Here is a 57,135-nt window from a genome sequence, read left to right on the forward strand (position 1 = left end):
TGNCGACCCACGCATCGACGCGCTACGTGCGAAGATCGAGGTCAGCGAAGAACCGAGGTTTTCGGCGGACTACCTGGACCCGGCCAAGCGCTCGATCGCCAACGCCGTGCAAGTCGTATTCGCTGATGGTAGCCGGACAGCAGAACTGATCTCCGAGTACCCGCTTGGGCACTGTCGTCGCCGTGCCGAAGGTATTCCCGTGCTGGTCGAGAAATTCAGAACGCATCTGGCACGCCGGTTTTCTCCGGAGCAGCAAAGCCGCATCGAAGAGTCTTCGCGCGACGTATATCAACTGGGAGCCCTGGCAGTGCACGATTACCTCGACCAATATGCACCCTGATCGGCACTCATCGATCGGACTCCTGCGCACCTTCCGATGAGCAGCGCCCTGGCAGCAGTGGTGCAGCATTTGCGTGGCCATCGTCAGTCTGCGATCGGCCTGGAAGGTCTGCCCTGCATCCCCGTGGCGGCGGCGGGTGTCCTGACCCTGTTCGGTCCGCGCGAGTTCCGTGCGGCACTTCTCGAACGTATTGCCACGGCCAGCCAGCGAATCCTCATCTCGGCGCTCTATTTGCAGGATGATGAATCCGGCCGAGAACTGCTGGCGGCCCTGTATGCCGCCAAAGCAGCGCGCCCATACCTGCAGATCGCGATCTTCGTTGATTGGCACCGTGCTCAGCGGGGCCTGATCGGCAAGCTGGCAAGCGCCGGCAATGCTGCCCTCTACGTTGAAATGGCTCGCCGCCTCGGCCCTGGCGTCCCGATCTACGGCGTGCCGGTGCAGGGTCGGGAATGGCTGGGTGTACTGCATCTGAAGGGCTTCGTCATCGATGACAGCCTGCTCTACAGCGGCGCCAGCATCAATGACGTCTATCTGTATCGCCAGGATCGCTATCGCCTCGATCGCTATCATCTGATCGAGAATCGCCCTCTTGCCGATAGCATGGCTTCGCTGCTGACGCGGATCCTGCAGGTCAATGCGGCGGTATGCCCTCTCAATACCGAGTCGCGGCCAAAAACGCCTGCTCTGCGCGGTGCGATTGTCAAGCTTCGCCGGCTTCTTGCGAAAAGTCGCTACCACATCGTTGCCGGGGCTATCGGCAGCGGCGAAGTGGGAATCACGCCGCTGCTCGGTTTCGGTAGTCGCGAAAACCAACTCAACGCAGTGATTCTGCAGTTGATCCAGCGCGCCGAGCGACGTCTGGTGTTGTTCACCCCTTATTTCAACCTGCCCCGCGTGGTTCGCCGGGCCATCGACGAAAAAATCCGGCAGCGCTGCCAGGTGACGATCGTCGTCGGCGACAAGACCGCCAACGATTTCTACATTCCTCCTGAAGAGCCCTTCACGACGATTGGCGCACTGCCTTACCTCTACGAAACCAATCTTCGCCGCTTCTGCAAGACTCACCAGAACGCCGTCGCCCAGGGATTGCTCGATCTGCAACTCTGGCGCCACGAGAAGCACAGCTTTCATCTCAAGGGCCTTCTGGTCGACGACGATTACGCGCTGATCACCGGCAGCAACCTCAATCCGCGCGCTTGGCGCCTGGATCTCGAAAACGGGCTGCTGATCCACGATCCCGAGCGCCGTCTGATCGCTCAGCACCATGCGGAACTCGATCGCATCCTGGCGCACACGCGCCGACTCGATGATTACCGCTCGCTAGATGATATCGACAGTTACCCGGCGCCGGTGCAGCGCATCCTCAAACGCCTCGCGCGAACGCGCGCGGACCGTCTGGTGAACCAGGTGCTTTGATCTTGGCAATCAGACAAACCCGATGCCGACTTCGGAGAGCCCCACGAGATCGATGTTGATCGCGTTCTGCGGGGTTTCGGCGGCCATCACACCCAGGCTGGCCGGTGTGTATGTGCCGTTGTCGAGCAGCTTGGTGAAGAACGCCAGCGCGTCGGGCGGGGGCGCGCCGCCGGTCACGTTGGTGTATAGCAAAGTCACCACCGCCTCGTGGCTGGCGCCTGTGCCGAGCCGGGCATCCAGCGCCAGTTGCATCAGATCCTGGTAGGACATGCCGCCATCGAGCAGGCCGAGTCCGATGCCGACATAGGCGAGGTTGTCGACCGAGGCTGCGCCGAATACTGCTCCCAGGATCTTGGCGGTCGTTCCGGCATTGCCATCGATGTCGATCGCCAGCTTGTGGTCGGAAAAATGCAGGCGTTCGACGCCGTACAGGAGGTCGTGGCCATCGTTGCCAGAGGTGTCACCCACCGACCAGCCGCCGTCCACCACGCCCACCGCATAGCGGTCGGCAGGACCGCTGTAAGTGGCGGCGTCCTTGCCGGCGCCACCACTCAGCCTGTCGTCGCCGGCCTTGCCTTCGAGCAGGTCGTTGCCACTGCTGCCGGTCAGGGCGTCGGCAGCGGCGGTGCCCACCAGGTACTGCCCGCTGCCGCCCTGGCCGAGCGCGCCACCCAGACCGTCACCCCCATAGAGGAACATCAGTGCCGCGATGTCGTAGGGTGAATAGTCGCGGTAGGGCCCACCGACATGGGTATAGGACATCAGCGTGTTCGCCGTGTTGTCGTCGGCTCTGCTCAGGCGCACGCTGCCTTCAAAGGAGTGCTTCAGTCCCAGGGCGTGGCCCAGCTCGTGCAGGAGCACCTCGTAGCCGTTCGAACCTGCAATGGGCGCGTTGTTGCTGGCTGCTAAGTTGGCGTTGTCAAGATAGATGTAGGCGTCCGCCGTGTACGCAGTGATCGTGTTGTTACCGTCGAAAGCATAGTTGCTGCGCGTTGTGCAAAGGCCCGCAGTGCTGCTGGAGATGATGTCGGCAGCAGCGAAGTGGATGTCGGCTGCAGCACCGTCGGCGGTGGCCACGAAGTGGATGCCGGTGATTTGCGCCAGTCGCTGCAGGGCCTGCACCGCGGCAGTCTGCTGTGTGGCATTGAAGGCCACCGGCGTGGTGCTGATCTGGCTGCCCATGTCGCTGCTATTGCCGCCGTTCAGTGCGAAGGTATAAAAGAGCGTGTTGCGTGCAGGGGTCAGCCAGTTCCAGCCGGGGCCTGTATTCAAGAGGGCATCGATATGGATCAGGCCGGAAGCGGCCTGTGTGTTGACGTCGGTGACGGTAGTCATGGTACGCTCTTCAAGGTGGGTCGGTGGGCGCCGAGGCGATACTCAAGGCGACGGTTTCGGCACGGAGAGCCGTTTTCGTTCCTGTTTCACCTCGTATAAGCCTGATCGGAAATCAGATACTGCACGACGATCTGGGAGGCGATGGTGAGCAGCGCGATGAGCGACAGAGCAGTGATGTAGCGCCTGCGCAACTGATCGGCCGTCAAGGCAGCATTCAATGCGGGGATGGATTCGTTGTTCGGCATGTACTCACTCTCACAAGCCTCTCGTAAACCCGCACTGCAGCTGATTTTTTCGTTGCTGAGGCGAATTCTGGTCTTCTTACAGCAATTCTTCCAGCCGCAAACGGATGATCCGGCCTTTGACTGCCGGCAGCGCCTCGATGCCGGCAATCGCGGTGTCGATGTTGCGCTCGACCGTCTTGTGGGTGAGCATGATGATGTCGGTCTGCTCTTCGCCTTCGCCGGGTTCGCGCTGGATCATGGCGACGATCGAGATGCCGTCGTCGGCGAGGATGCGCGTCACGTCGGCAAGCACCCCTGGGCGGTCTTCGACGCGCAGGCGCAGGTAGTAGCTGCTGACCACCTCCGAGATCGGCAGAATCGTGAGATCGACCATCGCGTCGGGCTGGAAGGCGAGATGCGGGACGCGGTGCTCGGGGTCGGCGGTATGCATGCGCGTGACATCGACGAGATCGGCGATGACCGCCGAAGCGGTCGGTTCAGCGCCGGCGCCCTTGCCGTAGTAGAGCGTGGCGCCGACGGCGTCGCCCTTGACCAGGACCGCGTTCATCGCCCCCTCGACGTTGGCGATCAGCCGTTTGGCGGGGATCAGGGTCGGATGCACGCGCAACTCGACGCCCTCGGGGGTGCGTTTGGTGATGCCGAGCAGCTTGATGCGGTAGCCGAGCTGTTCAGCGTACCGGATGTCGGCCGCGTCGAGCTGGCTGATGCCTTCGATGTGCGCCTGCTCGAAGCTCATCGAGTTGCCGAAAGCGATCGCCGACATGATGCTGAGCTTGTGCGCGGCGTCCACGCCCTCGACGTCGAAGGTCGGATCGGCCTCGGCGTAGCCGAGGCGCTGCGCTTCCTGGAGCACCGTGGCAAAGGACAGGCCCTTGTCGCGCATCTCGGAGAGAATGAAGTTGGTGGTGCCGTTGATGATGCCGGCGATCCACTCGATGCGGTTGGCGGTGAGACCTTCGCGCAGTGCCTTGATGATCGGGATGCCGCCAGCGACGGCGGCCTCGAAAGCGACCATCACGCCTTGTTTCTGGGCAGCGGCAAAAATCTCGTTGCCGTGCCTGGCGAGCAAGGCCTTGTTGGCGGTGACCACGTGTTTGCCATTGGCGATCGCCTGCAGTACGAGTTCCCTGGCGACCCCGTAGCCGCCGATCAACTCGACGACGATGTCGACCTCCGGGTCGCTGACCACCGCAAAGGCGTCGTCGGTCATCCGGCAGTTTCCACCGGTGAGCTGCCGGATCCGTTCGCGGTCCTTGTCGGCAACGACACTGATCTGAATGGGGCGGCCGGCGCGGCGGGTGATTTCTTCAGCGTTACGCTGGAGAACGGCGTAAGTACCGCCACCGACGGTGCCGATCCCGAGAAGTCCAACGTGGATAGGTTTCATAGTGCAGTCACGAGTAAGAAGTAAGGAGTAAGGTCGTGGAGAAAGCGACCGTGAGGAAGCTGCGGGGTGGACATGCCGCGCTACGCCTGTGTTCCGGCGCGCTTGCGATAAGCGGCGAGGAAACGCGCGATGCGGGCAATGGCATCGCGCAGATCGTCTTCATACGGCAGGAAGACGAGGCGGAAGTGATCGGGTGACGGCCAGTTGAAGCCGCTGCCCTGGACCAGCAGGACGCGCTCTTCCTGCAGCAGTTCGGCGATGAATTCCTGATCGTTGTCGATCGGATAGATCCGCGGATCGAGGCGCGGGAACATGTACAGCGCTGCCCTTGGCTTGACGCAACTGACTCCGGGGATGGCCGTGATCAGTTGATACGCGAGATCACGCTGGCGACACATGCGGCCTCCCGGCGCAACCAGATCGTCGATACTCTGATAGCCACCGAGCGCGGTCTGGATGGCGTGTTGTGCCGGCACGTTGGCGCACAGGCGCATCGAGGCGAGCATGTCGAGGCCCTCGATGTAGTCGCGCGCCTCGCGCAGGTCGCCGGAAATCACCATCCAGCCGGCGCGATAACCACAGGAACGGTAGTTTTTCGACAGGCCGTTGAAGGTCACCGTCAGTACGTCCTGCGAGAGCGAGGCAATCGCCGTGTGCGTGGCGCCGTCGTAGAGGACTTTGTCATACACTTCGTCGGCGTAGATGATCAGGCCGTGTTCGCGGGCGATGGCGACCATCTCGCGCAGCACACTGTCCGGATACAGCGCGCCAGTCGGGTTGTTGGGGTTGATCACCACCAGCGCGCGTGTCCGCGGTGTGATCCGGGCGCGCAGATCGTCGAGGTCGGGCAGCCAGTCATTCGCTTCATCGCAGAGATAATGGCACGGCGTGCCGCTCGACAGGCTCACCGCAGCCGTCCACAAAGGGTAATCAGGCGCCGGCACCAGCACCTCGTCGCCGGCATTGAGCAGGGCGTTCATGGCCATCACGATCAGTTCGGAGACGCCATTACCGATGTAGATGTCTTCGAGCACGACGCCCTTGATATGCTTCTGCTGCGTGTAATGCATGATCGCCTTGCGCGCCGCGAAAATGCCTTTCGAATCCGCATACCCGGCCGCACTCGGCAGATTGCGGATCATGTCGAGCTGGATTTCCTCGGGTGCCTCGAAGCCGAAAGCCGCCAGGTTGCCGATGTTCAGCTTGATGATGTGGTGGCCTTCGTCTTCCATCTGCTTGGCCTTCTGCAGCACGGCGCCGCGAATGTCGTAGCAGACGTTGTCCAGCTTGTTTGATTTGCGTATCGCTTTCATTGTCTTGGCCTAGAGCAGGCCGTCCTTCCTGAACATGTCCTTGATGCCGCGAATCGCCTGGCGGGTGCGTTCCTCGTTTTCGATCAGCGCGAAACGCACGTGATCGTCGCCGTACTCGCCGAAACCGATACCGGGAGACACCGCCACCCGCGCCTCGTTGAGCAGCTTCTTGGCAAACTCGAGCGAACCCATCTGCTGATAGGCAGCGGGAATTTTCGCCCAGATGTACATCGACGCCCTGGGTATCTCGACCATCCAGCCGGCTTCGTGCAGCCCTTTGGCAAGCACGTTGCGACGACCCTGATAAAGTTGGCGCACTTCCTCGACACAGTCCTGAGGACCGTCAAGCGCGATCACCGAGGCGACCTGGATCGGCGTGAACGTGCCGTAGTCGTGATAACTCTTGATGCGCACCAGGGCGTTGCACAGTTCCTGGTTGCCAACCATGTAGCCGACCCGCCAACCGGCCATGTTGTAGCTCTTCGACATGGTGAAGAATTCGACGGCGACCTCGCGTGCGCCTTCGACCTGCATGATCGAGGGTGCCCGGTAACCGTCGAAGGTGATGTCGGCGTAGGCCAGGTCATGCACCACCAGAATGTCGTGCTGCCTGGCCAGAGCCACGATACGCTCGAAGAAATCCAGGTCTACGCAGCGCGCCGTCGGATTGCTCGGAAAGCCGAGAATCATCATTTTTGGTTTCGGAATCGACTCGCGGATGGCGCGTTGTACCTCCTCGATGAAGTCGACATCCGGCGTCATGCGTACCGACCGGATGTCGGCGCCAGCGATGATCGCCCCATAGATGTGAATCGGGTACGACGGGTTGGGCACCAGGACGGTATCGCCGCGATCCAGGGTGGCAAGCATCAGATGCGCGAGGCCTTCCTTCGACCCGATGGTCACCACGGCTTCGCTGTCCGGGTCGAAGCTGATGTCGTAGCGCCGCTGATACCAGTCGCAAATCGCTCGCCGCAGGCGTGGAATCCCCTTGGAAATCGAATAGCCGTGCGTATTCTCGCGCAGCGCCGCTTCGACCAGCTTGTCGGTGATGTGCTGCGGCGTCGGGCCGTCCGGGTTGCCCATGCTCATGTCGATGATGTCTTCACCGCGCCGACGGGCGGCCATCTTCAACTCGGCGGTGATGCTAAACACATAGGGGGGCAAGCGTTTGATGCGCGAAAACTCTCTCATGATTCAGTCTCTGGAAATGGTCTGCGTTCTTGACGAGCCATCGATCAGCATGTGGCACAGGCAGTGATTGCGCGTTGCCGGCGTCTGAACGTGATCAGCAAAAAAGCTATAATCCTACTTTATCGTATTGCGCACCGCAATTTTCATGAAACTGCAACTCGAGAACACCAGCGGTCTGAACACTTTTACCGCTTACGGAGAAGACTACGTCAGCGTGAACGGCGTCCGTCACCACTGCAATCTGCTGGTGCTGCCCGATCGCCTGCTGCCAAACTGGACGCAGGCGACTTTCGAAACACTGAGCGTCGCCGATATCGAACTGCTCGCCGCACTGGATTCCGAAGTCGTTCTGCTGGGTACTGGCCAGCGGCTGCGCTTTCCGAGCCCGGAACTGATGCGACCATTGCTGCGAGCACAGAAGGGGATCGAAGTGATGGATGTTCCGGCCGCGTGTCGCACCTACAACATTCTGATCGGTGAAGGACGCAAGGTCGCCGTCGGCCTGCTCCTTGTCTGAGCGCGCTCGGCGATCGCCGGCAGGTTTTGCCAGAACACAGCCACGGTTCCCGTGCCGATGAAGCGAATCGCCCTCAAGATCGACGTCGACACCTGCCGCGGCACGCTGGTTGGTGTGCCGGCGTTGATCGAGATGCTGCAGCGGCACGACGCTGCCGGCAGTTTCTTTTTCTCGCTCGGTCCGGACTGCAGCGGTCGGGAAACGCGCCAGGCCTCGCCAGGCCGTTACTACGATCTCCGCACTCGCCTCTACGGGCTGCTCCTGCCGGCACCGGATATCGGCAGGCGCGGCGCCGAGAGCATGCGGCAGGCACATGCTGCCGGTTTTGAAGTCGCCATCCACACCTGGAATCGCGTGCGCTGGGAAAGCCGCGTCTACACTGCCGACAACGCCTGGATCGAAGCCCAAATGGCGCAGGCCTACCGACGTTTCGAAGCGCTTTTCGGCGAGCCACCGCAGGCGCACGGCGCTGCCGCTTGGCGGATGAATCGCCATGCTCTGCGCCTGACACAACGCCTGGGCTTTGCTTACGCCAGCGATTGCCGGGGGAAATTCCCGTTCATCCCGGTCATTGACGGCGAACTCGTGCACTGCCCGCAACTTCCGACGACGCTACCCACCTTCGACGAACTGCTGCTTCCGGCAGCCGCGTCTGTGGATCAGGCCGTCGAGCGGCTTCTCGAAGAGACCGGCAATACCGGCGGCGAGCACGTGTTCACTTTGCGTGCCGAACTGGAGGGGATGAAGTTCGGCAATGCTTTCGAGCGTCTGCTCGTCGAGTGGAAAAACCAGGGTTATCAACTGGTTGCTCTGCGCGACCTGCTGAGTTCGCGCAAGCTCGCGACCCTGCCGCGTCACAACGTCATATTTGCCGAGATCCCGGGTCGCTCCGGTACGCACATGCTGCAGGGCGGCGCATTTCTGCCGCCTGAATGAAGAAGGGCGGCCAAGGCCGCCCTTCTGTGCAGGACACGATCAATCGCGATCGCCACTGAAGGCCATCAGCAGATTCAGCAGGCTGACGAAAACGTTGTAGATGTCGAGATACACCGCCAGCGTCGCCGAAATATAATTGTCTTCGCCACCGGTGATGATCCGGCTGATGTCATAGAGAATGTAGGCAGAGAAGACCATCACCGCGATTGCCGAGATGGTCAGCGACAAGGCCGGGATCTGGAAGAAGATGTTGGCCACGGCTGCCAGCAGGACGACGATCATGCCGATGAACAGAAATTTGCCGAGGAAACTGAAATCCTTCTTGGTCACCGTGGCCACCCCGGCGAGCGAGAAAAAGATCACCCCCGTCCCGCCCGCGGCCATGGCGATCAGCGAACCGCCATTGCTGAAGCCAAGCGCCACCTGCAGGATGCGTGAGAGCATCAAGCCCATGAAGAAGGTAAACGCGAGCAAGAGCAGCACGCCCACGCCGCTGTCCTTGGTGCGCTCGATGCCCCACATGAAACCGAAGGCGATACCGAGGAAAAGCAGGAAAGACAGCATCGGGCTGCCAGACAGGAACGAGAACTGCATCTGTACGCCGACGAGCGCGCCGAGGACGGTTGGAATCATGGTCAAGGCGAGCAGCATGAAGGTATTGCGCAGAACCCGGTTCTGCTGCAGCGCAAGTTCGCCACTGGCCTGGCCGGTCATCTGAAATTGGGGTTGCATGGTGTTCCTCCTGTTGATGGAAATGCGATTACGCGCTTAAGACTAGCCAATTAACGGAAAAGTTTCAATACTGGCGCTTCGCCGCTTCGCCTGAGCCAGCGGAGCAAACTGCTCGATCCGCTCCCCGGAGCGGGTCGTCCCGCTGTTGAGGTAGCGCAAAGCTGGAAATTCTGCGAAGGCTCGCCGACTACGTTGGCAGAGTGGCAGCCGTGCTATCATTCGCGCTGCTGCAGACGCGTGGCCGCTCCTCACAGGAGCAGTGCCCAGTCTCCAGCGCCGTGCAGGAAGCTTGGCAGAGTGGTCGATTGCACCGGTCTTGAAAACCGGCATACCGCAAGGTATCCAGGGTTCAAATCCCTGAGCTTCCGCCAGTATTTGTTCGGCCAGGCCGGATCGGCGGAAGGCTTCAATGACTCTGAAATTGCGGCTGTCCGCGCGCATGCAGAAATGGCGTCCTCGCTGCCACAAGGCGGCGAAGAGCCAGGAGGCCGGCTAACCGCGGTCGAGCACCAGAAGGTCGTTGGGGTGGAGTTTGTCGAGGGGTTCGAAGAGCCTCTGGCGCTCGCCGACGTCGGGAGTCTAGCGCTTGGTGGCCAGAGTCCTCTCGATCCCGGGCAGATAGAGCGCGAAGCCCATGGCGTCGACCACAGGGCGGACGAATGGCTTGCCGAACCGGGTCAGGCGCAGGACCTTGGCATCGCCGGCCACCACCCGCAACCCGTGCCCGAGAGGAAAGCCGAATTGCGCATCGACCAAGGCGAGGAAATGCTCGTTGAGCAGCCCGAAGGCGATAGCCGACACCTGCTTCCGGGCTTGGGCAAAGGCCTGCGCGGAGATTTCTCGCAGCGTATGCGTTTACGGTTGGCCACCCTTGCGCTTCCACAGGCGGCTGAAGTCGAAATCGAAGGCACATTTGGACAGTTTGAAACAGTGAGTTTCGTCGTGGAAGTCGCCGACCTTGCGATATTCCCCCTCCACAAGCCGCCACACTTTGGCCTTTTTCGCTTCCGGGTAGACCAGCACGTAATGGGGTACGCCTTCCGTGCGGTAAAGTTCGAATTTGACAACTTCATCCCGGCGGGTAGTCTTGGGCGAGATGACTTCGAAAATCAGATCAGGGGCGCGGGTCAGCCGTTCACTTTCAGGTTGGTAGCAGATCACCAGCACGTCGGGTCGGACGACGGTGTCTTGCGCAAATTCCACGTCTATTTCAAACACCGCTTGGCAGTACGGGCAATCGTCGAGCGATTCGTCAAGTTGCCGAAATACGGCGGCGCTTACCTGCTGATGATCGAAGCTAGGCGACGGGACCATTGCAACCGGTTGGCCGTGAATCAGCTCCCAATCACCTTCCCATTGCAGGTAATCCTGCACCGTGTAGGCTTCTACTGCTGGCTGCATGGACATAGCCTTCGTACTCCCTTCGTTTGAAAGCGGATAGAAATCCAACGGAGCCTCAGAAGTGTATGAAGCCCGGTACATGGCCGTCAAGGCAGGGGGCGGGAAGACCTCATGGATCCGCGCGAGCAACAGCGCCCAGGCGTAGCGGGCGGCGCGCCGGTGGATCGCTTCCACTTTCCCCGGTGCTTCCTCTGTCCCCGGACGACCGGCCTGGTGTGGTGCTTGGCGCAGTGGTCGCAGCTGCCGCCGGCATACTGTGTAGCACCCAACGCGCCTGCGGGCAAAGTCACCGGCCTCTTGCAGAGAGTACCCGTTAAGCACTGCTTCTGCAGAGGGGGTAGTAGGCGAACGGTCGGCGGCATCCCTTTCCGTCCGCAACGGCCGAGCATGCCACCATCTTGCGAACCTACCCGAAGCCCTGCCCGACTCGGCGAGCCAGACCTTCTCTTAGTCTGCGCTGATCCAACGACGCACCTGCCGGTGTGTTACCCCCAGAAACCTACACATCGCCTACACAGAAATAAAAAGCAATTAGCCCGACCTTTTGGATCGGGCTAATTGCTTGTTTTTATTGGTGGCCAAGCGCGGAATCGAACCACGGACACGCGGATTTTCAGTCCGCTGCTCTACCAACTGAGCTACTTGGCCAACGAAGCCGGGAGTATATCGAATCGACTTCGCGTCGTCAAAGAAAGAAATCGTCGAGCGACAAACTTCAGCGCGAAACGGCCGGCGTTGCCGGTTATAATTTTTCCGTGATTCACTACCAGAGCCCATCGATATGACCCAAGCCACCCGCCATTGCCGCCTGCTGATCCTCGGATCCGGGCCCGCCGGCTATACCGCCGCCGTTTATGCGGCGCGCGCCAACCTCAAACCGGTGCTGATCACCGGCATGGCGCAGGGCGGGCAGTTGATGACCACGACCGACGTCGACAACTGGCCGGCCGACGCGCAGGGCGTGCAGGGACCGGAGCTGATGCAGCGTTTCGAAGAGCATGCCCGTCGCTTCGCAACCGAGATCGTCTTCGACCACATCCACACCGCCCGACTGACCGAAAAGCCGTTTACGCTGATCGGCGATTCGGGCACCTACACCTGCGATGCGCTGATCATCGCCACCGGTGCTTCGGCTCAGTACCTGGGCCTGCCGTCCGAAGAAACCTTTGCCGGCCGTGGTGTTTCCGCCTGCGCGACCTGCGACGGCTTCTTCTATCGTGACCAGCCGGTCGCCGTCATCGGCGGTGGCAATACCGCGGTCGAAGAGGCACTGTACCTGGCGAACATCGCCAGTCACGTCACCCTCGTGCATCGCCGCGACAAGCTACGTGGTGAAAAGATTCTGCACGACAAGCTGTTTGCCAAGGAAAAAGCCGGCAAGGTCACGATCCGCTGGAACTGCACGCTGGAAGAAGTGCTTGGTGACCAGTCCGGAGTGACCGGCATGCGCATCCGCGACAAGCTCACCGATACTACCGAGGACCTGCCATTGCTGGGCGTCTTCATCGCCATTGGCCACAAGCCGAACACCGACCTGTTTGTCGGCCAACTGGCGATGGAAGGCGGCTACCTGCTGACCCAGTGCGGGCAACACGGCAATTTCACGGCAACGTCGATTGCCGGCGTCTTCGCTGCCGGAGACGTGCAGGATTACATTTACCGGCAGGCCTGTACTTCGGCAGGCAGCGGCTGCATGGCGGCACTCGATGCCGAACGCTACCTGGACAGTCTTGGACTGGCGGGCTGAGGCATTGCCGGCGTGAGGAGCGATGTCTGCGATGACGCTGCGACCGCAACCCAGCCCGGAGGATCTGGCCGCTTTTCGCGCCGCTGTCGACGGCGCAACGCCCTTGCGCAAGCTCGATCGGGTCATCCTGGAAGCGCCCAAGCCAAGTTCACGACCGCGGCAGCGCGAACTCGACGAAGCGGCGGTGGTGGCCGAGTTGCTGCACGGACCGCTGGCCATCGACGACTGGCTAGACCTTGGCGGTGCCGACTCGTTCCTGCGCAGCGGCCTGCCGCGCACCCTGCTGCGTGACCTGCGCCGTGGTCGTTGGAGCATCCAGGATCATCTCGATCTGCATGGCATGAACCGCCACGAGGCGCACGAGCAGGTGTCGCTGTTCGTTGCCGAAGCGCTGGCTGCCGGCAAGCGCTGTTTGCGCATCGTGCACGGTCGCGGCCACGGCTCGCCGGGGCGGGAAGGGGTTCTGCGCCACCTGGTCAAGGCCTGGCTAAGTCGCTACAAGGATGTGCTGGCCTTCTGCCACGCACCGCCCAGCGACGGCGGTGATGGCGCCTTGTGGGTGTTGCTGAAGGGGGGCGGCAGATCCCGCTAAACAATCGCAAATGAATGACTGGTATGGGAGGCTGTGCAAAAATACCGGTCACGCCGCACCAGCTCTTGCTGACCAAACGGATAGAGAAAGCGAAAAAACTGCTCTTCGAGAACGGCCCGCAGCAGGCCGTTCCTGCTGCGGAGCGCTTTTAGATCGCCGACTCGTCTAGTTCGCCAGTGCGGATGCGCACGACCTGCTCGACGGTGCTGACGAAGATCTTGCCATCACCAATCTTGCCGGTACGCGCAGCCTTGACGATGGCGTCGATGGCATTGTCGACCGCGCTGTCGGAAACGACAATCTCGATCTTCACCTTGGGCAGGAAATCGACCACGTATTCCGCCCCGCGATAGAGTTCGGTGTGGCCCTTCTGGCGGCCAAAGCCCTTGACTTCGGTGACGGTGAGGCCGGTGACGCCAATTTCCGACAGCGCCTCGCGGACTTCGTCGAGCTTGAATGGTTTGATGATCGCTTCAATTTTTTTCATGGCCTCTGCTCCAGGGAAGATCGTAAGGAAATCGTATCAGAAATCAGGCATCCGCAAGTGATCAGTAGACTCGCGATCGCCATCAGTAGAGGTCGCGGTAGCGGTTGGTGATCGGATAGCGCCAATCCTTCCCGAAACCGCGCTGCGTGACACGGATGCCGACCGGAGCCTGCCGTCGCTTGTACTCGCTGATCTTGAGCAGATGCACGACGCGCCGCACATCGGCTTCGGCATGACCGCGGGCAATGATTTCACGCGGACTGAGATCCTTCTCCATGTACGCCTCGACGATGGCGTCGAGCACTTCGTAAGGTGGCAGACTGTCCTGATCGGTCTGGTCGGGTTTCAATTCTGCCGATGGCGGGCGGTTGATGATCCGTTCGGGGATTGCGTAGGCGACGGTATTGCGCCAGCGCGCGAGACGGTAGACCAGCGTCTTGGCAATGTCCTTGATCACAGCGAAGCCGCCGGCCATGTCGCCGTAGAGCGTGCAGTAACCGACGGCCATTTCCGACTTGTTGCCGGTGGTCAGTACCAGCGAACCGGTCTTGTTCGAGATCGCCATCAGGATCATGCCGCGAATCCTGGCCTGCAGGTTTTCTTCGGTGGTATCAGCCGGCAGACCGGCGAACTGCTTGTCGAGCATGCCGCCGAGCGTCTGCATCGCCGGTTCGATGGCGATTTCGTCGTAGCGTACGCCAAGCAGGCGGACCATCTCGCGCGAGTCCGCGAGACTGATCTCGGCCGTGTATGGAGAAGGCATCATCACCGCACGGACCTTGTCGGCGCCCAGTGCGTCGACCGCGATGCACAACGTCAGCGCCGAGTCGATGCCACCCGACAGGCCGATGATGGCGCCGGGAAAACCGTTCTTGCCGAGGTAATCGCGGACTCCGAGGAGCAGCGCCTGATAGACCTCGGCTTCGAGACACGGCGCCGGAACGATGGGTCCCGGCTGCGGTTGGCCATCGACGAAGTCAACGATGCCCAGCGCTTCCTCGAACTGTGCCCACTGGCAGCAGAGCGCACCTTGTGAGTCCAGTACGAACGAGCCACCGTCAAAGACCAGTTCGTCCTGTCCGCCGGCCAGATTCGCGTACACTACCGGCAGGCCGGTGCTGGCGGTGCGCTGACGCAGGACTTCGGTGCGCCGCTCGCGTTTGCCGATGTGGTAAGGCGAGGCGTTGAGGACCAGCAGGATCTCGGCACCAGCCTGGCGAGCCAGATCGGCCGCACCGGCTTCCCATACGTCGGCGCAGATATTCACGCCGCAGCGAACGCCCTTGAGCGTCAGAACACAGGGGTCGTCACCGGAGTCGAAATAGCGCTCCTCGTCGAACACTTCGTAGCTCGGCAGGCGCTGCTTGTAATAGGTGGCCACCCGCCTGCCTTCGTTGATCAGCGTCGCTGCGTTGTAGCAGTGCAGGCCGCGTTTCTCCGGGTGTCCCACGAGGATTGCGATGCCATCGGTGCCAGGCTGGCTGGCGGCCAGAGTATCGAGTTCGCGATCGCAGGCAGCACAGAAGTCGTCGCGCAGCAGCAGGTCCTCGGGTGGGTAACCGCAGAGCGCCAGCTCCGGCGTCAGCAGCAGGTCGGCACCCTGTTGCCGGGCGCGTTCGGCGAAATCGAGGATGCGCTTTCGGTTGCCGGCGAAGTCGCCAACCGTGGCATTGATCTGGGCAATCGCAATTTTCAGAGACATGGGCGCAGGTACCAGCGAAAGGGGCGCTCGCGCGCCCCCGATCAGCGTGAGCAGAGGAATCGTTCAGAATGCCGGCTTCTCTTTGGCATCCGCGTACGCCTTGACACCTTCCATGATTTCCTTCTTGGCTTCGTCACTGCCGAGCCAACCTGCAACCTTGACGAACTTGCCGCGCTCGAGATCCTTGTAGTGGGCAAAAAAAGTGCGCAATCTGGTCAAGAATGACCTGCGGAAAATCGCGCGGCGACTCGATGTCGCGATACATCGACGACAGACTATCGACCGGGACAGCCAGCAGCTTGGCATCTGGTCCGGCTTCGTCTTCCATCGCCAGCATACCGATCGGGCGACAGCGCACGACCACCCCGGGGGGGCAGGGCAAACTGGCTTACCACCAGCACATCGACCGGATCACCATCGCCGGCGATGGTATGCGGGATGTAGCCGTAGTTGCACGGGTAGTGCATGGCGGTGGACATGAATCGATCGACGAAAACCGCGCCGCTATCCTTATCCACTTCGTACTTCACCGGATCGGAATGCATCGGAATCTCGATGATGACGTTGAAATCGTTGGGAAGTGCCTTGCCGGAAGGCACGCGATCTAGGCCCATTTTCGTGATCTCTCTACTGGTGACGGAAGTGCCGATTATACCCGCGTATCCCTAATTCCTGGGTTCGATCTGTGGTGTATTGGCAGGGCGGTGCCCCTGCTGCGCCAAGCCAATTGCCAATATTCGGTGTGCGTGGCGAGATGAAAAGTTTCATGGTGCCCTCGCTCTGCCTGCGGCCGGGTGGATAGTGGTGCTTGCTGCCGCGATTGAATCCGTGTTGTCTCAGACGCCGGTCTGGAGCGACTGGCCCATTTCGACCATCTGGCGCGTTTTCTCGGCAAATTGCCGCGCCTGCTCGTCGTCGGCGTCGCGATCAATCTCCGATGGTGGTGTATTGATTCCTTTCTGCACCGCCGGGCGGCGGCGGATCTGTTCAAGCCAGCGTTGCAGTTGCGGCAGGTCATCGATGTCAACTCCTGACCAGCGATGCGTGCGCACCCAGGCCCAGTTGGCGATGTCGGCGATCGAGTAGTCGCCGGCAAGGAACTCGTGCTCCTTGAGATGACCATCCAGCACCCGGAAGAGTCGCTTGCACTCACCCTGATAGCGGTCGATCGCGGGCGTGATCTTCTCTGGAAAGTAGCGGAAGAAGACGTTGGCCTGGCCCATCATCGGTCCGATCCCGCCCATCTGGAACATCAGCCACTGCACGACCCGTGAGCGGCCTTTGGTGTCGTCAGGAATCAGGCGGCCGGTTTTTTCCGCCAGGTAGAGCAGGATGGCGCCGGATTCGAAGACCGTAAAATCGTCTTCTGCGCGATCGACGATCGCGGGAATTCGACCGTTCGGATTGATGGCCAGAAACCACGGCTGTTTTTGTTCTCTTTTGGACAGGTTCAGCGTGTGCATCGTGTAGGGCAGGGCGAGTTCCTCAAGGGCAATCGAGATCTTGTGCCCGTTGGGGGTCGCAGCGGTGTACAGATCGATCATTCTCGTAGATTCCTGGGAGCGAGTGCCTGGTCGGGGTGGCAAGTGAGGAAGCGTTCCCGAATCTTACAATAATCCCGCCTTCCGGGTGACTGCATGGAACCGGAGGTGGCGAGGTCCGACTAACTTGCCGTCGGTCTTTTTGGCCGCTCCGGCAGCGAAAGGAATCCGGCCGAAAATTATTTATCGTCACTTACTAAATAATTACGTGCAATTCTGCAGGAGGCGTGTTATCGTTGTTACATGGTAAATGGACTGGCACGTTATGAATTCAGCGAGCGGCTCGCCGACATTCTCGGCGAGTCGCGGCGCGACCTGCGCTTCCGCGTTACGCTGATGGTCACCGGCGGGCTGGTCGCTCCTGGACCGCGAGGGCGCGGCTCGCCGCCGGCGAGTCCGCTGTACGCCGCCCATCTGCTGATCGGGGCGATGGCTGCACCACAACAGTCGCAGACCCTCGAGGCCATTCGTTGTTATGCCGATCTGCGGCCGAACGCGGTAGCAGCGGGTGGCAACGCGCCGCGAGTGCTCTTCGGTCCGGCGAGGGTCGATGAAAACGCCGAGAAGCGTCCCGAATTCTCGATCCGCCTGGATGGGCTGCCCTTCGGTGAGGCGCTGGCCGGCCTGCTGGAACTGGCTTGTGCCGAGGAGACGCGACCAATCGTTGCCAGCGAACTGTTCGGCGTCTCGATCAACCGCGGCTGCCCGGTCGCCTCGCTGCAATTCAGTGCTTGCTGGCAAGGCCGGCGCGCCGTGATCAGTCATACCTATGGCCTGGCCCCGGACGCTGCTCCGCCGGCCTGGCTTGATCCCCAACGTGGTGGAGTGGTCGATCCGGGCCTCCTTCACACCGTTTTCTTGCCGGTCCGGAAATTGCTCGAGATCGGTCTGTTGACCACCTTGTCCGATGACAGGAGTACGCCAATGTTGAACAAACTGGGCCATAAAGTGGCCGCCATCAAGAAGATGGCAGAACTCGCGGCGAAGACGCCGCATGGAAGTCGCTGGGAGAAACTCCTGTCGGCGCTGACCGCGGTGCAAGCCTGGTCGGAGCAGGTGGACGCGCAAGAGAACCGCTTGCTCGAAGTCACTGCATTCGGGTCGAATCCCGGCGAATTGCGGATGTACCGCTATGTCCCCGATCGCTTGCCGGCGAATGCCCCGCTGGTGGTCGTGCTGCATGGCTGCACGCAAAGCGCGGCTTCGTACAACAAGGGGAGCGGCTGGTCGACACTGGCCGATCGCTACGGCTTTGCGGTGTTGTTCCCGCAGCAGCACTGGAACAATAATCCCTTGCGTTGTTTCAACTGGTTCAAACCGGAAGACAATGACCGCGAAAAGGGTGAACCACTGTCGATCAAACAGATGGTCGACCGGATGCTCAGTGATCACGGCCTGGATCGTCGCCGGGTCTACGTCACCGGCACCTCGTCTGGCGGGGCGATGACCAATGTGATGCTGGCGACCTATCCGGAGGTTTTCGCAGGCGGTGCGGTGATTGCCGGCGTGCCCTACCGTACGGCCAAGGGTTTGCAAGAGGGTCTCGAAAGCATCTTCCAGGGGCGCTCGCGTTCGTCCAGGGAGTGGGGCGAACTGGTGCGGGCAGCATCGCCGCACCAGGGGCCATGGCCCAGGGTATCGGTCTGGCATGGCGATGCCGACACCGCCGTCAAGCCGGTCAACGCCGAAGAAACCATCAAGCAATGGGCGGACATCCATGGCCTCGACCTGCAGCCGACGATCCAGATGACGGTCGATGGCTATCCGCGTCGAGTCTGGCAGGGACCCGGCGGCGACGAACTGATCGAGTCCTATACGGTCACCGGCATGTCACACGGTGCTGCTCTGGATCCGGGCGCCGAACCCCATCAGTGCGGCACGGCAGCCCCGTTCTTCAACGCCGTCGGAATTTCTTCGACGCACCGGATTGCCGACTTCTGGGGACTCCTTGCCGAGCGCCCGGCCAGTGCGCGTGACCCGGCCACGGCTGGGCAGGAAGCAGGGCGATCTGCCCGTGCGTCGACTGCCGGGAGTGCCAGCACGATCGACTTTGGTCAGCGTACCTGCAAAGAAGACGCCACGCAAAAAAGCGGGCCGGAGGACTACGCATCCGGTGCGCAGGAGCAGCGTTCCGGAACCGGCCGGCCATTCGGCCTCGACGTGCATGGCATCATTTCGGCCTCTCTGGAAGCAGCGGGCCTGCTCAAACCGGGTACCAGCAGTCGCCGACCGGACAGCAAGGCGCCGCTTGGCATCGACGTTCCGGGAATCATTTCGACGGCGCTGGAGGCTGCCGGTGTATTGAAGGGCATCTCGCAGCGGTCGGCTTCGGCAGCTCCCGAAGCGAATCTGAAAACGTCCGGCTGGGAAGGGTCGGGATGGGAATTGCTGCTTGACGACCCGCGAGCCTTCCGGGGTGGATCGATGCTCTACGGCCACGCCTCGTCAGGCGACCGCGGTGCCCTTGGCGCACGGGCACAGTCGATTTCTCGGCGGATCAAACTGGGTTCGCAGCCTGAACTCAGCTACGTACGGCGGCTGGATCTCAGTGCCGGGGTCAACGATTACACCAGTGCGAGTTTCCGTGTCCTGATTGATGGCCAGGTGGTTGACGAGGTGACTGCCATCGGCATGGTCCACCAGGAAACCGAATGGCTGCGCCAGGCGGCGATCGACCTGGCACGCTTTGCCAACCGTACGGTCACGCTGACCCTCGAAGTCGCTGCCTGTTCGAACATCTACAGCACGGTTTACGCCAAGGCCTGGGTGGACCAGATCACGATTCACAATGCCGTCGATCTGGCCCACTGTTGAGCGCAGGCCCCGCACGGGATGCTCGGGCGGGGCCGTTGCGCCATAGGTCAACGATTGGTGAAGGAAGCCTTGCGTTTCTCGACGAAAGCCGCCATGCCTTCTTTTTGATCGTCGAGGGCAAAAGCCGAATGGAAAGTGCGGCGTTCGAAGAGCAGGCCCTCGGACAGCGAGCTTTCATAGGAGCGATTGATGCATTCCTTGATCATCATCACCACCGGCAACGAGAAACCGGCGATCCTGGTGGCAGCCGACATCGCCTCATCGAGGAGCTTGTCGGCCGGGACGACACGCGAAACCAGCCCGGCGCGTTCAGCCTCCACGGCGTCGATGGTGCGCGCGGTCAGGCACAATTCCATCGCCTTGGCCTTGGAAATCGCGCGCGGCAGGCGCTGCGTGCCACCCGCTCCAGGAAGGATCCCGAGGCGGACTTCGGGCTGGCCGAACTGAGCGGTGTCGGCTGCCAGGATGATGTCGCACATCATCGCCAATTCGCAACCGCCGCCCAGGGCATAGCCGGCGACGGCGGCGATGACCGGCTTGCGGCAGCTCTTGAGGGTATCCCAGTTGCGCGTGATGAAGTCCCCCTTGTACGCCTCCATGAACGAGAGCGACTGCATCACGGTGATGTCGGCACCGGCAGCGAAGGCCTTGTCCGAGCCAGTGATGACAATCGCCCCGATGTTCTCGTCGGCCTCGAAGCTGCTGAGCGCATTGCCGAGTTCGTCCATCAAGTCATCGTTCAGGGCATTCAGTTGCTTCGGGCGGTTGAGTGTGATCAGGCCGACTTTTCCGCGCACTTCGGCGGTAATGTTGACGTAGGTCATAAAGAAAATCTCCGGGCTCAATAGGGATGGATTCGAGAACCTGTGACGAGGCGCAGGTTCTCCCTGGTACTCTGGGTCGGGACTTGCGTCTCGGGGTTGGGGAAAACCGGAATCACGGACACTTAACGCTGACGACGCCTTGTTTGGCGCCGTCATTCGTTACAGATGCTGCCGCCGGCCTGAACGATTGGATGTTCAGGCTGCGGCGCTGCTTGCTGTCAGCTACGATGCGGTATCAGGAGATGTCCAGCTGGAATTTCACCGGACCGCGGGAATCCTTGCCGTTGGCGTCCTTGAAGGTGCCGGTGACCGGTGCTTTCTTGCCATGAGGACTGGTCAGGATGGCCACGTGACCACCAAAGAAAGCGACCGACTCCAGGCCATTCCAGCCTTCCAGGAACTTGTTGCCGGCGGTGGCACACGGTGGCGTGACCAGGTCGTCCTTGATCGCATAATTCTGATACCAGGGCACATTGAGATCGATCAGATTCTTGATATTCAGCGGCTGACCAAAGAGTTGTACGGGCAGCGTACCGTCATCGGCAATCGGATCCTGGAAGGTGTGCGAACTCATGTTGGCGATCGCCAGCGGCAGGTGTACACGTTCCTTGAGCAGCCAGCGGAAGAGGGCAGCCGGTGTCTTGCCGGGGTTGAGGTCGGTGGCGCGGTGCAGTGAAACCTGATCGAGCACCTTGACCAGCGGGGTTTCCCGGTCGATGGCGACAAAGCGCATTCCCAGGCTCAACAGGTAGCCATTGGCGACCTTGTTGCCGCTCGGCAAGGTCGTGGTGATGAAGTCGTGGTGCATCGTCGGCATGCCGCTGATGGCATCACTATAGGTGCCGTCAACCGGGGTCACGTTGGTGATCAAGGCGTCGCAGACATCTTTCAGTTTACCCGACAGAATGTTCATCAGGGAGATGTAACCGCCTTGGCAGGTGCCGTTGAGGGTGACTTTCTTGCCGCTGTTGAGTTCCATGACCTTGGCGCAGAGCTCGCGCGTCTGTTCGCAGTCCTGGTCTGGCGTGAGCGTCTGGACCTTCGGATTGTTCATGATGTCCTTGACGACACGGACATAGGTCGGGATACCCTCGTTGGCGAACGAGTGGCTGTAACTCTTGTTCTCGAAGGGCAGGAACGCCAGGATGTGTACCCCCAGCATGTACGGTGGCACGAGAATGACTGGTTTGAGATCCTTGCGAACTTCAACGCCCGCCTTCAGCGGCAATACCTGATAGAGCTCGAAGGCGTCCGTTTCATGGACCAGCTTGTAATTCGCCGTGTTGAAATGGAAGCCGAATTCATCGGCGATGGCTTCGATCTGCTCATTGAAGTTGGAGACTGCCTCCATGATTTCGGCTTCGCGGCGCATGTAGCCGCCCAGCTTTTCGCCTTCCGAATTGAGGATGGTGTTCAGGAAAGCGCGCGTCCCTTCTTCGATCTGGTCGAAAGAGTAGTCGGCCATCTTTGCCTGCATCCCGGCCAGACCCTTGCGCCCCATGGCAACGTTGTGTTCGAGGATCTCGAAGGTCTCCATCATGCTCAGCGGGTTGTCACGGGCCGCGGTCATGGCGATGTGAGCGGCAATGAAGAGATTGTCATTAAACTCGCTGACTTCGCGATTCGTGGCGCGCATCATGGCCAGCGTATACCTCCACCAACTCGTGGTGAAATCAGGCATTTCCCTTAGCAGAGCATTCATTTTCCAACCTCCAAATTAACGTCAGTCAAAACGGGCCAGACCGCAGTCGGCGACCCACGATTACCTTGGCTCCGCCGCAAGAACGGACACCGGTGATTCCTTCCCGAAAAACGATGCGAACAGCCATCGCACTTGGCGCAGTTCAGAAGCTCGCCAACTCGCACAGCAAACGCTAGCAGCCGTACCTGGTGGTATGCATGCTGGCGCCCGAACGACGGCTGCAAGCGAGCACTTTTCCGCACCGCACAATGCATTCTACTCCTCTGTACGGGAATTGTTCACCCCGCTTGACAGTTCTCGAAAGGATTATTTTCCAGGCGGCTGCAAGCGCCACGAATCGTCAGTTAAATGGCTTTCCGGAGGGCTTGTTGCCGCTATTCGTCGAGCCGCGCCAGGGTTTGCGCAGGGCTTTACACTGGCGGGCGAAGTTGAGTTGTATAGTAACGTTTTGTTGCGCTGCGATAGCGTGGCGGCGAAGAACGCTCGGGTGCGGGCCAGCCAGGCTGAGGGGGGGCGGTTTCGCTCTCGACGAGTCAGGAATGTACTGAACCGGGCGGGTTGCCGCGATTGGCCACGCATGGCGCGGTTTCTTGGAGGGAAGGGAAATGCTGCAACTTGCAAGCTTGATCAAACATCACTCGACGTTCCGACCGGATCAGGTCGCCGTCGTTTTTGAGCAGGAACGTCTGACCTGGTGCGAGTTTGACGCGCGCGTCAACCGTTGCGCCCGCTTGCTGCAATCGCTCGGGGTGCAAAAAGGTGAGCGGGTGGCGACGGTCCTGAGCAACTGTCGGGAACTGCTCGAAATCTACTGGGCGGTGCCGTCGATCGGTGCAGTGCTGGTACCCCTGAGTCCGCTCTTGATGGCTTCTGGTCTGGCCAGCCTGCTGCGTGATTCAGGTGCCGTATGTCTGATCACGCAGCGCTCGATGGCGCCGATGGTTGATCAGATTCGCGACGAGTTGCCAGGGCTGACGGCTGCGCACGTGCTGATGATCGACGGCCCATGGGCCGACTACGCGGATTATACGGCCCCGTTCGGGAACTCTCCGGATGGACGTTTGGAACCGGTATCGATCGCTCAGGATGACCTGTTCAATGTGATGTACACCAGCGGCACGACTGGTCTCCCGAAAGGAATCATGCACACGCATTTCGTGCGCTCGATGTATTGCACCTTGTTCGCCTCGGCATGGCGAATGAGCCCCGAATCGGTGGTACTGCATACTGGTGCCATCGTCTTCAATGGCGCCTTCGTGACCATGATGCCTTGCTTCTATCTGGGCGCACGTTACGTCCTGCAGCGCCAGTTCGATCCGGAAGAAGCGATCGAAATCATCGCTCGCGAGCGCGTCACGCATACCATGATGGTGCCGGCGCAGATCATTGCCGTGCTCAACTCGCCGAATTTCTCTGCCGAACGGCTCTCTTCACTGCAAATGATCCTTTCGCTGGGTGCGCCGCTGTATCAGGAACAGAAGGATCTGCTCAATCGCCTGTTGCCTGACCGCTTCTACGAACTCTACGGACTGACTGAAGGTTTCTGGACCATTCTCGACAAGACGCAGTCGCTGCGCAAGGCCGGTTCGGTCGGCTCTCCGCCGTGTTTTTACGAGTTGCGCATCGTCCGGGAAGACGGCAGCGACGCGCCGCCCGGAGAAGTCGGCGAGATCGTCGGTCGTGGACCATCGCTGATGTCGGGCTATTACGACCGCCCCGACCTGACTGCGCAGGCGATCCGCGACGGCTGGTTGTTTACCGGCGATCTGGGCTATACCGACGGCGAGGGCTACCTCTATCTGGTGGACCGCAAGAAAGACATGATCGACAGCGGCGGCGTCAAGATCTACCCGAGGGACATCGAAGAAGTCGCTGCGCGTCATCCGGATGTCAGGGAGGTGGCGGTATTCGGCGTGACGCATGAAAAATGGGGCGAGACGCCGGTTGCTGCGGTGTTGCTCCACGACGGGGCGACGGTTGGCGCCTGCGAACTGCGTGACTGGATCAACGCGCGTGTCGACGCCCGTTACCAGCGCCTGCACGCGTTGAAGATCATGGACGAATTTCCACGCAACGCGGCAGGCAAGACCTTGAAACGTACGATGCGGGACAACTATCAGGCAGGGAATTGCGAAAGTTGCTGATCCTCAAACCTGATAGATGTAGGTTCCCGGTGCGTCGCAGAGCGGAACATAGCCTTTGTCGGGCGCTCCCATCGGTGGTGCGGCTTCATTGCCGGAGGAATGCCGCTGCAGCCATTGTTGCCACACCGGCCACCACGACCCCTGATACACCGGCGTCTTTGCCTTCCAGGTCTCGGCATCCAGGAAGCGTTCACCTTCCCGGCAAACGCTGAGCTGGAAGGAGCGGCGCGGACGCCCCGGCTCATTGACGATGCCCACGTTATGGCCACCACTGGTGAGGACGAAAGTCAGCTCGGTCGCATCGCTTTGCAGGTGCAGCTTGTATACCGAGTGCCACGGCGCGACGTGGTCGGCCCCGGCAGCAACGGCAAACATCGGCACATGGATGTTGCTGATCGAGATGGCGCGCCCGTCGACCAGGTATTTGCCCTGGAACAGTTCGTTGTCCACGTACAGCCGGCGCAGAACCTCGGAGTGCTGGCGATACGGCATGCGCGTGCCATCGGCATTCCAGGCCATCAGGTCGAACATCGGTTCGCGTTGCCCAAGATAGTACTCGCGCACCATCTTCGACCAGATCAGATCGGCGGACTTGAGCATCTGGAAGCCACCGGAGACCTGCTTGTGTCCCAGATAACCTTTCTGCCACATCATGTCCTCGAGCAGGGTCACTTCGCTGGCATCCATGAAGACGTTGATTTCACCGACGTCGGTAAAGTCGGTCATGGTGGTGAACAAGGTGACGCTGGCCAGCCGGTCATCCCCGTCGCGAGCCATCGCAGCGGCGACAATGGTCAGCAGAATGCCGCCCAGGCAGTAACCGACGGTGTGGATCTTGCGCCCCGGCAGGATGTCCGAAATGGCGTTGATGGCGGCCAGTGTTCCCAGCTTGCGGTAATCTTCCATGCCGAGATTGCGGTGTTCCGCGCCGGGGTTGAGCCACGAGATCATGAACACCGTATGGCCTTGATCCACCAGGTACTTGACCAGCGAATTGTGCGGCGACAGGTCGAGGATGTAGTATTTCATCATCCATGCCGACTGCATCAGGACGGGTTCGCGCTGGACGGTATCCGTGGTCGGCGAGTATTGAATCAGCTCCATCAGCAGATTGCGATAAACCACCTTGCCCGGCGTGATGGCGAGATTTTCTCCTACCTTGAACGCCTCGACTCCGGCCGGTTTTTCGTCACGCAGCGAGCGGCGCATGTCCTCACCATAGAACTGGGCACCCCGTGACAGATTGGCGCCTCGCTCGTTGATCGTGGTTTCAACGATTTCAGGGTTCAGGAGCGGCATATTGCATGGTGCCGTCATGTCGAGGATCTGTTTGGCGGTGAACCAGACTGCGGCTTCGCCATGCTTGGAAACGCCGCGAATGCCGGTGGTCGCGTTGTGCCACCATTGTTGATTGAGCAGGAAGCCCTGGTAGATCACGTTGTAGGGAAAACGTTGCCAGCCCGGATGATCGAAGCGATGGTCGCCGGGCAGTGGCTTGATGGTCGGCTCGGCGTTACCCGTGATTGCCGAAGACAGGGCATAGGCGCCCAGGCGCATCGCCTTGCGGGTCGCCTTGGCTGCCAGTTGAAACTGCTTGCCGGGCGATGCCGCCAGATGCACCGTCCAGTCGAGATAAGCCATCGCCAGCGATGCTGGTGAAATTCCGCCACTCAACTGACCGAGCGCCACATTGGTCATCCGGTCAATGTTTTCCAGTGCGTCGGAATCCAGCAAATGGCGATCTCCCAGGCGGCGAGAGAACTCCATTCGCGGCTGCGGATCGACGGTCGCCGGCGTGGCTGCCGTAACGGCAGCCAGAGGCATGGCCGTTGTGGTGTCAGGCGCTGCGGTTGTTGAGGCATCAGCAACCGGTGGCAGGGCGGGCGGCTTTGCTGCGGGTTTCTTCCGACGTGCGATGCGGGGCTTGGCGGGCGGCTTTGCTGCACCGCTCGCTTCAGGTGGGGTGACCGCCGCGGTTGCCGCAGCAGGCTCCTGAGATTCGTTAAGCGTTTCGACCATGAGTATTCTCCGTTGAGTGCTGAAACAATCGTCAGATCAGGGCACCATAGCGCCCAAGTGACCAGCATGCTAAAGCATCGCGCGGACGCGGCCCTGATCCAGGTCAACAGAAGCGGTGACAACGGGCACTTAGCGACCGACTGCAGCATGGGAATGGCGTGGCCCTCGTTGCCGGACTGCGTCTGGTGCTTGACTCGGCAGCGGTCTGCATTCGACAATGGCGAGGTTGCTCGCCGCCGTTACCGGCCAGGCGTAAATGCGCCAGACACAAGGGAACTTGTTGAGCGCAACGGTTCGCTGTACGGGTTGTTGCCAAGCAGTCTTTTTGGCTCAGGCACTCGCATCATCAAGAGAATTCTCGATGTGCCAGGAGGTTCTGTTTTTACTGTGACGACGCTCGTTCATGAGGATCGCCGTCGGCACAGTCCAGGAGCGCGGCATTGCGTGATGTCGCGATATTTTTTTGGGGGTTAAAATGCAAATCAGTGGCAGTGTTTTTGTGGTAACGGGTGCAGGCTCCGGCCTCGGAGCGGAAACGGCGAGCGGCCTGGTCAGCGCTGGTGCAAAGGTGGTGATTGTCGATATCGATGCTGCTGCCGGCGAGGCGCAGGCCGCGCAACTTGGACCGAACGCGCGCTTTGCCAAGACCGATGTGACCGATGAGGCGAGCGCAAGCGCCGCCATCGAAATGGCCGTCAAGGAATTCGGCGCGCTGCACGGACTGGTCAACTGTGCCGGTGTCGCACCACCCAAAAAGGTGCTTGGCCGCAATGGCCCGCACGACCTGGCAACTTTTGCGCGCGTCGTAAACATCAATCTGATCGGCACCTTCAACATGATTCGTCTTGCTGCCGAAGCGATCAGCAAGAACGAAGCGAACGAGGACGGTGAGCGTGGGGTGATCGTCAACACCGCATCAATCGCCGCCTACGACGGCCAGATTGGCCAGGCCGCCTATGCCTCTTCGAAGGCGGCTGTCGTTGGCCTGACGCTGCCGGTCGCGCGCGAGCTCGCAGAGCATGGCATCCGCGTCGTCACCATCGCCCCAGGTATCTTCGGGACGCCGATGATGAAGGGCCTGCCACAACCCGTTCAGGATACGCTGAGCAAGATGGTGCCGTTCCCATCGCGCCTGGGCTATCCTGCCGAGTATGCAGCGCTGGTCCGGCACATCTGCGAGAACACTTATCTGAACGGTGAAGTCATCCGTCTCGACGGTGCCATCCGGATGCCAGGGAAGTAAGTTCTGACCTGCAATTAATTTCAATCGGGCAAGAGTCGTTGTAATAATAGGAGTGTTTTATGAGTGAATCCGTTGTCATCGTAGGCGCGAAGCGCACGCCAGTGGGCGCCTTCCAGGGTCAGTTTGCGGGTTTGACGGCCACGCAACTCGGTAGTGTCGCGATCAAGGCCGCAGTCGAGCAGGCGGGTGTCAAGGTCGAGGATATCGATGAGGCACTGATGGGCTGCTGCTTGATGGCCGGCTTGCGTCAGGCCCCCGCACGCCAGGCGGTCCTGGGCGCAGGTCTGCCAAAGTCGGTGCCTTGCACCACCCTGACCAAGATGTGCAGCTCTGCCCAGAAATCGGTCATGATCGCGCACGACGAACTGCTGGCTGGTTCGATCAACATCGCAGTGGCCGGTGGCATGGAGTCGATGACCAATGCTCCGCATGTACTGACCACCGCTCGCACGGGTTACCGGCTGGGAAATGGGGTGCTGCATGACCACATGTTCCTCGACGGTCTTGAGGATGCGTACGAGCAAGGCAAACTAATGGGCGCCTTTGCTGAACTGTGCGTAGATAAATATGCTTTCTCGCGCGAAGCGATGGATGCCTTCGCGATTGAATCAGTGACGCGTGCACAGAACGCAGTCACTTCCGGTGTCTTCAAGGACGAGATCGCACCGGTCACTGTTACCAGCCGCAAGGGTGAGGAAGTGATTGCCCTCGACGAGACACCGATGAAATGCGACGTTTCGAAGATCGCCAAACTCAAGCCGGCCTTCAAGAAGGATGGGGCGGTGACGCCGGCGAACTCGTCTTCGATCTCTGACGGTGCTGCGGCATTTGTCCTGATGCGCGAATCGGACGCCAAGGCAGCCGGCATCGTGCCTCTGGCGCGGATCGCTGGCCATGCCACTTTTGCGCAAGAACCGGCCTGGTTTACGACCGCGCCGGTGTTTGCCTTCCAGAAACTGTTGAAGAATGTGGGATGGCAGACTACGGATGTTGACCTCTGGGAAATCAACGAGGCTTTCGCTGCAGTGACCATGGTGTCGATGCGTGATCTCGATCTGCCGCACGACAAGGTTAACGTCAATGGTGGTGCCTGTGCGCTGGGCCATCCGATCGGCGCCACGGGGTCACGGATTCTGGTGACACTGCTCTACGCACTCAAGGCGCGTGGTCTCAAGCGCGGCATCGCGGGCCTCTGCGCTGGCGGCGGCGAAGCCACCGCGATCGCCCTGGAAATTCTCTGATCAAGTCGCCACACGGCGTTTCCACCCCGGTCTCCGGGGTGGTCCAGGAGTGAAACAGATGTTGATTGACAAGAAACACATTGGCATGAAAGTGCCGCAACATTCCGTCCATTTGACGGCATGGCAATTGAAGTGGTTCGCCAAGGCGACGGGTGAAACGAACCCGATCTACTTCGACGAAGAGGCCGCGAAGAAGGCCGGTCTGCCGGGCGTGCTGGCGCCACCGACCTTTTTCTTCTGCATGGACATGGACAAGGAACATCCCTTCGATTACCTCGAAACCATGGGCTGCGATCTCGGCAAGATGCTGCACGGCGAACAGTCGTTCGTGTATCACAAGCCGGTCTATGCCGGCGATACGCTGACTTTCGATGGCGAGATTACCGACATCTACGACAAGAAGAATGGTGCTCTGCAGTTCGTCGTCAAGGATGTCAAGGTGCGCCGGCAGGGCGAATTGGTGTGCGATGTGCACTCCGTGATGGTTATTCGGGCATAGGGGGATAGTCGATGACAACAGCGAATTATGATGCGCTCAAGGTGGGCGACGAGATTCCTTCGTTGACCACCGAGCCGGTGTCTCGTCTGACCTTGGCCCTGTATGCCACGGGTTCCGGCGACCATCATCCCCTGCACCTCGACCAGGATTATGTCCGCTCGAAAGGGATACCTGATGTCTTTGCGCACGGCATGCTGGGCATGGCTTACCTGGGTCGCATGCTGACGCAATGGGTGCCACAGGAAGCGATCCGCAGTTTCGGGGTGCGCTTTACGGCCATCACCCAGATCGGCGAGCGCATGGTGTGCACCGGCAAGGTGGTCGAGAAACTGGAGCAGGGTGGGGAAAAATGTGTTCGCCTCGAGTTGACCTGTGCCAACGAGCAGGGTGAGGCAAAACACAAGGCAGATGCCGTGGTGGCATTGGCCTGATACCGTCAGCAGGCCAGTAAAGCTGCAAGATCGCGGCCGTCGCCAGACGGCCGCAGTTTTGTTGTAGAGTGCACCCCGTCTACCGCAGGGCATCCGCCTACCGTGGCGGTAGGCGTGTCCGATACACTGAAAGGAGATCACAGGAGTGGAAAACAAGAATCCGAATGAGCAACTGGGCGGCGTCGTCAACGCTTGGGCCGAGTCGCAGAAGCGCTTGTGGGGCGACTGGTCCCAGATGCTGCAGAATCTCCCGGGCGGTCAGGAAGGCCCAGTCGCCGCGGTCAAGCAAGGCGTTGAAGCCGCCACCAAAGGTACGAACGAAGCAGCACGTTTGCTGATGGATCGTATGACCGGTAGCCATAATGCGATGAACCGTGTCATGGATTTCTTTTTCAAGTCCATGAAAGTCGTGGCTCCCAACCTCGAGGCCAACAAGGATTGGCGCCCCGACCTCAAGGGTTTTGCCGAGCAGTGGGCCAAGGAGTCGACGGCCATGCTCGAGCGCAGTTTTGGCATGGGTTCGCACATCGGTAATCTGAGTGGAACCTTGAGCAAGGATTTGCCCGAAGCCATGGGTCCCTGGTTGTCGTTTCTGATGCAGGCGGCTTCGTCCGGGCACATCGGCGAGGCGATGCTCGGCGGTACCGCCGGACTCAATCGCCTGCTGTCGATGGAAGGCGACGCCAGTGCGCTGGCGGGCGTCGGTCAGATTCCTCTCTTTGGCGCTTCTCGTGAGAAGAACGCCAAGTTGTTGCGGTTGGTCGACGCGGTCGTTGATCTGCGCAAGACCAGTCTGAATTTCCACAAGGCATTCGCCGATGCGTTGTCCAGAGCCGTCGAGGCGACAGTGGAAGAACTCGGCAAAGTGGCTGCCAAGGGTGAAAAGATCACCGCTGTGCGCCAACTGATGGGCCTCTGGTACCGTACTGCCGACAAATCGTTGCTGGTGACCTTCAATACGCAAGAGTTCCTCGATACGCAAAACGCGTTTACCAAGGCCCAGCAGCAATTTAAACTGGCACAACGCGAGGTCGTCGAGGACATCTTCCGCAGTCTCGACATGCCTACTCGCAGCGAACTGGACGAAACCTACCAGGTGATCCACGAACTCAAGAAGGAGATCCGAGCGCTCAAAAAGGGACTGCCTCCGGCAGCACAAGTTGCAGCCAAGGGCGGCGTTGCGGCTCGCAAGGCAGCAGTAGCGCGTGCCAAGAGCGAGTGAGCCGAAGCCTGAATGTTGTTTTTGATCGGCTTTACAAGCTAATAGACCGTTAGGAGGGTGCTACCCATGTTTTCTTTCCCAATCCAGATTCTTCCCGCTGACCTCATGGCTGAAGCCGCTGCCCTGAACGAGAAGCTCGCCAAGGGCGTCAGCAATCTCACCAATCTGACTGACGATGACATCGATATCGGCAGCACGCCAAAAGACGTCATCTTTGAGCAGGATGGCATCAAGGTCTACCATTATCATCCGCTGGTCGAGCCGTCGAAGATCATGAAGACGCCGCTGATGATCATGCCGCCGCTGATCAATGGTTACGAAGTAGCCGACCTGCAGCCTGATCGATCACTGGTCCGTAATTTGTTGAATCAGGGGATCGACGTTTACCTCAACGACTGGGGTTACCCGCGTCAGGTAGACAAGTTCCGCACTCTCGACGACTACATCAACGGCTACTTCGACGATACGGTGGACTTCATTCGCAAGTACCATGGTGTCGACAAGATTGCCCTGCTGGGTATCTGCCAGGGTGGCGCCATGTCAACCACCTACGCGACGCTCAATCCGGACAAGATCAGCCACCTGGTTCTGACCGTGTCGCCGATCGATTTCGACGCCTACAAGGCGAATCACAAGCCGCACGAGGGCTTGATGTTCACCATGGGGGGTGAAGCCGACGTGGAGAAAATGGTTGCCGTGCATGGCAATGTACCGGCCACTGTGCTCAACGAGTCGTTCATGATGGCTTCGCCGTTTATCCTGAACTACGGCAAGTACGCTGACGTGATCGATATTCTTGACGACCGTCTGGCCTTGCAGAACTTCCTGCGCATGGAAAAATGGCTGTTTGGCGGCCCCGACGCCGTCGGCCAGATGTTCAAGGAGTTCATCCGCGACTACCTCAAAGGAAACAAACTCGTCAAGGGTACCCTCGAGGTTGGTGGCCGCAAGGTGGACCTCAAGGAACTCACGATTCCGATCCTCAACATCTTTGCCGAAAAGGATCACATCGTGCCGCCGCCGTGCACCGTTGCTCTCGGCAAGTATGTAGGCAGCAAGGACTACACCGAGTTTGCCATTGCCACGGGCCACATCGGCATCTACACCGGCGGCTTGTCGCAAAAGGTCCTGGCGCCGAAGGTTGCCAGTTGGATGCGCGAGCGCGGCGCCTGAAGTCTGTAGCAGCTCGCGTCCGTCTGGACGCGAGTTGATGGGAGGCGCCCTGGAAAGTGAGTTCGTGACTGCTTCGGCAGAGTGCCGCGAAGAGGGCGCTTCCACCTCTCGGGGTCTCCTGCGGCAGCCATCATGACCCTTGCCATTACGCGTGCCATGTTTGCTCAGGTCCCGGCGCTGATCGTACGTCCGCTGGGTGGAGATGCTCCGGCGCCGACGGTGGTGTGGCTGCACGGGTTTGGCGCCGACAAGGAGCTGCATCTGCCCGAACTGTGCTGTTTAGCCGAGGCGGGGCTGCTGGCTGTCGGCATGGATGCGGTAGGTCACGGCCAGCGCCGGCTCGCCGATTTCGAACAACAATTTTCCGGGTCGCCAACGGGCAACCCCCGACTCTTCGATCGCCTCGTCAGCCGGACGGCTGCCGAGTTACCGCAATTCCTCGACATGCTGGTCGAGGGCGGTCTGACTGATCCGAAGCGAGTCGCCGTTGCCGGTGTTTCGATGGGTGGCTGCATCGTTTACGGAGCGGTTACTGCTGATCGGCGCATTGGTGCGGCGGCTGCGCTCCTCGGTTCGCCTGAATGGCTGCTCCCGGACAGCCCTCATCTCGCCCTTGACCGTTTTTTCCCCACTGCGCTTCTCTCGATCACCGCCGAGAACGACACGGTCGTTCCGCCGGCAGCCGCCCAGGCCCTGCACGCCAGGCTCTTGCCTCGCTATCGCGAGCATCCGGATCGGCTGAGCTATCGGGAGATTGCGGGTGCTCCCCATTTCATGAGTCCGGAAGACTGGGCCAGCGCCGTCGGTCTGGCCAGAGCATGGCTGACGAGCTTCCTGTTCTGACAACCAAAGACATGCACCTGGATGGCTCACTGCGGGTTGCCCTCGACCCGGCTTGCCGGTACGCCGGCTGAGGCCGGGCGAGCTTCTTCCGCTTCGAGGCCGGCGATGACTTCACCGGCGATGCGGTACGATTTGCCGCGGAAGAGGGCGACGATCCTGCCGTTGTGATTGCGGATGGTGGTGTCGTAGACGCCGGTACGCCCGGAACGAGAACGTTCCTCGCACTCGGCTTCGAGAAGTTCGCCTTCCCTTGCTGGTGTGAGAAAGTCGATGTGGCACGCCGAGGCGACGGTATTCCGGTTGTAGGCGTTGCAGGCATAGGCGAAAGCCGAGTCGGCGAGGGTGAACAGATATCCGCCGTGACAGATATGGTGGCCGTTGACCATATCCGGCCGAACGACCATCGTCAGCCGCGAATATCCTGGGCGAACGCAGATGATCTGCAGGCCAATCAGCTTGCTCGCCGCGTCGCGGCTGTACATGGCCGCTGCGGTCTGTTCGGCGAGTCGGGTGGCAGCTTCCGAATCGGCGGCACTGGGGGTGTTCCTGGGCATGAAACTTCCTTCGCTAGACAGACTGGGCTGGAGAAATACATGGTTTCCGATGTCGGACGAAACGGGCCATCGGACGTTTAGCTCCTATCCCCCGCGGTATTGCCGCCGCATCACTGGAGACCGGAAGCCATGCACCTTGCCACCCTGCGCCGCTGGCGTCAATCACTCGTGTTGCTCGCGGCCGCTTGTTCTGCATCGTGGAAGCGAAGCTGGCGGTATACTCGACGCCTTTTCATTCGAGCAGTTCTTCATGTCCAAACCAAAAAACATCGGTTTCGTTTCACTGGGTTGCCCGAAGGCGCTCGTCGACTCGGAACAGATTCTCACCAGATTGCGCGCCGAGGGCTATCTGATTTCACCTTCCTATGAAGGCGCCGATCTGGTCGTCGTCAATACCTGCGGTTTCATCGATGCCGCGGTCGAGGAGTCGCTCGATGCCATCGGCGAGGCCCTGACCGCGAACGGCAAGGTGATCGTCACTGGTTGCCTGGGAGCACGGGAAGAAGTGATCCGCCAGGCGCACCCGCAGGTGCTGGCGGTGACCGGCCCGCATGCCGCCGACGAAGTGCTGCAGCAGGTGCATGCGCATTTGCCGCAGCCGCACGACCCGTTCTCCAGCCTGCTACCGCCGCAGGGCATCAAGCTGACGCCGCAGCATTTTGCCTACCTGAAGATTTCCGAGGGCTGCAATCACAGTTGCACCTTCTGCATCATCCCCTCGATGCGCGGACCTCTGGTCAGCAGACCGATCGGTGAGGTGCTGCAGGAAGCCAGGACGCTGGCCGACGCCGGCGTGCGCGAACTGCTCGTCATTTCGCAGGACACCAGCGCCTACGGTGTCGATGTGAAGTACCGAACCGGCTTTTTCGGTGGTCGTCCGCTGCGGACCCGGCTGCAGGAACTCTGCGAAGCGCTGGCAGAACTGGGCATCTGGGTGCGCCTGCACTACGTATATCCGTATCCGAGCGTCGATGCGCTGCTGCCGCTGATGGCCGCGGGCAAGCTGCTGCCGTATCTCGATGTGCCTTTCCAGCACGCCAGCCCGCGCATTCTGAAGGCCATGAAGCGTCCGGCGAGTGCCGAGAACAATCTCGAACGGATCCAGGCGTGGCGGGCCGTCTGCCCCGAGATCACGGTGCGCAGCACCTTCATCACCGGTTTCCCTGGGGAGAGTGAAGCCGAATTCGAGGAATTGCTGGCCTTCATCGCGGCAGCGCGCCTCGATCGCGTCGGCTGTTTCGCCTATTCGCCGGTTGCCGGCGCGGCAGCCAATGCCTTGCCAGGTGCGCTGCCGGAGGAACTTCGCGAGGAGCGCCGGCGCCGTCTGATGGAGTTACAGGAAGATATCTCTGCAGAGTTGCTGGCGGCGAAGATCGGGCGTGAAATCGACGTCCTGGTCGATGAAGTGGACGATGAGGGAACGATCGCTCGTTCGGCAGCCGATGCGCCGGAAATCGATGGACTGGTGTTCGTCAATGATCATTTCGACGCCGAACCGGGTGATTTTCTGCGGGTACGGGTGGTCGATGCCGACGAGCATGATCTGTATGCCGAACTCGCTGCCGAGCCTGCCTGAGCGGAACGCCTATTCGGCCTTGTTCGGCACCGCAGGACGTGGCCGCAGGGAGTGCAGGCCTTTGTGGGCCAGGTGGCGGAGCAGCAGGGCGGGCGGCATACGCAGCCACTGGTAGCGGAGCAAGCCAAGTTGCGCGGCAATCCGCCGCGAGAAGGGTGGCTGCCGGTCCGGAATTCTCGGCAGCGTGCAACGGGGAAAGAGCCAGTCCATCCACCGGATGGCCGCTGCTGGTGGAGCGGCCAATGGCAGAGCATCAGGCACCGCGGTGGCGAGCCACGCGCGGCAGTAGCGCAGGGCATACCACAGGGGTCGCTCAAGATGGTGGCGTGCAGCGCGTACAGCGAGCGCCTGCCAGTCGCTTTCCGAGTGCAGATGGGTGCGGATCAGGCCGTCGATATCGACCAGATCGCGCAGATTGGCGAACAGTTCGGAGTCCTGGAAAAGATGAACTGCTGCGTGCAGGATCTGATCCTGCGGATGCAGGACCAGGAATCGTTCCCCCTCGACCACCTGCAGGTCGGCGAAAAGCAGTGCCGTGTCCGGCTTGAGACGGGCCGTAACCGGCGTGATCGTGTGGTGCAGATCGAGTTCCACCGAATGTCCGGGACGGCGCATCGGGGGCAGTTCGTGGCTCCATTCGCGGTAGTAGCGCTGGTCGTAGGCATCGATCACCTCACCTGACCAGCCGGCGTCGAGCAGCGCGGCCTCGGCTCGCTTGAGATCGCTGTAGGCAACCATCAGGTCGACATCGCTCGGCAGACGGCCGCAGGTGATTTCAAGATTCTGCACGATGTAGGCTGCTCCCTTGAGCACGACCACCGGGATCTCGGCCGGTAGCGCCTTGGCCAGCGCTGCCAGCTCGATGCGCAGGATCTGGATGCGATGCGCCGAATAGGCTGCTGCTGAGCGCAGATGACCCAGCACGCATTCCGGCAACTGTGGCAGTAATTCAGGGTGCGACTGAATTCGGTACGAGAGCACCCCCAGCAGTCTGGACTGCCGGGCGAGACGAATGATCTTGTCCCAGTCGGCGAGACCGACACTGCCTGCCTGCCGGGGGTCGATCAGCAAGGCCAGCAGGCCATGCACGCAGGGATCGACACGTTCCAGGCTGATCATGCCGCTGCCATTGCTACGGTCGATTCCGAAAGCATTGCACGCAGGCATTCGATCGCCTCATCCAGCCGGCTGTATTCGAGTTCGTAGGCCGAACAAGCGTCGATGACATCAGCCACGGCATGGAACGAGATCCGCCCGAGCAGACCGTAGTTGAAGCTGTTGAAAGCCAGGCGGGCAAAAGCTTCCTCGCTGGGCAGACGACGAGTCGTCAGCGCAGCGCCTTCCCGAAAACGGGGGAAAAGCACCAGACGCGGGCGGGCAGGAAGTCTCCTGGCATCGACGCTGGCCTCATCGGGAGCCAGGTGGACCACGTCTCCCTTGCGGGTTCCTCCGTAGACGGGGCCAAGGATCGCTTCGTCGGTATAAGCGCGGATGACGTCGATCGAGCGATTCTTCAGCGCCACCGGCTTGAGCATTGGCCACAGTTGGCCGGTGCGTGGGCAGAGCACGCCAAACTCGTCGGACAGCAGCCGAAAGCCACGCAGCATCATGGCCGCCGTCAGCGTACTCTTGCCGGAGCCCGGTGGTGCAGCCATGATCACGCCCCGCTCACCAAGAGCCAGGACACCGGCGTGCAGCAGGACATGCTGGTTGAAGCGTTGTCCAAAACACCAGTTGACCCCCCATTCGAAGTGGGGAAGCGCCTGCTCTCTGGGAAAGGGATCGAAGGGCTGAATGCCGTCGATCAGGAAACGGGATTGTGGTCCGAGGATGGCCCGCAGGCCCTTTCCGGAACACACTTCGATGTGAAAATCCGCAAAATCGGCTTTTTCAGCCAGGAAAAACGCCCCGTAAACTCGTTGAAAATCTCGCACGAAAGGCTTGAGGACGGTCCGGACACGGACCAAGGCAGCACCATAATCGAGCGTCACGGATGCTTCTGAAAAACGCTGTGCCAGCAGGCTTGGCGGCAGGTCTCGAATTCTCGGGTTGGCGGCGATCATCCGCCAAGGATGCCCATCTCCTCAAGAGAACGCAACACTTCTTTCATTTCGGGGGTGTCGATATCCACATCCAGCTCATCACGCAGCAACTCGAAGGCCTGCGCTTGCGGTACCGGCCCGTCCTCGCAGATTTCAGCGAGGGCTTCGAAAATGATCGCTGCCGACGGGGTCAGGATATGGGTCTGCCAACTTTTCGAATCAAAAACGGCACCGCCGTCGCCCAGTCTGCGGTACGAAATCTCAGCCAATCAGGCTGCTCCAGCCTGGTCAGGACAGGTCATGGATCAGGGAATCAGGGAATCAGAACGTTGTTGCCATCCGCCTGCCGACCCTGACCCTGATAGAAGGAATTCCAGCACGTTCCACCATAAACAGGCCCATGCCCAACGTCAGCGATCTGGAACTTCTCCACGCCACCTACAGTTATCCTTTCGCGTACCCAGGCGTCCGGAAAGTCGGTTACGGGAGGCGGGGCAGGTGGAGTGTGTAGAGCCTGCCCACGAACAACGCACTGGGTAGTGCTGAAGGCAAGGTCTCTAGCTTCGGCATTCAGCGTAAAGATGGCCGGTGCTGCTGCGGCAGCTTTCAGCAGGCGTCGGCGCTGCTGGGTTCGTTCTGATGGAGTCGTTGACATGTGTTTTCCTTGAGATCGATTTCTGCCTGAGCAACATATTCTAGCTTTCGTTGCGCGGAACGTTTGCGGACTGCATCACGTTACGTATCACAGAAGCAGAAGAACCGCCGTCGTGCCACTGAACGTCCGTCGCTGAATCACGCCTAGCTAATGTATTAGCAAATTATGTACCAGGATTCAGATGATAAGAAAAACGGGGTTTAAATCATTGAATTGCAGTTTTTCTCCGAGATCTCGGAGGCGTCGTCAAGGTTTGGGTGTAAAAAAAAACCGACAGTTCCCGCTCTGCCGTGCTTCCCGATGGTTGCCGTTTCGCTGGCACTACCGAGTCTTTCGCCTTGCTCATCCCCTCCTGTTGATCCGTCAGAGTTTCAGGCGCTCCAGCAACTCGGTTTCCAGCCTGATGCGGCTGGCCGTGTCGCGGAGGTCTCCGCCGCTGATCAGGAAAGTGTCTTCGACACGTTCGCCGAGCGTCGAGATCTTTGCCGTATGCAGATTAGCACAATGCGCGGCCAAAGTCATGGCGATGGTGTACAGGAGGCCCGGGCGATCAGCCGCGCTCACTGAAAGCACATAGTGCGAGCCTTTTTCGTCCGGCTCGATGGTGACCAGCGGCTGAATAGGGAAGTGTCTGACCTGTCGTGAGAGGCGCCCGCTGCCGGGTGCCTCGGGCGGACTCTGGCGGTTGAGACGCGCCGTCAACTCGTGTTCGATGTAGCTGATCATCGCGCGCTCACTGCCGCGATCACTGAGGTCGAGCAGCATGAAGCTGTCCAGCGCGTAGCCGTGACGGGTGGTGTGGATCTTGGCGTCGACGATGGTGTAGCCGGCACGACTGAAAAAACCGACGAGGCGCGCGAACAGATCGCGCTGATCCTTCGTATAGATCAACACCTCGAGCCCTTCGCCCTGCGGGTTCACCCGTGCTTTGACCACCGGCTGCTCGACGCGGGTCCGATAGTGCAGGGCGCGCGTGTGCCAGGCGATTTCTTCCGCGGAATGGCGCAGGAAATACACCGTGTCGAGTTGCTTCCACAGGCGTTGGTGCACCGCGTCGGGAAGCGCGAAGTAGCGCAGCAGGCGCAGGGCTTCCTGCTGGCGTTCCTCGATCAGGCCCTGCCGGACCGGTACCTGGCCGCCGGCCAGCAGGGTGCGACAGGTGCTTCGGAAAAGCTGTTCGAGTAGCTGTCCTTTCCAGGTATTCCAGACCTTCGGACTGGTGCCGCGAATGTCGGCGACGGTGAACAGGTAGAGTGCGATCAGGTGGCGCTCGTCCTTGACCATCCTGGCAAAGGAGCCGAGGACGTCCGGGTCGGTGAAGTCCTGCTTCTGCGCGACCATGGACATCAGCAGATGCTGTCGAACCAGCCAGACGATCAATTGACTGTCCTCGGCAGCGATGCCGTGCTCGGCGCAGAACTCGGCGGCATCCACGGCACCGAGTTCCGAGTGATCGCCGCCGCGTCCCTTGCCGATGTCGTGGAACAGCGCCGCCACGTAGAGCACCCAGCAACGGGGAAAATCGCTGATCAACTCGCTGCACAGTGGATATTCATGCGCGAATTCGTCGGCGAGAAAGCGGCGCAGGTTGCGCAGGACCTGCAGGGTGTGCTGATCGACGGTATAGACATGGAACAGGTCGTGCTGCATCTGGCCGACGATCTTGCCGAAGTTGGGTAGATAGCGCCCGAGAATTCCGAACTGGTTCATCCGTCGCAGTTCATGCAGCACGCCGCGCGGCTGTTTGAGGATTTCCAGGAAAGCGGCGCGATTGCCGGGGTCACGGCGAAAATCCACGTCGATCCGGGTCCGGGCATGCCACAAGGCGCGCAAGGTGCGCGCCGTCATTCCCTGCAGATCGGAGTGCTTCTGCATCAACAGGAAAGCTTCGAGCATGGCCCCGGGACACTCGTTGAAGACTTCTTCTCCGACCACATCCAGCAGATCGTGCCGGTTCTGGAAGCGTTCATTGATCGGCAGTGGCAACTGCTCAGGCGGCGGCGATATCGCAGCACCGATGTTCAGCAGCAGGATCGTGTTGATCTGTGTGACTTCCTTTGCCGTCCGGTAGTAGCCCTGCATCAGCCGTTCACTGGCCCGGCGGGTGCTGGTGGGCGCGAATCCCATCTGTTCGGCGAGCGCCGTCTGGTAGTCGAACAGCAGGCGATCTTCGCGCCGGCCGACATGCAGGTGCAGGCGCGTACGCAGGCGCTGCAGAAAAGCAACACAGCGCTGCAGCTGGAGTTGTTCTTCCGGGGTGATGAAGCCGTGCTGCGCGAGATCTTCCCAGGAGTCACCGTAGCCGGCCGCGCGGGCAATCCACAGGATCGTCTGCAGATCGCGCAGCCCACCGGGAGCTTCCTTGCAGTTGGGTTCCAGGCTGTAGGGTGAATCCTGGAAGCGGCGGTGACGCTCTTCCTGTTCCATCCGTTTGGCTTCGAAGAAGGCTCGCGGATCCAGGTTTCCCTTGAGTTCGATACAGGCTTCCTGGAACAGTTCGCTATTCCCGGCCAGCAGGCGTGCTTCGAGCAATGCGGTCTGAATCGTCAGGTCGGCGGCGGCAGTGTGCGTACACTCTTCGACGGTACGCACACTGGGGGCGATATCCAGACCGATGTCGTAAAACAGCGCGACCGCGCGCTCGAGTCGAGCGGTCAATACCTGGTCGGGCGTTTGTGGCAGAAGGAGCAGGATGTCCACGTCGGAGGCCGGATAGAGTTCGCCGCGCCCGTAACCACCGACCGCGACCAAAGCCAGGGAAACCGGCAACGCCAGTGCTTGCCACAGGTCGCAGAGGACCTCGTCGACCAACTGGCAACGCTCGCGCAACAGGCGTGCCGCGTCACCTTCGCCGGGATGGCGCTCGCGGAGCATCGACTGGCCAGCCTGCAAACGCGACCTGCAGCCAGCGACGAGCGCCGAACGATCGAAGGTGTCGGTGTTCATGGCAACTACCTGATCCAGTCTGGCTGCGAAGGAGTAGCCTCCGACACGGTGAGGACTTCGTAGCCGGTGTCGGTAACCAGAATGGTGTGCTCCCATTGCGCGGACAAGCTGTGATCCTTGGTGACGATCGTCCAGCCGTCGGCCATGCTTCGAATCGCCGCCTTGCCGGCGTTGATCATTGGTTCAATGGTGAACACCATGCCGGCTTCGAGCCGGATGCCGGTGTGCGGCCGTCCATAGTGAAGCACCTGGGGTTCTTCGTGAAACCTGGCACCGATACCATGGCCGCAGAACTCGCGGACCACTGAATAGCCGGATTTCTCGGCATATTGCTGAATCGCGTGACCGATGTCACCGAGGTGCGCGCCGGCCCGGACCTGCACAATGCCCAGCCAGAGGCACTCGAAGGTGACCTCGCACAGCCGTCGTGCCTGCACGGAGGTCTCACCGACCTGAAACATGCGGCTGCTGTCGCCATGGTAGCCGTCGCTGATCACGGTCACATCGATGTTGACGATGTCGCCATTCTTCAACTGCCGATCACCGGGGACACCATGGCAGACCTGGTGATTGATCGAGGTGCAAATCGACTTCGGATAAGGCTTGTAGCCGGGTGGAGCATAGTTGAGCGGCGCTGGAATGCAGCCTTGAACATTCACGATGTAATCATGGCAGAGTCGATCCAGTTCGCCCGTGCTGACTCCCGATTTCACATGCGGAGTGATGTAGTCGAGCACCTCTGCTGTCAGGCGACCAGCGACGCGCATCTTTTCGATTTCTTGAGAGGTCTTCTGAGTAATGCTCATGCGTGGAGGCCAGTGCCAGTTGAGGAGGAACGAAGGATAAAGGAAGCAGGGAGCTTAGGCAATTTGACGAGTGCTCAATCGGTTATCACCCGGGAAGGAGGATTGCGCTTGCACGATGGTTCCTGAATCCTGTTCCCCGAATTGAAATTCGATGGCTCTTGATGATACTATCGCCGACTTTTGCTGACCCGTGTCAGCGAAACAGCAGAACGCGCCTTCGTGGTGCGTCGGGCGTACCGAGGAGGTCCGTCCAACTACGCACATTCGCCTGTTCAAGGGTGCCTGCCGAAATGGCGGGCTGTAGGTGGGCGGATGGTGGTCTAACCCTGATATTGAGGAACGTATGTCTACAACAATGCGACAGATGCTTGAGGCCGGTGTTCATTTCGGCCATCAGACGCGGTTCTGGAATCCCAAGATGGCGCCCTATATCTTTGGCGCCCGCAGCAAGATTCACATCGTCAACCTGGAAAAGACGCTGGCCAAGTATAATGAAGCGATGACCTTCGTTCGCCGGCTGTCTGCCAACAAGGGTACCATCCTGTTTGTCGGAACCAAGCGGCAGGCGCGCGAAATCATGGCCGAGGAAGCGTCGCGCTGCGCCTCTCCGTTTGTCGATCAGCGTTGGCTGGGTGGCATGCTGACCAACTTCAAGACCATCAAGCAGTCGCTCAAGCGCCTCAAGGAGATGGAAGCCATGTGTGAAGATGGCTCCCTCGACCGCCTCGGCAAGAAAGAGGCGCTGATGCTCACGCGCGAACTCGACAAGATGCACAAGTCGATCGGTGGCATCAAGGACATGGGTTCGCTGCCTGATGCCCTCTTTGTGATTGACGTCGGTTACCACAAGATTGCCATCACCGAAGCGAACAAGCTGGGGATTCCGATCGTTGCCGTGGTGGATACCAACCATTCTCCGGAGGGCATCGATTATGTCATTCCGGGTAACGACGATTCTTCGCGCGCCATCCGTCTCTATGCTCGCGGCGTTGCTGATGCGGTTCTCGAGGGACGCAGCCAGTTCGTCGAGGAAATCCTCGATGCTGTATCGGGCGACGAGTTTATCGAAGAAGACGACTGATCGTCGGTTGTACCGCGCTGGCCGTGCGGCTGGACCTGCCCGCGGCCGGTTTGTTTTTCCTGAACGTATCGATTGAGCCACGGCCGGCAATTCTGGCCGTGTCAGCAAGTGGAGACTGAAATGGCGGAAATTACCGCAAGTATGGTGAAAGAGCTGCGCGAAAGAACGGACGCGCCGATGATGGAGTGCAAGCGGGCGCTGACGGAGGCCGCCGGCGACCTCGGCAAGGCCGAAGAGATCCTGCGCGTGAAACTCGGTTCCAAGGCCAGCAAGGCGGCCAGCCGGATTACCGCCGAGGGGGTCGTGGCAATCCACAGATCGAGCGACGACAAGCTTGGCGCGATGATCGAGATCAACTGCGAAACCGACTTCGTCGGCAAGAACGACGACTTTCTGAAATTGGCCAGAGATTGCGCGGCGCTGGTTGCCGAGCATGACCCGGCGGATGTGGCTGCCTTGTCCACGCTGCCGATGGGCGAGGGCAGTGTCGAATCGACGCGTACTGCGCTGGTGGGCAAGATCGGCGAGAACATGTCGATCCGCCGCTTCGTGCGCATTGAAGCCAGGGGCAAGCTCGCTTCCTATGTCCATGGCGGCGCCAAGATCGGCGTCCTCGTCGATTACCAGGGGGGTGACGATCAACTGGGCAAGGATCTGGCCATGCATATTGCCGCTGCCAAACCGAAAGCGCTGGATTCATCAGGTGTTGCCGTGGATCTGATCGAGAGCGAACGCCGGATTGCCATCGAGAAAGCCCGCGAAGCCGGCAAGCCGGAAGCCTTGATCGAAAAGATCGCCGAAGGCTCGATTCAGAAGTTCCTGAGTGAAGTGACGCTGCTCGGTCAGGTGTTTGTCAAGGCCGAAGATGGCAAGCAAACCATCGCTCAGTTGCTCCAGGCCAAGGGCGCTTCGGTTGCCGGATTCACGCTGTTCGTGGTGGGTGAGGGCATTGCCAAGCGAACCAACGACTTCGCTGCCGAGGTGGCCGCACAGGCTGCCGCGGCCGCGCAGAAGTAAGCATAGCCCGTCAATCGACCAGACCTGCAGGAGTCAGACGCCGATGTCCGCAACCTCGCCATGCTACAAACGTATCCTGCTCAAGCTCTCGGGCGAGGCATTGATGGGTGGTGATGCTTACGGCATCAACCGGCAGACGATCTCGGCAATCGTTGCGGAAATCAAGGGAGTTGTCGATCTGGGTGTGCAGGTCGGCGTGGTGATCGGCGGTGGCAATATCTTTCGTGGGGTGGCGCCTGCTGCCAGGGGAATGGACCGCGCTCAGGCAGACTACATGGGCATGCTGGCGACGGTGATGAACGGCCTCGCGCTGCACGATGCCATGCGGGCTGCCGGCATGGTTTCGCGGGTGCAGTCGGCGCTGAACATCGAGCAGGTGGTGGAGCCGTACATTCGTGCCAAGGCGATTCGTTACCTGGAGCAGGGGCGGACGGTGATCTTTTCCGGGGGTACCGGCAATCCGTTCTTTACTACCGACACGGCCGCGGCCTTGCGCGGGGCAGAGATCGGCGCCGAAATCGTGCTCAAGGCGACCAAGGTCGACGGCATCTACTCCGCCGACCCCAACAAGGATCCACAGGCGACCCGTTATGATCGGATCAGCTTCGACGACGCGATCGCACAAAATCTCGCGGTCATGGATGCCACTGCTTTTGCGCTGTGCCGCGACCAGAAGCTGCCGATCAACGTCTTCTCGATATTCAAGCAGGGTGCGCTGAAGCGGGTTACGATGGGCGAGAAAGAGGGTACCCTGGTCTATTGCTGAGGGAGATTGAGATGTCCATAGCAGAAGTAAAAAAAAACCGCTGAACACAAGATGCAGAGGTCACTTGAGACACTCAAGACCGATCTGGCGAAAGTACGGACGGGGCGGGCCCACACCGGCCTGCTCGACCATGTGCAGGTCGAGTACTACGGGTCGCTGGTGCCAATCAACACGGTTGCCAATGTGACCTTGCTCGACGCCCGTACGCTCGGTGTCCAGGCCTGGGAAAAGGGCATGGCGGCAAAAGTCGAGAAAGCCATTCGTGACAGTGACCTGGGCCTGAATCCAGCCGCCCAGGGGGATCTGATCCGTGTGCCGATGCCGGCATTGACCGAGGAGAGGCGCCGTGATCTGATCAAGGTGGTGAAGGGTGAGGGGGAAGGCGCCAAGGTTGCGGTGCGTAATTTGCGGCGCGACGCCATCGCGACGCTGAAGGAAATGCTCAAGAACAAGGAATGCTCGGAGGATGAGGAGCATCGTGCCCAGGATGAAATCCAGAAGCTCACGGATCGCTATGTGGCGGAAATCGACAAGCAACTCAGCCACAAGGAAACCGAGTTGATGGCCATCTAGCAATTGCCGACGAGTGAAATACATGGCCCGCTTTGCCAGTTCAACCCATGACGTTCCGACCACATCGGCGGTACCTCGCCATGTCGCGATCATCATGGACGGCAATGGACGTTGGGCCAAAAAGCGTCTGTTACCGCGCTTCGCCGGCCATCATCGCGGTGTTGAAACGGTGCGTGTCACGGTCAGAACCTGTCTTGAACGTGGCATCGAGTATCTGACGCTGTTTGCGTTCAGTTCCGAGAACTGGCGCCGCCCGCCAGAGGAAGTTTCGCTGCTGATGCAACTCTTTGTACGCGTTCTGAAGGAGGAGGTCAAAAAGCTCGATCGCAACGGCGTACGTCTGCGGGTGATCGGCGACCTCGCGCGTTTTGATCCGGACCTGCAGGCGCTGATCAGGGCCTCGGAGCAACGCACGGCGGGCAACAGCCGCCTGAACCTGACGATTGCCGCAAATTATGGTGGGCGCTGGGACATCCTGCAGGCGATCAACCGCATGTTGAGCAGCGACCCGGGGAAATCCACTGAATGGCAGGAAGCCGACCTGGCGCCGCATCTGGCGATGAGCTACGCGCCGGAACCGGATCTGTTCATCCGTACCGGTGGAGAGCAGCGGATCAGCAACTTCCTGCTCTGGCAGCTCGCGTATTCCGAGTTGTACTTCACCGAGGTGCTCTGGCCCGAGTTCGACTCGATTGCCTTTGACGCGGCCCTGGTCTCGTATCAGCAGCGCGAACGTCGTTTCGGGCGTACCAGCGAACAGTTGACCGGCGTTTCTGCTGCATCACCGACCGGCTCGCGTATCGATGCTTAGGACGCGGGTGATCACCGCGCTTGTTCTGTTTGCCGCTTTCCTGGGCGCGCTATTCTACCTGTCGCCGCTGGGGTGGCTATTGTTCGTCACCGCAGTAGCCGGCGTCGCAGCCTGGGAGTGGGGGGCACTGATGCGCCTCGGTGCAGCGGGGCAGATTTCGCTGGGAGTCCTGTTGGCCTTCCTGTGTGCAATCGTGGCGGTTCTCGAACCAGCGGCAGTCGGCCTGGGTGCCGGCTTCGACGCGACTGCCTGGCGTCTGGGGGCCTGTTTCTACTTGCCGGCTGCGGTTTTCTGGCTATTGCTGGTACCGATCTGGCTGCAACGGCGCTGGCCTCTCGCCAACCCGGTCCTCGCTCTGGCGACCGGCATCGTGCTGCTCCTGCCGGTATGGCTGGCGCTGATACAATTGCGGCAAGCGGGTCCGCAGGCCCTGTTGGCGATCATGGCCGTTGTCTGGCTGGCCGACATTGGCGCCTATTTTGCCGGCCGAAGCCTGGGCAAACACAAGCTGGCACCCAGCATCAGCCTGGCAAGACCTGGGAAGGTGCGATTGGCGGTGGCGTCACGGTGCTCGTCTATGGATTGCTGTTGTCATCGAGGCTGCCAGCCACCCTGGCCGGAAACCTGCCGCTGTTGTTGGTGCTTCTGGTGTTGTTGACGGCGATCAGCATTCTCGGTGACCTGTTCGAGTCGCTACTCAAGCGCCAGGCAGGGCTCAAGGATAGCAGCAGGATCCTGCCCGGCCACGGGGGGGTGCTTGACCGGATCGACAGTCTCACCTCGACTCTGCCGCTGGTCGCACTGGTCTGGCTGGCGACGCGGCTTTGATGGCTTCCGGGACGGCTGCGCAGCAGCTTACGATCCTTGGATCGACAGGTTCCATCGGGCTCAGCACACTCGATGTACTGCGCCGCCACCGAGCACACTATCGTGTCGTCGCGCTTTGTGCGCACCGCCAGGCGGACCGCCTGTTCGAACAGTGCATCGAGTTTCAGCCCCGCCATGCCGTTCTTGGCGATGCTTCTCTGGCTGCCGACCTTGGTGCGCGGCTGGCTGCCGCAGGCTGCCCAACCGAAGTTGCGCATGGGCCCGAAGCGCTGATCCGGATGGCACAGCTTCCCGAAGTCGATACGGTGATGGCCGCCATCGTTGGTGCAGCAGGTCTGCCGCCCACTCTGGCCGCAGCCGTCGCCGGCAAGAGAATTCTTTTGGCCAACAAGGAAGCCCTGGTCATGGCCGGCTCGGTATTCATGCGGGCCGTACGAGAAAACGGTGCGACCCTGTTGCCGATCGACAGCGAACACAACGCCATCTTCCAGTCTCTGCCGGCCAACTATGCCGGTGATCTCGATGCCAGTGGCGTGCTTGGGCTGTTTCTCACCGCATCGGGGGGGCCGTTTCTCGGAATGGCGGCTGCCGACCTCGATGCCGTCAGCCCTGACCAAGCCTGCGCGCATCCGAACTGGGTCATGGGACGAAAGATCTCGGTCGATTGCGCGACAATGATGAACAAGGGCCTGGAGGTCATCGAAGCCCACTGGTTGTTCAACGTCCCCGCCGAGCGGATTCAGGTGGTCATTCATCCCCAGAGCGTGATTCATTCCCTGGTTCAATACGCCGATGGCTCGGTGATTGCCGAACTGGGCAATCCCGACATGCGTACCCCGATCGCGCATGCTCTGGCCTATCCGCGGCGTATCGCGGCCGGCGTCGAGCCACTTGATCTCTTCCAGGTCACCTCGCTGCACTTCGAGAGGCCCGATCTGGAGCGCTTTCCGTGTCTGGCCCTGGCTTATCGTGCGCTCAGCCAGGGCGGCAGCGCGTCGACGACGCTGAATGCTGCCAACGAAGTGGCAGTACAGGCCTTTCTTGAACGGCGGATACCCTTTACGGCCATTCCCCGCGTGATTGCAGCAGTCATGGATCAGTTGCCGGCAGGCGCGGCGCCTGGCTCGCTGGCGGAGGTGTTGACTGCCGACCGGGTAGCGCGCGCTGCCGCTGAGCATTGGATCGTGGCGAGGATCTGCGGATGAGCGGATTTTTCTACTATCTGGCCGCTTTTGCCCTGGTGCTGGGAATTCTGGTCATCTTTCACGAGTTTGGACACTATCTCGCCGCGCGCTGGGCCGGGGTCAAGGTTCTGCGCTTCTCGGTCGGTTTTGGCCGGCCGCTCTGGTCGCGGCGCTGGGGTCCGGATGCAACCGAGTGGGCGATTGCTGCCTTCCCGCTCGGCGGCTATGTCAAAATGCTTGACGAGCGCGAAGGTGAGGTGGCTGCCGAGGAATTGCACCGGAGCTTCAACCGGCAGCCGGTGCAGCGGCGGATGCTGATCGTCGCCGCAGGACCCGCGGCCAACTTCGTGCTGGCAGTTCTCATCTACTGGGGGCTTTTCTGGCACGGAACGGAAGAGTTCAAGCCGATTCTCGGCACCCCGGTGAGTGCGAGTCCTGCCGCTGCGGCCGGGCTGGAAAACGGCGAAAGGGTCCTTCAGGTCGGTGGCGAAAGGGTGCAGACCTGGCAGGAGATGCGGTGGGTCCTGCTGCAGCGGGCCGCCGAGCAGGATCAGGTCGAGCTCGAGGTAATCAATGCGGCCAACGAGATCACCATCCGCCGCCTGGATGTCTCGTCCGTGCGGCGCTCGGGCTGGGAGGGAGACGCGCTCGACCGGCTGGGCTTCGGTCTTTACCGCCCGCGCTTGCCGCCGGTGCTCGGCAAGATCAACGCGAACAGTGCTGCCGACGCTGCCGGACTACGTCCGGGAGACGAAATCCTGAGCATTGACGAGCAACTCGTCGATAGTTGGGCGGACGTCGTGCGCGTGGTTCGCCAGTCCCCGGCAAAAGCGTTGCGGGTCGAGGTGCTGAGAGAGGGTGCGCGCATCGAAAAGACGGTGACGCCGGCGGCGATAAACGAGGGAGGAAGCGAAATCGGCCGGATTGGTGCGGCGGTCAGTGACCATGGCCAGGCACGCGCGGCCTTGATGATCACCGTCAGTTACGGGCCCTGGTCGGCGTTTCACAAGGCCGTCGTCGAGACCTGGGACAAATCGGCGTTCACCCTGCTGATGATCGGCAGGATGATTACCGGCGAGGTGTCGTGGCGAAATATCAGCGGGCCGGTGACCATTGCCGATTACGCCGGCCAGTCGGCGAGACTGGGAATCGACTACTATCTCAAATTTCTCGCCCTAGTCAGCATCAGCCTTGGCGTCCTCAATCTGCTGCCGATCCCGATTCTGGATGGCGGGCATTTGCTGTATTATCTCGTCGAAATCATCAAGCGTGGGCCAGTCTCCGAGCGCACCATGGAAATTGGTCAGCAAATCGGGCTGACCTTCCTGCTCATGCTTATGGCGTTCGCCTTCTACAACGACATCAATCGATTACTGTTCTCCGGCTGAGCTCATGAAGAAAAACCTGCTGGCAGCTCTGTTGGCTACCCTTGTTGTCTCTGGCGCAGCGGCGGTGGAACCGTTCACGGTCAGGGACATCCGTCTCGAAGGCATTCAAAGGGTTGAGGCCGGTACCGTTTTCAGCTACCTGCCGGTCAAGGTCGGCGACACGATGACGGACGAAAAGGCGGCACAAGCCATCAAGACCTTGTTTGCCACCGGCTTTTTCAAGGATGTCCGGATTGAAATCGATGGCCAGGTGCTGATCGTCGTGCTCGAGGAGCGGCCGGCCATCGCGCAGATCGATTTTATCGGCCTGAAGGAATTCGAGAAGGATCAGCTGATCAAGGGACTCAAAGAAGTGGGTGTCGCGGTATCGCGTACCTTCGACCGCGCCACCCTTGAAAAGGCCGAACAGGAATTGAAACGCCAGTACCTGTCGCGTGGCCGCTACGCGGCGACGATCACCACCACGATCACGCCGCTGGATCGCAACCGTGTGGCGATCAATTTCAATATCGATGAAGGCGAGACCGCCAAAATCAAGCAGATCAACATCGTCGGCGCGCAGGCTTTCCGGGAAAAGGATCTGCTTTCGGTATTGCAGCAGAAGACGCCCACCTGGATCAGTTGGTATACCAAGAGTGACCAGTATTCCAAGCAGAAACTGTCTGCCGACCTCGAGAGCTTGCGTTCGTATTACCTTGATCGTGGCTATCTGGAGTTCAGTATCGAGTCGACACAGGTCTCGATCACTCCCGACAAGAAGGAAATCTACATCACGATCAGTATCAACGAGGGCGATCGCTACCTCGTCTCATCGGTCAAGCTGGCGGGCGATCTGACGCTCTCCGACGAAGAGTTCAGGAATGTGGTCAAGATCAAGCCGGGGGATATTTTTTCCCGAGAGAAAGTGAACGAGAGCACCAAAGCCATTGCCGACAAACTGGGCGCACAAGGTTACGCATTTGCCAATGTCAATGCCGCGCCGGAACTCGACAAGGAAAAGCGTCAGGTGGCGTTTACGATCTTCGTCGATCCGGGAAAGCGAACCTACGTGCGCAGGATCAACATTACCGGCAACAGCAAAACGCGTGACGAGGTGATTCGCCAGGAAATGCGTCAGATGGAAGGGGCCTGGTACGACGCTGATCGGGTGGCCGCGTCACGTGAGCGGATCGACAAGACCGGTTATTTTGGCGAGGTCAACGTGGAAACTCCGCCGGTTCCGGGAACCATTGATCTGGTGGATGTGAACGTCAATGTGACCGAAAAATCGACCGGCAACATCTCGATCGGCGCTGGCTATTCGAGTGCGGAAAAGGTCATCCTATCCGGCTCGATCTCGCAGTCCAACATCTTCGGCAGTGGCAAGTTCCTGTCCTTGCAGCTGAACACTGGCAAACTGAACCGCACGCTCGCGATCAACTATACCAATCCCTATTTCACGGTTGATGGCATCAGTCAGGGCTTCGACCTCTACGACCGGCGAGTCAACCCGACCTCGCTGGGCTATGCCTTCCAGTCCGAGTCCATTGGCGGCGGTATCCGCTTCGGCTACCCGATCGGCGAAAAGGAAACGCTCAGCTTCGGACTGGCGATCGATCAGACGACGATCGACATCACTCCCGTCACGGCAGCCACGCCACCCCAGTACATCAAGTTCCGGGCCGAACATGGCGACTCGAATGTCACGCTGCCGGCGACCGTCTCGTGGACCAGCGATACCCGAAACAGCTCGATTTATCCGACCACTGGTGGCATCCAGCGTGCTGCCGTCGAAGTGGCCGTCCCCGGTGTGGACCTGTCGTTCTATCGACTGACCTACAAGAACGAGCGCTACTTTTCGCTGAGCAAGGACCTGGTTCTGATGCTGATGGGTGAGCTTGGGTACGCGAACGGTTTGGGCGGTCAGACCTTGCCGTTCTACAAGAACTTCTACGCCGGCGGTATCGGGTCGGTGCGCGGCTATCAGACCGCCAGCCTCGGTCCGGTGGATCCGCTCTATCCCGATACCTATCTCGGCGGTACCAGCAAGGCGGTGTTCAATGCCGAGTTGCTGATGCCGCTGCCGGGATTCGACAAGTCGGTCCGCTTCGGTCCATTCTTTGACGCCGGTAATGTGTTCACCAGCAATTACACCGTCGGGAAGGAAAAACTTGCGATGTCGGCCGGCCTGACTGCGGCCTGGATTTCGCCGCTGGGACCGTTGAAATTCAGCTATGGGCAACCGATCAACGAGGTAAGTACTGCTAAACTACAGAAGTTCCAGTTCCAGATGGGGACGACCTTTTAATCTAGGAGAATGAGTTTGAAGAAGACGATTGCCAGGCTGCTGGTTGCGTTGATGGCCTCGCTGCCGGTGACTTACGCGTCGGCGGTAGACCAGTTGAAGATCGGTTACGTCAATACCCAGCGTCTTTTTCGTGACGCACCCGCAGCCGTAAAAGCGGCCAAGAAGATCGAGCAGGAATTCTCCAAGCGTGACCAGGACTTGCAGCGTCTGGCCAAGCAGGTCCAGGGCCTGCAGGAGTCGCTCGAAAAAGGCGGCTTGACAATGGCGGAATCCGAGCGCCGCAGCAAGGAGAAGGATCTCGGTGAATTGTCGAGAGAGTTTCAGCGCAAGCAGCGCGAGTTTCGCGAGGATCTGAACCTGCGCCAGAATGAAGAAAATGCAGCGATCATTGAAAAGGCCAACAAGGCGATCAAGCAGCTTGCCGATAACGAGAAGTACGACCTGATCGTACAGGATGTGGTCTGGGTGAGTCCGAAACTCGACATCACCGACAAGGTCATCAAGGCCTTGTCCGATCCCCAGGCGGCGAAGTAATCGGCGCCAATTGCCCAATTCAATGGAGTGCCTGTGTCCGGAGGTCTGCAACTAGACGAAATCGTCGCCCGTCTGGGCGGGGTGTTGCAAGGTGACGGATCGCTGCTCGTTTCGCAAGTTGGTTCGCTGCTTTCTGCAGGGGCGGGCCAGATCGCGTTCATCGCCAGCGCGAAATACCGCGAGCAACTGCAAAGGACGCAGGCGGCGGCAGTGATCGTCCCGCCGCAGTTTGCCGACGACACGCTGCTGCCGCGCATTGTTCACCCGAACCCCTACGCCTACTACGCGCGTGTCGTGGCGCTGCTCAATCCGGCTGCGCAAGGCCGGCCCGGTGTGCATCCCGGCGCGGTGGTCCATTCGCCACTGCCGGCATCGGTCAGTGTCGGCGAAAATGCCGTGGTTGGCGAAGATGTGCGCATCGGCGAGAACGTCACGCTGTATCCCGGCTGTGTGCTTGGTGACGGTGTGCGCGTTGGCGACGATTCCGTGCTCTACGCGAATGTGGTCGTGTACGACCACTGCGTGATCGGCAGACGCGCCATCATCCACGCCGGCGCGGTCATCGGCGCTGACGGCTTTGGTTTTGCCAGGGACGGCGAGCGCTGGATCAAAATCCCGCAAATCGGTCGTGTGGTGATCGGTGACGACGTCGAGATCGGCGCCAATACCTCGATTGATCGCGCGGCTCTCGACGATACCGTGATCGGCGACGGCGTCAAACTCGACAACCAGATTCAGGTTGCGCACAACGTCAGCATTGGCGACCATACTGCGATGGCCGGCTGTGTCGGTATAGCCGGCAGTGCCAGGATCGGCCGTCGCTGCACCGTCGGGGGGGCGGGAATGATCAGCGGCCACCTCGAAATTGCCGACGATGTCCATGTTTCCGCCGGTACCCTGGTCGCCAAGAGCCTCAGCCGGCCAGGCGCCTATACCGGCATCTTTCCACTCGCGCCACACCAAGAGTGGTTGCACAATGCGGCACAGATCAAGCGCCTGGCGAAGCTCGCCGAGCGCGTTGCCGAACTCGAGAAGAAACTCGAACTGATGGGGAAAACGTCTTGAACGCAATGGACATATACGAGATCATCGAGCAACTGCCGCACCGCTACCCCTTTCTGCTGGTCGACCGGGTGCTCGAGTGCGAGCCCGGAAAATCCATCCACGCCTACAAGAACGTGAGCATCAACGAACCGTTTTTTGCGGGCCACTTCCCGCATTATCCAGTGATGCCCGGCGTTCTGATCATGGAAGCGCTGGCGCAGGCGGCCGGCATTCTGTCATTCAAGACCCTCGGCGAAAAACCCGACATGACTTCGCTGTTCTACTTCGTCGGCATCGACAAGGCGCGCTTCAAGAAGACCGTGGCAGCCGGTGACCAGTTGCATCTGCATGTGGATATCCAGCGTCAGTTTCGCAACATCTGGAAGTTCAAGGCGGAGGCGCGTGTGGACGGTGAGGTCGTGGCAGACGCCGAGCTGATGTGCGCGAAAAGCAACCTGGTCAAGAGCACGGAATGAGTACGGCAGTGATCCATCCGAGTGCCATCGTCGAGGCCGGTGCGCAACTCGGAGCCAACGTTTCCATCGGTGCCTTTTCGATCATCGGCGAGCAGGTCGAAATCGGCGACAATACCGTGGTCGGCCCGCATGTGGTGATCTCCGGGCGAACGCGCATCGGCTGCGACAACCACATCTACCAGTTTTCCTCGCTCGGCGGACCACCGCAGGACAAGAAGCACGCCGGTGAGCCGACGCGCCTGGAGATCGGAGACCGCAACACGATTCGTGAATTCTGCACCTTCAACCTGGGCACTGCCCTCGATGCCGGCGTCACCCGCATGGGTGACGACAACTGGATCATGGCCTATGTGCACATCGCGCATGATTGCCAGGTCGGCAACCGTACCGTGTTTGCCAACAATGCGCAGCTGGCCGGCCATGTGCACATTGGTGACTGGGTGATTCTCGGCGGTTTTTCCGGCGTCCACCAGTTCTGCCGCATCGGCGCGCATGCCATGACCGCTGCCGGGACGGTGGCGGTGCAGGACGTTCCGCCTTTCGTGATGGCCGCCGGCAATACCGCCAGTCCTTTCGGCATCAACGCCGAGGGCTTGAAGCGCCGGGGTTTTTCGCCAGAGGCAATGCTGGCCCTGAAACGTGCCTACCGCACGCTCTACAAATCCGGACTGATGCTCGAAGAAGCGCGCGCCAAGCTCGTCGAAGATGCCGTCGCACATCCCGAAATCCAGCCGCTGATCGACTTCCTCGCGGTATCGAAGCGCGGCATCATCAGATGACCGCAGGCGTGCTGCGGATTGCCATGGTGGCTGGTGAAGCCTCGGGCGATCTGCTCGCCAGCCAGCTCATCCAGGCACTGCAGGTCAGGCTGCCGAATGCCGTGTTCTATGGCGTCGGGGGTCCAAAAATGCTCGGACTGGGCTTCGACGCCTGGCATCCGCTAGAGAAGCTGGCGGTGCGCGGCTACGTCGAGGTGCTCAGGCACTATCGTGAAATTGCCGGTATTCGCGCGGACCTCAAACGCCGCCTGCTGGCTGATCCACCCGATGTGTTCATCGGTGTTGACGCGCCGGATTTCAATCTCGGGCTCGAAAAAGCACTCAAGCAGCGCGGTATTGCGACCATTCACTACGTCAGTCCGTCGATCTGGGCGTGGCGCGGCGGACGCATCCACAAGATTGGCGCGGCGGTGGCACGGGTCTTGGCGCTGTTTCCCTTCGAGCCGGAGATCTACCAGAAGCAGGGAATTCCGGTGAGTTATGTCGGCCATCCACTGGCCGACATGCTGCCGCTCGAAGATGCCCGCGAAAGCGTGCGCACGCTGCTTGGACTTCCTTCATTGGCTGCCGTTTTTGCGCTCTTGCCGGGCAGCCGGCAGTCCGAGCTGCAATACATGGCCGATACCTTCATCCAAACCGCACTGCGGATCCACGCCGAGATCCCGGATGCGATTTTTCTCGTGCCGCTGGCAACTCGCGAAACACGCCTGCTCTTCGAAACTGCGCTGCATCGCTGCCAGGCACAGGAGCTACCGATTCGCCTGCTGTTCGGGCATGCGCATCAGGCGATGATGGCCGCCGACGTTGTCCTGGTGGCCAGCGGCACCGCCACCCTCGAGGCCGCACTGCTCAAGCGACCGATGGTCATCGCCTACAAGATGGCACCGCTGTCCTGGTGGCTGATGCAGCGCATTGGCGGTTATCTGCCCTATTGTGGCTTGCCGAATGTGCTGGCCGGTCGCTTCATCGTTCCCGAGTTCATCCAGGACGATGCGACTCCCGAGAACCTCGCGCAGGCGCTGCTCAACCTCTACGCCGACAAGACTGTGTGCGATGGGCTCAAGGCACGCTTTCGAGAACTGCATCTGCAATTGCGCCAGAATGCTGCCGAAAAGGCAGCGCTGGCAGTGATCGGCTGCCTGCCGCCGGCATCGAGCAAACATGCTGCTGCAAGCTGAGGGCCTGGTTTGTGGGCTTGACGAGGCCGGCCGGGGCCCGCTCGCCGGGCCAGTGCTGGCCGCCGCAGTGATCCTTGACCCGGCGCGGCCGATCGCCGGCCTCAAGGACTCGAAAAAGCTTTCCGCCCGGCAGCGCGAAACGCTCGCCGCAGAGATCCGCGCCAGGGCGCTGGCCTGGGCGGTTGCTGCCGCGAGCGTCGAGGAAATCGACCGCATCAACATCCTGCAGGCCAGTCTGCTGGCCATGCAGCGCGCCGTCAGCGCACTCACCGCAAAGCACCACCTGGTGCCGGTACGGGTGATGGTCGATGGCAATCGTTGCCCGCAGTTGCCGTACCCCGTAGAAGCCGTCGTCGGCGGCGACGGCAAGATCGCCGCCATTGCCGCGGCGTCGATTCTGGCCAAGACCGTACGCGATGCCGACATGCGCGAACTGCATGTTGCATATCCGCAGTACGGTTTTGATCGGCACATGGGTTATCCCACCGCCCAGCATCTCGCGGCGCTGCGCGAACACGGCGCGAGCCCCGAACATCGTCGCAGCTTTGGGCCGGTGGCGCGCCTCGGGCCACCGTGAGACGCATCGCCGCGCGCGACAATCCGCATTACAAGGCGCTCAAAAAACTCGGCGAGAGCGGCCGCGAGCGGCGCAAGAGCGGGCGCGTGCTGCTCGACGGCATGCATTTGATCGAAGCCTACGGCCGCCACTGCGGCATTCCGGAAGAAATCCTGGTCAGCGACAGCGGCGCCGGTCGGCCGGAGATCGCCAGATACCTGGAATGCCGTGGGGCCGCGAAGACCAGGACACTACTTTCCGATGCGCTGTTCGGCGAACTCGCGACGGTCGACACACCGAGCGGCATCATGGCTGTCGTGCCGCTGCCGGCGGCGATGCGCAAGCTCGACTACGACGCCGATACGGTGCTGCTTGATGGCGTTCAGGATCCCGGCAATGTCGGTTCGATCCTGCGCAGCGCAGCCGCCGCGGGTTTTCGCCAGATCCTGTTGTCGATCGACTGCGCGCAGGCCTGGTCGCCGAAGACGCTGCGTGCCGCGATGGGTGCACATTTTCAGCTCGACCTTCATGAAAACAGTGATCTCGGCGAGTTCCTTGCTGCCTATCGCGGGCAATCCGTCGCCACCGCACTCGCCGCGCCGCTCAGTCTGTATTCGGCCCGGCTGCAAGGACCGCTGGCCTGGGTCTTCGGCAGCGAGGGTCTCGGCGTCCGGCCTGCCGTGCTGGCTGCGACCCACCTGCAATTGCGCATCCCGATGCCCGGCGCCACCGAATCTCTGAATGTTGCTGCCGCCGCTGCAATCTGCCTGTTCGAAACGCTGCGGAGCCGGGAGTGTCATCGGGCGGAAGCCCCAGTTGGGCGTTCCGCCCAGCCGCATGGATGACATGCGACCGCAAGCAGGGCATTATTTTTTCGCAGCGGAACCATAACGATTCCGGTACAGGGCTTCGATCAGGTCGCACGCGCTGGCAATCCGAGGCGCACCCAGAATTGACCTGCCTTCGCGGTCAACCCGGGCAATCCAGGCGCGTGGGGGTTCGCTCAGACGA

The 57,135-nt window shown here is 60.6% G+C and carries 51 protein-coding genes, 2 tRNA genes and 3 pseudogenes (1 of these 56 only partly in view); 33 read left to right on the forward strand and 23 right to left on the reverse strand.

The annotated features are described in order from the left end of the window. Together prpD and pssA are read left to right on the forward strand one after the other, a co-directional pair. Nucleotides 1-340: pseudogene (prpD, locus tag E4Q08_RS05230) on the forward strand (2-methylcitrate dehydratase); the annotation flags it as partial. Between the two features lie 36 nt (nt 341-376). Beyond that, nucleotides 377-1,759, forward strand: a complete 1,383-nt coding sequence (gene pssA, locus E4Q08_RS05235) for a CDP-diacylglycerol--serine O-phosphatidyltransferase (RefSeq protein WP_169069607.1) — start codon at nt 377-379, stop codon at nt 1,757-1,759. Between the two features lie 9 nt (nt 1,760-1,768). Here the strand turns inward: pssA and E4Q08_RS05240 are convergent, their stop codons facing one another. The 5 genes from E4Q08_RS05240 to alaC form a co-directional block, all read right to left on the reverse strand. Next, nucleotides 1,769-3,094 (reverse strand): matrixin family metalloprotease, encoded by a 1,326-nt coding sequence (locus E4Q08_RS05240; protein ID WP_169069608.1) that lies wholly within the window; start codon nt 3,092-3,094, stop codon nt 1,769-1,771. An 86-nt stretch (nt 3,095-3,180) separates the two neighbouring features. Further along, on the reverse strand, nt 3,181-3,339 hold the full coding sequence (locus E4Q08_RS05245; protein WP_169069609.1) for a hypothetical protein: 159 nt from the start codon (nt 3,337-3,339) through the stop codon (nt 3,181-3,183). Between the two features lie 76 nt (nt 3,340-3,415). Next, entirely contained in the window at nt 3,416-4,726 is a 1,311-nt protein-coding gene (locus tag E4Q08_RS05250) for a homoserine dehydrogenase (RefSeq protein ID WP_169069610.1), read from the reverse strand. An 80-nt stretch (nt 4,727-4,806) separates the two neighbouring features. Next, entirely contained in the window at nt 4,807-6,039 is a 1,233-nt protein-coding gene (locus E4Q08_RS05255) for a pyridoxal phosphate-dependent aminotransferase (RefSeq protein ID WP_169069611.1), read from the reverse strand. Between the two features lie 9 nt (nt 6,040-6,048). Further along, nucleotides 6,049-7,233: an alanine transaminase gene (gene alaC / locus E4Q08_RS05260; RefSeq protein WP_034916145.1), complete on the reverse strand. Its 1,185-nt coding sequence runs from the start codon at nt 7,231-7,233 to the stop codon at nt 6,049-6,051. A gap of 145 nt (nt 7,234-7,378) precedes the next feature. On the opposite strand from alaC, the gene E4Q08_RS05265 reads away from it, so the two are divergent. Then, the gene (locus tag E4Q08_RS05265) at nt 7,379-7,750 is read left to right on the forward strand and encodes an Mth938-like domain-containing protein (RefSeq protein ID WP_034916152.1); all 372 of its coding nucleotides are present in this window, start codon (nt 7,379-7,381) and stop codon (nt 7,748-7,750) included. Nucleotides 7,751-7,807: 57 nt separating this feature from the next. Further along, a complete protein-coding gene (locus E4Q08_RS05270) occupies nt 7,808-8,686 on the forward strand; it encodes a polysaccharide deacetylase family protein (protein WP_169069612.1) in 879 nt (292 codons plus the stop codon). Nucleotides 8,687-8,725: 39 nt separating this feature from the next. Here E4Q08_RS05270 and E4Q08_RS05275 read toward each other — a convergent pair whose 3' ends face one another. Beyond that, nucleotides 8,726-9,418 (reverse strand): Bax inhibitor-1/YccA family protein, encoded by a 693-nt coding sequence (locus E4Q08_RS05275; RefSeq protein WP_034916141.1) that lies wholly within the window; start codon nt 9,416-9,418, stop codon nt 8,726-8,728. A 283-nt stretch (nt 9,419-9,701) separates the two neighbouring features. Here E4Q08_RS05275 and E4Q08_RS05280 point away from each other — a divergent pair. Then, nucleotides 9,702-9,789 (forward strand) — tRNA-Ser (locus tag E4Q08_RS05280). A 208-nt stretch (nt 9,790-9,997) separates the two neighbouring features. Here the strand turns inward: E4Q08_RS05280 and E4Q08_RS05285 are convergent. The 3 genes from E4Q08_RS05285 to E4Q08_RS05295 all read right to left on the reverse strand — a co-directional run bounded on the left by E4Q08_RS05285 (nt 9,998) and on the right by E4Q08_RS05295 (nt 11,467). Then, nucleotides 9,998-10,219, reverse strand: coding sequence for a hypothetical protein (locus E4Q08_RS05285; RefSeq protein WP_169069613.1), 222 nt, complete (start codon nt 10,217-10,219; stop codon nt 9,998-10,000). A 54-nt stretch (nt 10,220-10,273) separates the two neighbouring features. After that, a complete protein-coding gene (locus E4Q08_RS05290) occupies nt 10,274-10,993 on the reverse strand; it encodes a Uma2 family endonuclease (protein ID WP_308240067.1) in 720 nt (239 codons plus the stop codon). A gap of 398 nt (nt 10,994-11,391) precedes the next feature. Beyond that, nucleotides 11,392-11,467 (reverse strand) — tRNA-Phe (locus E4Q08_RS05295). A 133-nt stretch (nt 11,468-11,600) separates the two neighbouring features. Here E4Q08_RS05295 and trxB point away from each other — a divergent pair. Next, a complete protein-coding gene (gene trxB, locus E4Q08_RS05300; protein ID WP_169069614.1) occupies nt 11,601-12,566 on the forward strand; it encodes a thioredoxin-disulfide reductase in 966 nt (321 codons plus the stop codon). 31 nt (nt 12,567-12,597) lie between these two features. Next, entirely contained in the window at nt 12,598-13,158 is a 561-nt protein-coding gene (locus E4Q08_RS05305; protein ID WP_248594716.1) for a Smr/MutS family protein, read from the forward strand. Between the two features lie 148 nt (nt 13,159-13,306). Here E4Q08_RS05305 and E4Q08_RS05310 read toward each other — a convergent pair whose 3' ends face one another. From E4Q08_RS05310 to E4Q08_RS05325, 4 genes and pseudogenes are all read right to left on the reverse strand, one after another. Next, nucleotides 13,307-13,645 (reverse strand): P-II family nitrogen regulator, encoded by a 339-nt coding sequence (locus tag E4Q08_RS05310; RefSeq protein WP_034920839.1) that lies wholly within the window; start codon nt 13,643-13,645, stop codon nt 13,307-13,309. 82 nt (nt 13,646-13,727) lie between these two features. After that, nucleotides 13,728-15,347: an NAD+ synthase gene (locus E4Q08_RS05315; protein WP_034909139.1), complete on the reverse strand. Its 1,620-nt coding sequence runs from the start codon at nt 15,345-15,347 to the stop codon at nt 13,728-13,730. 63 nt (nt 15,348-15,410) lie between these two features. Then, nucleotides 15,411-15,961: pseudogene (gene ppa, locus E4Q08_RS05320) on the reverse strand (inorganic diphosphatase). A 222-nt stretch (nt 15,962-16,183) separates the two neighbouring features. Beyond that, nucleotides 16,184-16,891, reverse strand: coding sequence for a glutathione S-transferase family protein (locus E4Q08_RS05325; RefSeq protein WP_169069616.1), 708 nt, complete (start codon nt 16,889-16,891; stop codon nt 16,184-16,186). A gap of 240 nt (nt 16,892-17,131) precedes the next feature. Between E4Q08_RS05325 and E4Q08_RS05330 the strand changes: the two genes are divergently transcribed. Further along, nucleotides 17,132-19,702, forward strand: a complete 2,571-nt coding sequence (locus E4Q08_RS05330) for an extracellular catalytic domain type 1 short-chain-length polyhydroxyalkanoate depolymerase (RefSeq protein WP_169069617.1) — start codon at nt 17,132-17,134, stop codon at nt 19,700-19,702. 47 nt (nt 19,703-19,749) lie between these two features. Here the strand turns inward: E4Q08_RS05330 and E4Q08_RS05335 are convergent, their stop codons facing one another. Together E4Q08_RS05335 and E4Q08_RS05340 are read right to left on the reverse strand one after the other, a co-directional pair. Further along, nucleotides 19,750-20,526, reverse strand: coding sequence for an enoyl-CoA hydratase (locus E4Q08_RS05335; protein ID WP_034909634.1), 777 nt, complete (start codon nt 20,524-20,526; stop codon nt 19,750-19,752). Nucleotides 20,527-20,761: 235 nt separating this feature from the next. Then, nucleotides 20,762-22,228 (reverse strand): polyhydroxyalkanoate synthase family protein, encoded by a 1,467-nt coding sequence (locus E4Q08_RS05340; RefSeq protein ID WP_169069618.1) that lies wholly within the window; start codon nt 22,226-22,228, stop codon nt 20,762-20,764. 605 nt (nt 22,229-22,833) lie between these two features. On the opposite strand from E4Q08_RS05340, the gene E4Q08_RS05345 reads away from it, so the two are divergent. Further along, nucleotides 22,834-24,372: a class I adenylate-forming enzyme family protein gene (locus E4Q08_RS05345; RefSeq protein WP_034912453.1), complete on the forward strand. Its 1,539-nt coding sequence runs from the start codon at nt 22,834-22,836 to the stop codon at nt 24,370-24,372. Nucleotides 24,373-24,375: 3 nt separating this feature from the next. On the opposite strand, the gene E4Q08_RS05350 is transcribed toward E4Q08_RS05345, so the two are convergent. After that, nucleotides 24,376-26,391 (reverse strand): PHA/PHB synthase family protein, encoded by a 2,016-nt coding sequence (locus E4Q08_RS05350; protein WP_248594717.1) that lies wholly within the window; start codon nt 26,389-26,391, stop codon nt 24,376-24,378. A 475-nt stretch (nt 26,392-26,866) separates the two neighbouring features. Here E4Q08_RS05350 and E4Q08_RS05355 point away from each other — a divergent pair, with 475 nt between their 5' ends. From E4Q08_RS05355 to E4Q08_RS05385, 7 genes are all read left to right on the forward strand, one after another. Then, nucleotides 26,867-27,634 carry a 3-hydroxyacyl-CoA dehydrogenase gene (locus E4Q08_RS05355; RefSeq protein WP_034919605.1) on the forward strand — a complete coding sequence of 256 codons (768 nt, stop codon included), beginning with the start codon at nt 26,867-26,869 and terminating at the stop codon, nt 27,632-27,634. Nucleotides 27,635-27,693: 59 nt separating this feature from the next. Then, nucleotides 27,694-28,875, forward strand: coding sequence for an acetyl-CoA C-acyltransferase (locus tag E4Q08_RS05360; RefSeq protein WP_169069619.1), 1,182 nt, complete (start codon nt 27,694-27,696; stop codon nt 28,873-28,875). A gap of 58 nt (nt 28,876-28,933) precedes the next feature. Beyond that, nucleotides 28,934-29,374 carry a MaoC family dehydratase N-terminal domain-containing protein gene (locus E4Q08_RS05365; RefSeq protein WP_211203324.1) on the forward strand — a complete coding sequence of 147 codons (441 nt, stop codon included), beginning with the start codon at nt 28,934-28,936 and terminating at the stop codon, nt 29,372-29,374. Nucleotides 29,375-29,385: 11 nt separating this feature from the next. Further along, on the forward strand, nt 29,386-29,805 hold the full coding sequence (locus E4Q08_RS05370; protein WP_034919613.1) for a MaoC/PaaZ C-terminal domain-containing protein: 420 nt from the start codon (nt 29,386-29,388) through the stop codon (nt 29,803-29,805). A gap of 145 nt (nt 29,806-29,950) precedes the next feature. After that, complete coding sequence (locus tag E4Q08_RS05375; protein ID WP_169069620.1) at nt 29,951-31,027, forward strand: poly(R)-hydroxyalkanoic acid synthase subunit PhaE; 1,077 nt, start codon at nt 29,951-29,953, stop codon at nt 31,025-31,027. A gap of 66 nt (nt 31,028-31,093) precedes the next feature. Further along, complete coding sequence (gene phaC / locus E4Q08_RS05380; RefSeq protein ID WP_169069621.1) at nt 31,094-32,200, forward strand: class III poly(R)-hydroxyalkanoic acid synthase subunit PhaC; 1,107 nt, start codon at nt 31,094-31,096, stop codon at nt 32,198-32,200. A 132-nt stretch (nt 32,201-32,332) separates the two neighbouring features. Continuing rightward, nucleotides 32,333-33,043 (forward strand): alpha/beta hydrolase family protein, encoded by a 711-nt coding sequence (locus E4Q08_RS05385; RefSeq protein WP_169069622.1) that lies wholly within the window; start codon nt 32,333-32,335, stop codon nt 33,041-33,043. A 26-nt stretch (nt 33,044-33,069) separates the two neighbouring features. Here E4Q08_RS05385 and paaI read toward each other — a convergent pair whose 3' ends face one another. Next, complete coding sequence (gene paaI, locus E4Q08_RS05390; RefSeq protein ID WP_169069623.1) at nt 33,070-33,597, reverse strand: hydroxyphenylacetyl-CoA thioesterase PaaI; 528 nt, start codon at nt 33,595-33,597, stop codon at nt 33,070-33,072. 250 nt (nt 33,598-33,847) lie between these two features. On the opposite strand from paaI, the gene rimO reads away from it, so the two are divergent. Further along, on the forward strand, nt 33,848-35,173 hold the full coding sequence (gene rimO, locus E4Q08_RS05395) for a 30S ribosomal protein S12 methylthiotransferase RimO (protein ID WP_034911837.1): 1,326 nt from the start codon (nt 33,848-33,850) through the stop codon (nt 35,171-35,173). 9 nt (nt 35,174-35,182) lie between these two features. On the opposite strand, the gene E4Q08_RS05400 is transcribed toward rimO, so the two are convergent. From E4Q08_RS05400 to map, 5 genes are all read right to left on the reverse strand, one after another. Then, the gene (locus E4Q08_RS05400; protein WP_169069624.1) at nt 35,183-36,340 is read right to left on the reverse strand and encodes a nucleotidyltransferase domain-containing protein; all 1,158 of its coding nucleotides are present in this window, start codon (nt 36,338-36,340) and stop codon (nt 35,183-35,185) included. Beyond that, nucleotides 36,289-37,236, reverse strand: coding sequence for an HprK-related kinase A (locus tag E4Q08_RS05405; RefSeq protein WP_169069625.1), 948 nt, complete (start codon nt 37,234-37,236; stop codon nt 36,289-36,291). The genes E4Q08_RS05400 and E4Q08_RS05405 overlap by 52 nt, the downstream gene beginning before the upstream one ends. Continuing rightward, entirely contained in the window at nt 37,233-37,484 is a 252-nt protein-coding gene (locus E4Q08_RS05410) for an HPr-rel-A system PqqD family peptide chaperone (RefSeq protein WP_169069626.1), read from the reverse strand. The genes E4Q08_RS05405 and E4Q08_RS05410 overlap by 4 nt, the downstream gene beginning before the upstream one ends. Nucleotides 37,485-38,233: 749 nt before the next feature. After that, a complete protein-coding gene (locus E4Q08_RS05415; protein ID WP_034911819.1) occupies nt 38,234-40,816 on the reverse strand; it encodes a [protein-PII] uridylyltransferase in 2,583 nt (860 codons plus the stop codon). Nucleotides 40,817-40,821: 5 nt separating this feature from the next. Continuing rightward, entirely contained in the window at nt 40,822-41,622 is an 801-nt protein-coding gene (gene map, locus E4Q08_RS05420) for a type I methionyl aminopeptidase (RefSeq protein WP_034911816.1), read from the reverse strand. A gap of 343 nt (nt 41,623-41,965) precedes the next feature. Here map and rpsB point away from each other — a divergent pair, with 343 nt between their 5' ends. From rpsB to E4Q08_RS05500, 16 genes and pseudogenes are all read left to right on the forward strand, one after another. After that, a complete protein-coding gene (gene rpsB, locus E4Q08_RS05425) occupies nt 41,966-42,703 on the forward strand; it encodes a 30S ribosomal protein S2 (protein ID WP_034911814.1) in 738 nt (245 codons plus the stop codon). A gap of 120 nt (nt 42,704-42,823) precedes the next feature. Beyond that, nucleotides 42,824-43,720: a translation elongation factor Ts gene (gene tsf, locus E4Q08_RS05430; RefSeq protein WP_169069627.1), complete on the forward strand. Its 897-nt coding sequence runs from the start codon at nt 42,824-42,826 to the stop codon at nt 43,718-43,720. Nucleotides 43,721-43,763: 43 nt separating this feature from the next. Beyond that, complete coding sequence (gene pyrH / locus E4Q08_RS05435) at nt 43,764-44,486, forward strand: UMP kinase (RefSeq protein WP_169069628.1); 723 nt, start codon at nt 43,764-43,766, stop codon at nt 44,484-44,486. Nucleotides 44,487-44,537: 51 nt separating this feature from the next. Beyond that, the gene (frr, locus tag E4Q08_RS05440) at nt 44,538-45,059 is read left to right on the forward strand and encodes a ribosome recycling factor (protein ID WP_169069629.1); all 522 of its coding nucleotides are present in this window, start codon (nt 44,538-44,540) and stop codon (nt 45,057-45,059) included. A 22-nt stretch (nt 45,060-45,081) separates the two neighbouring features. Then, the gene (gene uppS / locus E4Q08_RS05445) at nt 45,082-45,870 is read left to right on the forward strand and encodes a polyprenyl diphosphate synthase (protein WP_169069630.1); all 789 of its coding nucleotides are present in this window, start codon (nt 45,082-45,084) and stop codon (nt 45,868-45,870) included. Next, a pseudogene (locus E4Q08_RS05450) lies at nt 45,863-46,698 on the forward strand (phosphatidate cytidylyltransferase). Before uppS ends, E4Q08_RS05450 begins: the two are co-directional and overlap by 8 nt. Continuing rightward, nucleotides 46,698-47,903 carry a 1-deoxy-D-xylulose-5-phosphate reductoisomerase gene (ispC, locus tag E4Q08_RS05455; RefSeq protein WP_034911426.1) on the forward strand — a complete coding sequence of 402 codons (1,206 nt, stop codon included), beginning with the start codon at nt 46,698-46,700 and terminating at the stop codon, nt 47,901-47,903. The pseudogene E4Q08_RS05450 and the gene ispC overlap by 1 nt, the downstream one beginning before the upstream one ends. Next, nucleotides 47,900-49,270: an RIP metalloprotease RseP gene (gene rseP, locus E4Q08_RS05460; RefSeq protein ID WP_034911429.1), complete on the forward strand. Its 1,371-nt coding sequence runs from the start codon at nt 47,900-47,902 to the stop codon at nt 49,268-49,270. The genes ispC and rseP overlap by 4 nt, the downstream gene beginning before the upstream one ends. A 4-nt stretch (nt 49,271-49,274) precedes the next feature. Next, nucleotides 49,275-51,557 carry an outer membrane protein assembly factor BamA gene (gene bamA, locus E4Q08_RS05465; RefSeq protein ID WP_169069631.1) on the forward strand — a complete coding sequence of 761 codons (2,283 nt, stop codon included), beginning with the start codon at nt 49,275-49,277 and terminating at the stop codon, nt 51,555-51,557. Between the two features lie 9 nt (nt 51,558-51,566). Beyond that, a complete protein-coding gene (locus E4Q08_RS05470; protein ID WP_169069632.1) occupies nt 51,567-52,091 on the forward strand; it encodes an OmpH/Skp family outer membrane protein in 525 nt (174 codons plus the stop codon). Nucleotides 52,092-52,124: 33 nt separating this feature from the next. Continuing rightward, the gene (gene lpxD / locus E4Q08_RS05475) at nt 52,125-53,156 is read left to right on the forward strand and encodes a UDP-3-O-(3-hydroxymyristoyl)glucosamine N-acyltransferase (protein ID WP_169069633.1); all 1,032 of its coding nucleotides are present in this window, start codon (nt 52,125-52,127) and stop codon (nt 53,154-53,156) included. 5 nt (nt 53,157-53,161) lie between these two features. Beyond that, a complete protein-coding gene (fabZ, locus tag E4Q08_RS05480) occupies nt 53,162-53,611 on the forward strand; it encodes a 3-hydroxyacyl-ACP dehydratase FabZ (protein WP_169069643.1) in 450 nt (149 codons plus the stop codon). 8 nt (nt 53,612-53,619) lie between these two features. Beyond that, nucleotides 53,620-54,390: an acyl-ACP--UDP-N-acetylglucosamine O-acyltransferase gene (lpxA, locus tag E4Q08_RS05485; protein ID WP_169069644.1), complete on the forward strand. Its 771-nt coding sequence runs from the start codon at nt 53,620-53,622 to the stop codon at nt 54,388-54,390. Beyond that, the gene (gene lpxB, locus E4Q08_RS05490) at nt 54,387-55,568 is read left to right on the forward strand and encodes a lipid-A-disaccharide synthase (RefSeq protein WP_169069634.1); all 1,182 of its coding nucleotides are present in this window, start codon (nt 54,387-54,389) and stop codon (nt 55,566-55,568) included. Before lpxA ends, lpxB begins: the two co-directional genes overlap by 4 nt. Next, complete coding sequence (gene rnhB, locus E4Q08_RS05495) at nt 55,552-56,145, forward strand: ribonuclease HII (protein ID WP_169069635.1); 594 nt, start codon at nt 55,552-55,554, stop codon at nt 56,143-56,145. The genes lpxB and rnhB overlap by 17 nt, the downstream gene beginning before the upstream one ends. Next, a complete protein-coding gene (locus tag E4Q08_RS05500) occupies nt 56,142-56,969 on the forward strand; it encodes a TrmH family RNA methyltransferase (RefSeq protein ID WP_169069636.1) in 828 nt (275 codons plus the stop codon). The genes rnhB and E4Q08_RS05500 overlap by 4 nt, the downstream gene beginning before the upstream one ends. A 21-nt stretch (nt 56,970-56,990) precedes the next feature. On the opposite strand, the gene E4Q08_RS05505 is transcribed toward E4Q08_RS05500, so the two are convergent. Then, nucleotides 56,991-57,135 carry the 3' portion of a transglutaminase-like domain-containing protein gene (locus E4Q08_RS05505; RefSeq protein WP_169069637.1) on the reverse strand. The gene runs 1,748 nt beyond the window's last position, so only the last 145 of its 1,893 coding nucleotides appear in the window; its start codon lies off the right edge, out of view; it ends in the stop codon at nt 56,991-56,993.

The organism is Candidatus Accumulibacter contiguus, from assembly GCF_012940005.1.
GTDB lineage: Bacteria > Pseudomonadota > Gammaproteobacteria > Burkholderiales > Rhodocyclaceae > Accumulibacter > Accumulibacter contiguus.

Coding starts and splice junctions, on each gene's coding strand:
- pssA (WP_169069607.1), top strand. CDS start 377: ATGAGCAGCGCCCTGGCAGCAGTGGTGCAGCATTTGCGTGGCCATCGT.
- E4Q08_RS05240 (WP_169069608.1), bottom strand. CDS start 3,094: ATGACTACCGTCACCGACGTCAACACACAGGCCGCTTCCGGCCTGATC.
- E4Q08_RS05245 (WP_169069609.1), bottom strand. CDS start 3,339: ATGCCGAACAACGAATCCATCCCCGCATTGAATGCTGCCTTGACGGCC.
- E4Q08_RS05250 (WP_169069610.1), bottom strand. CDS start 4,726: ATGAAACCTATCCACGTTGGACTTCTCGGGATCGGCACCGTCGGTGGC.
- E4Q08_RS05255 (WP_169069611.1), bottom strand. CDS start 6,039: ATGAAAGCGATACGCAAATCAAACAAGCTGGACAACGTCTGCTACGAC.
- alaC (WP_034916145.1), bottom strand. CDS start 7,233: ATGAGAGAGTTTTCGCGCATCAAACGCTTGCCCCCCTATGTGTTTAGC.
- E4Q08_RS05265 (WP_034916152.1), top strand. CDS start 7,379: ATGAAACTGCAACTCGAGAACACCAGCGGTCTGAACACTTTTACCGCT.
- E4Q08_RS05270 (WP_169069612.1), top strand. CDS start 7,808: ATGAAGCGAATCGCCCTCAAGATCGACGTCGACACCTGCCGCGGCACG.
- E4Q08_RS05275 (WP_034916141.1), bottom strand. CDS start 9,418: ATGCAACCCCAATTTCAGATGACCGGCCAGGCCAGTGGCGAACTTGCG.
- trxB (WP_169069614.1), top strand. CDS start 11,601: ATGACCCAAGCCACCCGCCATTGCCGCCTGCTGATCCTCGGATCCGGG.
- E4Q08_RS05305 (WP_248594716.1), top strand. CDS start 12,598: ATGACGCTGCGACCGCAACCCAGCCCGGAGGATCTGGCCGCTTTTCGC.
- E4Q08_RS05310 (WP_034920839.1), bottom strand. CDS start 13,645: ATGAAAAAAATTGAAGCGATCATCAAACCATTCAAGCTCGACGAAGTC.
- E4Q08_RS05315 (WP_034909139.1), bottom strand. CDS start 15,347: ATGTCTCTGAAAATTGCGATTGCCCAGATCAATGCCACGGTTGGCGAC.
- E4Q08_RS05325 (WP_169069616.1), bottom strand. CDS start 16,891: ATGATCGATCTGTACACCGCTGCGACCCCCAACGGGCACAAGATCTCG.
- E4Q08_RS05330 (WP_169069617.1), top strand. CDS start 17,132: ATGGTAAATGGACTGGCACGTTATGAATTCAGCGAGCGGCTCGCCGAC.
- E4Q08_RS05335 (WP_034909634.1), bottom strand. CDS start 20,526: ATGACCTACGTCAACATTACCGCCGAAGTGCGCGGAAAAGTCGGCCTG.
- E4Q08_RS05340 (WP_169069618.1), bottom strand. CDS start 22,228: ATGAATGCTCTGCTAAGGGAAATGCCTGATTTCACCACGAGTTGGTGG.
- E4Q08_RS05345 (WP_034912453.1), top strand. CDS start 22,834: ATGCTGCAACTTGCAAGCTTGATCAAACATCACTCGACGTTCCGACCG.
- E4Q08_RS05350 (WP_248594717.1), bottom strand. CDS start 26,391: ATGGTCGAAACGCTTAACGAATCTCAGGAGCCTGCTGCGGCAACCGCG.
- E4Q08_RS05355 (WP_034919605.1), top strand. CDS start 26,867: ATGCAAATCAGTGGCAGTGTTTTTGTGGTAACGGGTGCAGGCTCCGGC.
- E4Q08_RS05360 (WP_169069619.1), top strand. CDS start 27,694: ATGAGTGAATCCGTTGTCATCGTAGGCGCGAAGCGCACGCCAGTGGGC.
- E4Q08_RS05365 (WP_211203324.1), top strand. CDS start 28,934: ATGTTGATTGACAAGAAACACATTGGCATGAAAGTGCCGCAACATTCC.
- E4Q08_RS05370 (WP_034919613.1), top strand. CDS start 29,386: ATGACAACAGCGAATTATGATGCGCTCAAGGTGGGCGACGAGATTCCT.
- phaC (WP_169069621.1), top strand. CDS start 31,094: ATGTTTTCTTTCCCAATCCAGATTCTTCCCGCTGACCTCATGGCTGAA.
- E4Q08_RS05385 (WP_169069622.1), top strand. CDS start 32,333: ATGACCCTTGCCATTACGCGTGCCATGTTTGCTCAGGTCCCGGCGCTG.
- paaI (WP_169069623.1), bottom strand. CDS start 33,597: ATGCCCAGGAACACCCCCAGTGCCGCCGATTCGGAAGCTGCCACCCGA.
- rimO (WP_034911837.1), top strand. CDS start 33,848: ATGTCCAAACCAAAAAACATCGGTTTCGTTTCACTGGGTTGCCCGAAG.
- E4Q08_RS05400 (WP_169069624.1), bottom strand. CDS start 36,340: ATGCCTGCGTGCAATGCTTTCGGAATCGACCGTAGCAATGGCAGCGGC.
- E4Q08_RS05405 (WP_169069625.1), bottom strand. CDS start 37,236: ATGATCGCCGCCAACCCGAGAATTCGAGACCTGCCGCCAAGCCTGCTG.
- E4Q08_RS05415 (WP_034911819.1), bottom strand. CDS start 40,816: ATGAACACCGACACCTTCGATCGTTCGGCGCTCGTCGCTGGCTGCAGG.
- map (WP_034911816.1), bottom strand. CDS start 41,622: ATGAGCATTACTCAGAAGACCTCTCAAGAAATCGAAAAGATGCGCGTC.
- rpsB (WP_034911814.1), top strand. CDS start 41,966: ATGTCTACAACAATGCGACAGATGCTTGAGGCCGGTGTTCATTTCGGC.
- tsf (WP_169069627.1), top strand. CDS start 42,824: ATGGCGGAAATTACCGCAAGTATGGTGAAAGAGCTGCGCGAAAGAACG.
- pyrH (WP_169069628.1), top strand. CDS start 43,764: ATGTCCGCAACCTCGCCATGCTACAAACGTATCCTGCTCAAGCTCTCG.
- frr (WP_169069629.1), top strand. CDS start 44,538: ATGCAGAGGTCACTTGAGACACTCAAGACCGATCTGGCGAAAGTACGG.
- uppS (WP_169069630.1), top strand. CDS start 45,082: ATGGCCCGCTTTGCCAGTTCAACCCATGACGTTCCGACCACATCGGCG.
- ispC (WP_034911426.1), top strand. CDS start 46,698: ATGGCTTCCGGGACGGCTGCGCAGCAGCTTACGATCCTTGGATCGACA.
- rseP (WP_034911429.1), top strand. CDS start 47,900: ATGAGCGGATTTTTCTACTATCTGGCCGCTTTTGCCCTGGTGCTGGGA.
- bamA (WP_169069631.1), top strand. CDS start 49,275: ATGAAGAAAAACCTGCTGGCAGCTCTGTTGGCTACCCTTGTTGTCTCT.
- E4Q08_RS05470 (WP_169069632.1), top strand. CDS start 51,567: ATGAGTTTGAAGAAGACGATTGCCAGGCTGCTGGTTGCGTTGATGGCC.
- fabZ (WP_169069643.1), top strand. CDS start 53,162: ATGGACATATACGAGATCATCGAGCAACTGCCGCACCGCTACCCCTTT.
- lpxB (WP_169069634.1), top strand. CDS start 54,387: ATGACCGCAGGCGTGCTGCGGATTGCCATGGTGGCTGGTGAAGCCTCG.
- rnhB (WP_169069635.1), top strand. CDS start 55,552: ATGCTGCTGCAAGCTGAGGGCCTGGTTTGTGGGCTTGACGAGGCCGGC.